The sequence below is a fragment of the Cloacibacillus sp. genome, from assembly GCF_020860125.1.
Lineage (GTDB): Bacteria > Synergistota > Synergistia > Synergistales > Synergistaceae > Cloacibacillus.
Map to the genome: position 1 here is coordinate 1 of NZ_JAJBUX010000087.1, position 49,215 is coordinate 49,215.

Here is a 49,215-nt window from a genome sequence, read left to right on the forward strand (position 1 = left end):
CGGCAGCTTCGTGCCGCGCAGCTCGATCATCATCTCCGTCGCTCCCACCTGGTGCATCCGCATACCCTCGATGACCGACTTCTGATCGTCCAGCTTACGCGCCTCGGTGGCGGCGGCCTCGCCTAGTCCCGGCACGGCCGCCGCGAAGAGGACGGCGCAAAGCAAGGCCGTCAGGGCTCTATAATTTATAAGTCCGTGCGGTGATTTTTGTTTGCCCATCTCCAGCTCACTCCTTTTGAATCTATGGAAAGAATCTTTCCCTTTCCGCCGCCGAAGGTCATCCCCGGCTTGAATATCTGTCCCGGCTCCTCGCCGTCTATGTCAAGCGTGCAGATCGTGCTGCCGCCGAGCACCACAAGCCCCTTTATCGTCACCGTCGGCACAAACTCCGGCACGCTCGTATCCGCGGCGAGAGAGGGCGAAGGCACGACCGCCGCCACCGGCGAACGCCCGATGGCGTCGGAGAGCGCGACAAGCTCGGGGCTCTGTTCGCGCATCTTGCGGAAGACCTCGTATTTCGCGTTAAGCGCCTTAGCCGACTCCAGAGCCTGATTGCCGCGCGGCATCTGCTGCATGGAAGAACCGCCGTCATCGACGGCGATACCGTTCATCGCGATAAAATTGCGCATCGTAAAGACCGCCGCCGCGAAAAACACGGCCAGAAGCAATACGAAGATATATTCCTTTTTCCGCTCCTCCGGGGAGCGCGCCGCCTCGTTCAGGCGCACCTGACGGAAGAGATCTTTCAGCGATATCGATCTCATTTCGCCGCCTCCTCCTCTTTCAGCGCGCCGCCGATCTTGGCGGCGACGGTAAAGCTGTATTTGACACCATTTTCCCGCAGCCCCTCAAGTGAAAGCTGAGAAATCCTCGTCAGATAGGGACTCTGCCGGAAAGAGGCGAGCAGACGCAGCAGTTCGTTATAGTTAGCCTCGCCGGAGACGCTGAAAGAGACGACGCCGTCCTTATCATCGGCCTTCGTCACGTCGGCCTCGCCAAATCCCTGCGTCGAAAGCAGATTCAGCAAAACGGAATAGAACTTGTTCTGTGATTCAATCGCCGAGGGCAGCTCTTTGCCGTCTATCTTAACGGTGGACTTATACTGGATGACGGCGTTGGAGCGCGCCGCGACCGTAGCCTTCAGCACCTGCGCCTCCTGCGAGGCGGAGGTAAGTTCAGCCATACCGCCGTTCACGCTCTTCATCATAAACAGCTGCGCGGCGACCAGCAGCAGTACGACGGCGACCGCGATCAAAACCTGCTCACGCTTCAGCTCCGTTATCTCGATATTTTTCATCTGGTTACCGCCTCCTCGCGCGCATCTTCGGAGCGGACTCCCTTTTCCTGTTCGGCGATGCCGCCCTCAAGCACTATCTTTTGCAGCGAATTGAGCTTCAGCTCGATGGAAAACGCCTTGAGATTCGCGCCGCTGCGCTGTGTGGGGGTGATCACCGGCAGGGAGACGCTGTTAACGCAGGAGGCCGCGAGCAGCCCGTCGCCGAACTCCAAAACCTCTTCGTCGGCAAAGGCCACGCCCTTAAGCGAGGCGCTCTCGCGATTCATCGTCAGCGACTCAATGACGACGCCGTCAACCGTCCTCTCCCCAAGTTCATAGAGAAATTCAACGGAGGGTACGTCGTCAAGGACAAAATCCAGCTTTTCCTCGATGGCGCCGCTCTCCTTAGTCAGCCTGGCCAGCTCCGTCTCCATCAGCTTTAGATTTTCATTATCGGAGGTAACGCCTTCCGCCATTTCCGCCCTGGCGGAGCCTATCGAATAGAGCCGATAGCCGCCCATAGCGAACAACGACAGCGAGGAGATCAAAAAGAGCGCCGCGAGTGAGAAGAGGATATAATGGCGCGGACTTCTCTCCTTCTCCGCCTGCTGTTCCTGTTTATTTGTACGAAGATCAAGTTTTACGACCATGGCCTCACCTCAGCGCTAGCCCGACGGCAACGTCCCAGCCGCCGTTATTTTCGAAGCTGATGCCGTGGACCTTCATCGGATCTATGAGCATGACCGATTCCATCGACGTCGATTCCTTAAGAAGGCCGCAGAGATAAGAAGAGGCCCCGGGGCCGAAAAGGTAGATCGAATCGGCGCTGAAGGAGCGGTTCTGCGACATCGCGAACTGCAGCGAAGAGCGTATCTCGCGGACAAAGGAGAAGGCGTGCTCTCTGTAGGTCTCGCTCTCAAAACCTCCGTCGAGGATATCCGCGCCGAAGCCGGAGGAGATATTACGGTAAAATATCCCGCAGCCCTTCCAGGAGAGGATCAGCACCGAACGCAGATTTCCCGCGTAGATATAGGCGCAGCCCGCGTCGATCGCCACCGGCGGATTAGCGGCGCGCTCAAGGGCGATCTGAGAGGGCTCCAGGGCGGCGAGCCTTATGCCGTGAGCCGCGGCGGCGCGGGAAATATTTTCGACCAGCGGCCGGCGGGCCGCGGCGACGAGAAAACGTTTCTCAGAAAGATCCTCGCGCACGGGATACTCGATCTCCGCGATATCATAGACGCCCTCCTTCTCGGGAAAGGGGAAATAATTTTCGAATTCATAACGAAAGGCCATGCGCGCCTCCGCGAGCGTCATCCCCGGAAGGTTGACGATACGCAGCAGCGACTCCGTCACCGGCAGGGCAAAATTCACCGCGACATTGAAGCCGCCGGCGGATTTCGCGATATAGTCGAAGACTGATCCCAGATATCCTCCTGAATCGGAGAAGGGGTCCTCCGAAGCGCCGTATTCCGCCGGGATACTTCCGGACAGGGAATCTACGACATTATAAAAGCCGTCCCCGCCCTCGAGAGATAGGTAGCGGAAGCTTCCAACATCCAGCACAAGACCGGCGGATATTGTCTTTTTCTTTGAAAAAAAGCCCATAGGACTCCTCCATAGAGCGCCATTGGCGCTAAAAATATATAAAAAGCATGCGGGACATTGCTGTCGACAACTATCCCGCCGCCTCATTATATAATAAAAACCCTTAAAAAAAGGGGTTTTTTTAATTTAAACAAAAATATTTTTCGAAAATGTTGCGCAAAGGCCACAGCAGAATAAATGAATTTGGCGACAGCAATTTTTACCTTTACAAAAACTATGTTTTATGTTATAGATCATTCTGCACTTTTAATAACGTCACTATACAATCGTGCCGCAGATATAAACAGAAACGCGCACGCCAGCGACGTGCGCGTGCGAAAACCGCCTTCACGTATTATAGATCAAAATTGACTGTTCGGGTTATAATCCTTTGTCTTTATCAGCATATAGACGCTCGTGCCGCCCGCGTAATCCGGCGCGGCCGCCGGATTCTTCGTCGGCTCCGCGTAGAGGCGGTCTTCGCTCCTCAGCGCGGCGAGCTCCGCCGCGACGCGGCTGCCCCTCTCGGGGATCAGCGCCGTCTCCGCGCCGTCATACTTGACGAAGAGCGCGCCGTTGTCGTTTACCACGGAGAGTCCCTCGGTATCGATACCGACATGAGAGCTCTCGTTATTCTGCACCTCGGCCACCGCCCGCGGCCAGGAGCCCGTCTCCGAATAATAGGCGAAGACCGCCGCTCTGAGATTGCTCATATCGGCGGCGATCCTATGGGCATCCGCCGAGGCCCTCATATTCGTGTTTGAATAATAGACGAAGCCTCCGAAGATCACCACCGCAAGTCCGACGACGATCATGCCGGCACGTCTCTTTTCTCTGTTCATCCTATCCATTCTCCTCTCTCAGGCGCTCCGGGGCCGGGGGCCCGTTAGGGAAAGCGGCGGAACAAAGGCCGCCGCCCGCGGGCTTTCCCGCCCTCATGCCGCGGTGAAGCGGCGCGGCCCTTCGCCCCTGTGCTTACGCTTCCTGAATCAGTTCCGCGCGGGATCGATCTTGATCAGCATATAGACCGGCGCCGCGCCGCTCTCATTGTAATAGCCGTCCTCGACCGAGGCCGTCTTATATAGCCCCTCGGCCTTGCTCATCTTCTCCAGCTCGCGCAGTACGCCGCTCTCCGAGGCGTCGCCCTGATAGGCGACAAAGAGCCCCTCAGGAGTGTGGATCACCTCGTACTTTGTGATATCCTTCGTGAAGGGGCGCTCTATCTCGCCGCCGAGGCCGATATCATCGCTGAAATCGTCGGCGAATTTGATCTTTGAGCCGACAGGGAAGAGCTCCCAGTTGGCGGGGTTCGAGAAGACCATCAGCGTCGAGGCCTTGATCTGGTTCATATTCTTCACAATGTCGTGCGCCGAGGCGCTGTTATTCTCCCGCTCCGCGGCCAGGTACCAGACGCCGACAAGCGCGAAGGCGGCGATAAAAAATATCACCATCGCCGTGCGGTTCCACAGCGGCTTCGCGACGGGCTCCTTGACCATATATTCGCCCTGTTCGCCGTGTTCCTTTGAGACGGTTTCCTCCGTCTCCTCTTTCTTGATCTCTTCCGACATCTTTATCCGCTCCTTTTGAGACGGCCCCTTGACGGGCCGTCCTGTCTTTATCTTTGATAAAGATTCTAGCGGCGCGGCGTTTTTTTACGTTTGTAGGAATGCTTTTATTGGGGTAGGTGGAAAGACGGAAAAGAGCTTCTGCTTGACCAGACTAACGGTACCTGTATTATATAAACATCAGGGACTAATCGCAATTAAGGATGATAGGACATAGTTTAATGCTATTAGCCATTTTTATGAGGCTCTTGTTATTTCGAAATAGATGAGAAACCACTGAAAAAGGAGAAGCCCCTCCAGCATAAGAGGCGCTTCTCCATAAATATTTTATTTTTTAAGAATATTAGTTTGGAACTCGTATCGGCATTGAATATACACTAGCATCTTTTGAGAGAGTCCCTTTTGTTACCATAGCGTCCAACTTATCCATTATCCCCGTAGCTGTACCGGCTGCCCCTGCATTAAATTGGACTCTGACATCATCGCTATTAGTCCCTGTAACATTGATAGTCATATTAGCATCACGTGTGCCGTCCAAATACCAGAAGTGTAATCAGTCGTATTATTATTTTGGGGATAGCGATCATAGTCAGCAAAGAACATCATTGCAGCTGCCTTAACATTTCTCATATCAGAAAGAATCTTAGTCGCTTCAGCTTTATCTGTTGCCGCACCTGTCGAAAGCATCATCATACCGGCTAGGATACCAATGATGATTATAACGATGAGCAGTTCCACAAGGGTGAACCCTTTTGCTTTACGGTACTTCTTTATTATTTTCTTCATTTACATTTTTCCTCCTAAGGTAGTTTTGCCAAATACCGTGCGCGCGCCCACCCAACATAGACCGGACTCGCCTTCCGGCCCCTCTTGATTCTGACAGATATGCTCTCCCCGCATATCCCTCCTTACAGTTATAGCTCTATTTTTATAATTCCATTAACATATAAATACAGGGCCATAATAAGGCCCACATTATTATAATATTAATTTCAATAAAAGGGAAGCTCTTTTTACTAAAAATTAAAAGCGTTTTTTACTGAATTTACATGAAGGCGTTTATCGCGGAGATGATCGGCAGGAAGATAGCGAGCACCATAAAGCCGACGATAATGCCGACGAAGACGACCATAATCGGTTCAAGTATCGAGCTGAGGCGTTTGATCTTCTCCGATAGCTCCGCGTCATACCAGTCGGCGATCTTCTCGAGCATCTCGTCTGTGCGGCCCGTCTCCTCGCCGACGGCGATCATGTGGCCGATCATCGGCGGAAATAGCTTCTTTTCGCGCACGACGGCGTTGAGGGCCCTGCCCATCGAGGCGCCGTCGCGCATCTCAAGAAATCCCCGCTTTATCTTTTCGTTGCCCGCAACGTCAGCCGTCATCTCTATTGATGACAGAACGGGGACGCCGGAGCGCAGCAGCGATCCCATCGTGCGGAAGGAGCGCGTCAGCGAGGCCTTGAAAATGATGTCGCCGAAAATCGGTATCTTTAATAAAAAGGTATCGATCGGCATCTTCATCGACTTCATCTTGCGCAACTGATAGATTATAACAGTGATGACAAATAGAACGAGCGGTATTACGTACCAGTGATACTGCATCCAGTGACCAAATTTAAATGTCATCAGCGTGAGCGCCGGAAGTTCTATACTAAGGTTGCCAAAGGCCTTCTCAAACTGCGGGACAACGACGGCGACCATCACGCCGAGGACGAGCAGCGCGATGCAGATGACCACCGTCGGATAGGTCATCGCCGAGATGATCTTTTTGCGGAGGTTCTCCTGGTCCTCCATGAAGGAGGCGATCTTCGCGAGGCTCATGTCGAGCGTACCGGACTCCTCGCCGGAGCGCACGAGCGGTATCGTGATCGCGTCGAAGCATTTGGGGTTCTCCGCAAGGGCACTGCCGAGCGTCGTACCGGCGCTGACGCGTTTGTAGACGCGCGTGAGCACGCGGCGGAGGAAGCGCCGGTTCTGCGTCTGCTCGGTGAGGATGGCGAGCGAGGCCGTCACGGGGATGCCAGCGGCGATCATCGTCGCAAGCTGGCGGAAGAAGACGAGCTTGTCACGCAGCCTGATACGCGGCGAGAGGTCCCAGAATTCGCTGTGTTCCTTCGCGGCGCTGTCCGCGAGTTTATCGCCGGGAACGGTCAGGGATATCTCCCGGTGCTGTGAGACGTTGAGAGGAACCCAGCCGTTGCCGCGAATCCACGAAAGCAGCTCCTGCTCCCCCGGCGAGTTATGCGTGCCGCTTATAGTCTTGCCGCTCCGGTCCTTCGCGTCATAGTAAAACTCCATAAAAACCAACTCCCGCTGTAAGCGCTTCTGCCTGAGAGAATATAATTATTATTGAAAAAAGTCAAATGAAAGAGTGCGGAAGCCAGAAACAAAGGCGCCTGACCATAGATGATAGGCTAAAAATGATAAATTGCGGTTTGGCTTCGAGAGAGGAAAAGAGATAAATTGCGATTTACCAAAGATTTTGGCGCCCTCTCCGAGGGAGCTCCCCGCTAAGCAGGGTAAGGGAGAGTTGACATTAGGTTCTCCCGCGGCTTTTGCCGCGGGCTCTGTTTGGCGCTGGAACCGTGCCAAACAGAGCAACACTCCTTCCGTCTCGCCGCAAAAGCGGCGGCGATCCACCTCCCTCAGAGAGGGAGGCTAAAAGGGCAAAGTCAAAAGCTAAATCGAAATTTATCCTATTCCTATGGTTCCCGACCCACATTCAGCGTGACAATCCACCCCAAATTTTCCTCTCCTACTGGTCCCGCAAAAATATCGGATTCGTCCAGGCGGTGCGGCCGTATCTGTCGATACATTCGGCGCGCAGATAGCTCTCGCTGCCGCTGAGTTTATATTCGGCGTATTCCATCGTCTCGTCAGGCGAGCCGCAGAGCACGGAGGCGCCGTCGTTGACGCAGCCGCCGGCGATGAAATTCACCCGGCTGACTGCGCCGCAGGAGACGAAGGCCCGGCCGTTTTTCACGCCCCAGTCGTATATTTCGGGGCCGGACGAGGAGTAGTAGTTGCCCGCGAGGATATTTGTGATTATTTCGTCGTGCGTAAGACGCTCGGACTTCACCGTTATCCAGCCGCCGCAGGCGTCGTCGAATTTGCCCCCGTTGTGGTTGTCGTCGGTCGCCGCGCCGAGGATACGCCTCCCCTCGCGGAGCATGAGGTCCCAGTGCAGGGTGTCAAAGCCCGTGCCGCTCTCGTTGACGGTGTTGTAGTTGAATATTTCCATCGCGAAGAGGCCGCGCGTGCCTGTAAATTCATATTCTGAGACACGCGACCATATTGGGTGGTTGTACATCGCGATAAAGCCGCACCTCTCCATGCGGCCGACCATCTCCTGCAGCACCGCCGCGCCGTTCCAGCTGCCGAAGAAGACCCGCTGGGGCAGGAATTCAAGGTGTTCGGGACGTACGCAGACCGCCCGGCGCTGCATTTCGGAGGTTCCGAGGATCGCGTTCACGTGGTGCACTTTGATACGGCGGCGCAGCGTGATGCCGCTGTAAAGGACCGCGGAGGCCTCGTAGCCGGGCAGGATGAGGAAGTTTTCATCGCCCAGCTCGCCGCTGTAATCGGAATAGCGGTCGTGGTCGGTTATGCAGAGAAAGGAGTAGCCGCGGCTTTTGAAGAGCGCCGCGGACTCCCCCGGCGTCAGCATACCGTCGGAGTTCGTCGTGTGGCTGTGGAGGTTGCCTTTGTACCAGACGCCCTTTTCCGAGAATCCTCTGATATCCATCATCTATAGCCTGATGCAGTTGCGGTTCATGATCGTGATATGGACGCGGTCGCCCTTCGCGAAGAGCGCGCGGCTGCGGAAGAGGGTGTCGGAAACTATCTCCATGCCGCCCGCCTCGATCTTGTAGCGCAGCACGTTGCCGCGCGGCGTCTGGTCGATTATCTTCCCCTGGAACTGGTAGGCCCCGTCTACGGGCGCAAATTCGGACGACAGCTCGACGGTCTCGGGACGGATGGCGACCTCGTGCGATTCAGCGTAGAGCCGCCCCGTCATCGAGGCGAACTCCGCGCTCGAGAGGATGTTGTAGTTGCCGATGAAGCTCGCGGCGAAGCTCGTCTCGGGCTGCGTGTACATCTCTATCGGGCTGCCGGACTGCTCCACCCTGCCGGCGTTGAAGAGGTGTATCACGTCGGACATCACCATCGCCTCGTCCTGGTCGTGGGTGACGAAGATGGTCGTGATTCCCATATCGCGCTGTATGCGGCGGATCTCCTTTTGCAGCGACTTGCGCAGCTTCGCGTCTATCGCCGAGAGCGGCTCGTCGAGCAGCAGCACCTTCGGCTCGGTGACGATGGAGCGCGCGAGCGCGACGCGCTGCTGCTGGCCGCCGGAGAGCTGCGCGGGCATGGCGTTCTCTTTTCCCTCAAGAGCGACCATCGCCACCGCCTTCGCGACCTTGCCGCGGATGTCTTCGATGTGCATTTTTTTCATCCGCAGACCGAAGGCGATATTCTCAAAGACGTTCATGTTCGGGAAGAGGCTGTACTGCTGGAAGACCATTCCTATTTGGCGGTCTTTGGGGTCGGCGTAGGTGACGTCCCTGCCGTCAACGTATATGCGGCCGCCGCTGACCTGCTCAAGCCCAGCAAGGCAGCGCAGCAGGGTACTTTTACCGCAGCCGGAGGGGCCGAGCAGGGTCACCAGTTCTCCCCGCTCCACCGTGAGGCTGACATCACGCAGGACGGTGTTATCGCCATATTTTTTCACTATCTTTTCAAATTTTATATAACTCATGCCTTTTCTCCTTCCTTTGCGCCGATTTCCACGGTCTTGGATTTGAGCCAGAATACCGCCGCCGAGATGGCGAGGGTGACGACGAAGAGTACGATGATTACCGCGCTCGTAACCTGCCCGGAGATGAACATTTTTTTGAGCAGGTACATCTGCGCGGTGGAATAGTAGCTGCCGCCGATGGTGTTGACGATGACGAAATCCCCGAAGATGAGGGCGACGGAGAGCATCGAGGAGATGACGACGCCGGAGAGCATGCAGGGGACGATGATCCTGAAGAAGGCGAAGAATTTATCAGCCCCCAGCATCTGCGCCGCCTCGAGCAGCCTCGGCGCGTCCACGCTTATCAGGCTGTTTTTGATCCCCTGGTACATGTAGGGTAGTATCACTACGCAGTAGGTGAAGGTGAGCATGGCGATACGGTTCGAGAGGGGCGCGGGCGCTCCGGCGTAGAGGGAGAGGACGCTGACCGGCAGGATGACGCCCTGTACCGCGTACGGTATGGTGCAGATTATCCGCAGGTATTTGTCGAGCCACGGCAGGTATACCACGACGACGTACATCGCAAGCAGGATCATCGCCGCGGCGGCGATGACGGGTACTATCGAGATGACGACCGTCCGCGCGAGCGCCTGCCAGAAGGCGGCGTCCCTGAAGATCACGGCGTAGTATTTAAGCGTAAAGCCCTTCGGCAGCACGTCCATCCATTCAGTAAAAAGGGAGTAGACGAGCGTCATGAAGAGCGGTATCAGCAGATAGAGCACAATGGCCCAGAGGATTATAGAGCTGCCCTTTCCGCCTCTCATCTCAGCCCCTCCCGCCTCTCTTTTTAAGTATCATGCCGTTCGCGGTGATCGTCGCCACCATCATCAGCATGAGCACGACGGCAAGCGCGGAGCCGAACTCCTTACGCTGCACGACGTCGCCGACAAACTGCTCCGATATCCTTATCGGCAGCAGCTGGAAGTTGTTCTGCATCAGCGCGTAGGCCGTCGCGAAGGCGGCGATCGCGTTCGCGAAGAGGATGCTGAAGGTCCCGAGCAGGCTCGGAAGCAGGTTCGGCAGGCCGACCCGCAGCCAGAATGCCGCCGCGCCGCCGCCAAGGAGCGCCGCCGCCTCGCGCCACTCCTTTTTGAGCGCGTCGAAGGCGGGGATCAGAAGCAGCGTCGCGAGCGGGATCTGGAAGTAGATGTAGCAGAGCAGCAGCCCCCTAATGCTGTAGATGTTGAAGTTGGCAAGCGCCTCTATGCCGTGGTTTTTGCCGAACATCACGAGCACGCCAACGTTGCCGAAGAGGATTATGTATGAAAAGGCAAGCGGGATGCCAGAGAAATTCGAGGTCATGTTCAGCACGCTGAGGAATATGTTTTTCGTCCCCGGCTTCGCCTCGTGGCAGCTTTTCGCGCCCCAGAAGGCGGCGAAGAGCCCGATAAGCGACGAGGCGGCCGCCACCCAGAGGCTGTTCATCACCGCGACGCGGTAGAGCCGCTTGGTGAAGATAGAGGCGTAGTGCGTGAGGGTGAAGCCGCCGCCGTTCTCTTCCATAAAGCTCCGCATGATGACGCCCGCCACCGGCATCAGCTCGAAGAGCAGCACCACGGCGGCGAAGGGAAGCAGCGCGGCAAGGTAGGTCTTTTTGCTGTTGTTCAAAAGTTTCTCTCCAATCGTCGTAAAAAAGAGGGAGCCCGCGGAATAACAGCGGCCTCCCTTTATTATCAGCGCTCTATTTCGCGTAGGCCATTACCTCTTCCTGCCATTTTGTCCCCAGGTTCTTGGCCGCCTCTTCCCAGGCCTTGAAGTCCGAGATGGGGCGCGCCTTCGCGTACTGCTCCGACGGGAGCATCTTCGCCTTTACGTCGTCGGGAAGCTCCACACTGCCTCTGATCGGCGTCGCGTAGCCGCGCGCGAGGTTTATCTGACCGGCGTCGCTGAGGATGTATTCACGCGTGAAGGCCGCGGCGTGCGGGCGTTTCGTGTAGGCGTTGATTATCGTCGCGTAGCCGCTCTGCACGGAGCCGTCGGCGGGGATGCAGACGTCATATTCCGCTTCGGGGTTGTTTGCCTTGAACTGGTCGCGGTAACCGAGCGCGTTGTAGTCCCAGACGAAGTAGCAGGCTATCTCGCCCTTTTCGAGGCGCGCGACGTTAGGCTCGCCCATATCGATGCGTCCCTGCTCGGCAAGTTTCCTGAAGAAGTCGAAGCCCGGCTGGAGGTTGGTCTCAGAGCCGCCGTTGGCGATCGCCGCCGCGAGCAGCGCGCACTGAGCCTGCGTCGCCTGCGCGACGTTGCCGGGGGTCACCATATATTCGCCCTCGAGGATGTCGGCGAATGATTTCGGCGGGTTGGGAACGAGCTTCCTGTTGGTGATGACGGTGATGGTCCCGTAGTAGCCGATCACCCAGTCGCCGTTGTCGTCCTTCGCCCATTCGGGGATCTCGTCCCAGTAGCTCGTCTTGTAGGGAAGCGTGAGCCCCTTGCTCTCCGCGAGCGGGCCGAAGGACTGGCCCACGTCGCCGATGTCCTTCGTGGCGTTTTCCTTCTCCGCCTCGAATATCGCGAGCTCCTCCGCCGAGGACATGTCCACGTCGGCGTGTTCGATGCCGAATTTATCCTTTAGGTCCGTCCAGGTGCCGACCCAGTTCGCCCACGAGTCGGGCATACCAACCGATTCCACCCTGCCCTCTTCCTGCGCCTTTTTCTGAAGTTCCTCGACGGTGAGGCTGTTGAGGTCAACCTTGCCGGCGCTCTCTTTGCCCGGCTGCATCTGCGTAAAGGCGAATACCGCGATAATTACGACGGCAACCGCCGCTCCGATCATAACTTTCCTGTTCAAAATAATTTCTCCTTTTCCCATATGTTTTCCAAAGCAGTTTCATTATAAAAAGCGGAAGTAAAGGAAAGGTTTTATAAACGCAACGAAAATGTAAGCGCAAAAAAGAGGCCGCGCGGCCTCTTTTCATCAAATTAAATGAGGATATGAAAAAGCCGGAGACTGGCGTCTCCGGCTTTTGTATCTGTCTATTGAGCTGTGGGTTATGCCGCCGGACTTAGTAGTCCATGCCGCCCATTCCACCCATACCGCCCATTCCACCGGCCATGTCGCCGAGGGTGTCTTTCTTCTCGGGCTTGTCGGCAACGACGGCGTCCGTGGTGAGGATCATCGCCGCGATCGAGGAGGCGTTCTGGAGAGCCGAGCGGGTGACCTTCACCGGGTCGATGATGCCCGCTTCGATCATGTCAACGTATTCGCCGGTCGTCGCGTCGAGGCCCTGTCCCTCTTTGAGGGTCTTGACCTTTTCGATGATGACGTCGCCCTGCATGCCGCTGTTGTGGGCGATGAGGTAGAGGGGTTCGGTGAGCGCCTTGCGTACGATCTGCGCTCCGGTACGAATGTCGCCCTCAAGTTTCGCGATCTCTTTGTCGAGGACTTTGGTGCAGCCGACGAGCGCCACTCCGCCGCCGGGGACGATTCCCTCTTCAACCGCGGCGCGCGTTGAGTTGAGCGCGTCCTCTATGCGGAGCTTGAGTTCCTTCTGCTCCGTCTCCGTCGCGGCTCCGACCTGGATGACCGCTACGCCGCCGACCAGTTTCGCGAGGCGCTCCTGGAGCTTCTCTTTGTCGTACTCTGAGGTTGAGTCGGCGAGTTCCTTCTTGATCTGCGCGGCGCGATCCTTGATGGCCGTGGAATCTCCGGCGCCCTCGACGATCGTCGTGTCTTCCTTGGTGACCTTTATCTTCTTCGCGTGGCCGAGGTCAGCGACGTCAGCGCTGTCAAGCTTGCGTCCAACCTCTTCGCTGATGACCGTCGCGCCGGTCACGGTGGCGATATCCTGGAGCATCGCCTTTCTGCGGTCGCCGAATCCCGGGGCCTTGACGGCTACGACCTGGAGTATTCCACGCAGCTTGTTGACGACGAGTGTCGCCAGCGCTTCGCCCTCGACGTCCTCGGCGATGATGAGGAGCGGCTTCGCGAGCTGGACGCTCTTCTCAAGGACGGGAAGCATATCTTTCACGTTGGAAATCTTTCCGTCGACGATGAGGATGTTCGCGTCGTCAAGTACGGCTTCCATACGGTCGGGGTTCGTGATCATGTAGGGGCTGAGGTAGCCCTTGTCGAACTGGAGTCCCTCGACGGTCTCCAGCGTCGTGCCGAGGCTCTTGCTGTCTTCAACGGTGATGACGCCCTCTTCGCCGACCTTCTCCATCGCTTCGGCGATGAGCTCTCCGACCTTCTTGTCGTTGGCGGAGATGGCGGCTACCTGCACGGTCTTCTTGTGTCCCTTGACGGGCGAAGCCTGCTTCTTGAGCTCTTCAACAACAACCGCGGTCGCGTCTTCGATACCCTTGCGGAGCTGCATGCCGTTCGCGCCCGCCGCTACGTTCTTGATTCCCTCGCGGATCATCGCGCGGGCGAGCACCGTGGCCGTCGTCGTACCGTCGCCGGCTACGTCGTTGGTCTTCGAGGCTACCTCTTTGATGAGCTGGGCGCCCATATTCTCGAACGGATCTTCGAGCTCGATCTCCTTCGCGATCGTCACGCCGTCGTTGGTGATGGTCGGCGAGCCGAACTTCTTCTCCAGGACGACGTTGCGTCCTTTCGGGCCAAGGGTGATTCCTACGGTATCCGCGACTTTATTGATTCCGCGCTCCATCGAGCGGCGTGCGTCTTCTCTGAAAAGCAGTGTTTTTGCCATAATTATTATTCCTCCCGTTTATCTATCTTTACAATTACTTCTCGACTACCGCGAGAACGTCTCTTTCACCGATAATGAGGTAGGTCTCGTCGTCGACCTTGACTTCGGTTCCTGAATATTTGCTGTAGATGACCTTGTCGTCAACTTTGACTTCCATCGGCTGACGTGAGCCGTTGTCAAGAACTTTGCCGGCTCCGACCGCCACGACGATCCCTTCGACGGGTTTCTCTTTCACTGTGTCCGGAAGCACGAGGCCTCCCTTTGTCTTCTCTTCGTTCGGCGCTGCCTTTACTACGATTCTGTCTCCAAGTGGCTTAAGTTTCATTAAGAGATCCCTCCTGTGATTTTTAAAGCGGTTCTTTTTCGTGTTAGCACTCACTTTCGTTGAGTGCTAATTTTCTTTACGCCTGAAATTTTAATGACTGACGTCGCTTTTCTCAAATATGATTATATCCAAATATTTTTTATTTCACTCTGTAATATTGCTTTATCTTCGATTTACTCAATTATTCATAAAAATTTTTGACTTAATTAAATCTTACGGGTAACTACTTATTTCACAGGCACTTTAACAGATAAGGCGCGGCAGTAACGCCGCGCCTTGTCTTCTTTTAGATCTCTCTTCTTTATCCCGTATTTAAAACATTACCCTTCTCACTGCCGGTTCTGCGGAGGCGATGAGGCGTCCCCTGTTGTATGAATAGAGTATCTCGCCCTTTTTGTTGAGCGCGTTGTAGAAGTTGTCGCCGTCAAGAACGATGAAGCTCGCTGGGTTTCCCTCGCGGATGCCGTAGCTCTCGCCGAGATGGAGCGTCTTCGCCGCGTTGTGGGTGCAGAGACGGTATGACTCCATTATCTCCTGATAGCCCATCATCTGGCAGACGTGCAGCCCCATGTGGATGATGTCGCGCATGTTGCCGCTGCCGAGCGGATACCAGGGGTCGAAGATGTCGTCATGGCCGAAGGAGACGTTGTTGCCGTTGGCGAGCAACTCCTTGACGCGCGTCACGCCGCGGCGTTTGGGATAGGTGTCGAAGCGCCCCTGCAAATGTGTATTGACGAGCGGATTGCAGACGAAGTTTATATCGCTCATGCGCAGGAGGCGGAAGAGTTTGCCGCAGTAGGCGTTGTTGTAGCTGTGCATCGCCGTCGTGTGGCTGGCCGTAACCATATCTTTCATACCGCTTTCAAGGGCGCGGCAGGCGAGCACTTCGAGCCCCTTCGACTGTTCGTCGTCTATCTCGTCGCAGTGAACGTCGACGAGACGGCCATATTTTTCCGCGAGCTTCACGCAGAAGTCGACCGACTCGACGGCGTATTCGCGGGTAAATTCAAAGTGCGGGATCGCGCCGACGCAGTCAGCCCCCATCTTCACCGCGTTTTCCATCAGCGCCTCGCCGTTGGGATAGCTTTTTATCCCCTCCTGCGGGAAGGCTACTATCTGGATGTCGACGTAGTCTTTCAGCTCTTCTTTGAGTTCGAGCATCCCTTCCATCGCCACCAGCGAGGGGTCGGTCACGTCGACGTGGGTGCGGACGAACTGCACGCCGTTCGCGGCCTGCATCTGCACGGCGCGGCGCGCGCGCTCCTTGACGTCGTTCTTTGAAAGTTTTTCTTTGCGTTTGCTCCAGCATTCGATGCCCTCAAAGAGCGTCCCCGATATGTTCCAGACGGGATCACCGGCGGTGAGGCAGGTATCGAGGTGGACGTGGCTCTCGATGAAAGGCGGCAAAGCCATCTTTCCCGTGCAGTCGACGACCTCTTCCCCGCCGCGCGGGGCGAGGCCGGCCTTTATCTCTTCAAATTTGCCGTCCGTAACGCGGATGTCTTTAGCCTCTGTGGAATTCTCAATAAATATGTTTTTTATCAGCATCAGAAATCATTCCCTCCGTGATATTTTTAGCTCTTTTTCGCGGTCAGGCGGTCGAGGACGAGGAATACCAGCGCCGCCGCGGCCAGCGAGTTGACGGGTTTTATGCCGCAGGTTACGAAGATGCCGACCAGTGATCCCGCCGCCACCGCGAGGACGCCCGCCAGATTGACCGCGGGACCGCTCGCGGCGGGTCTGTAGTATTCATCTTTATGCAGGAAGTAGTGTAGGATGAGCACCGCGCCGATGGGCGGGATCATGCCGGAGAGCAGGTTCAGCATACCGACAAAGTTATAGTAGAGCCAGACGGCGGTCAGGGTTCCCGCCGCGCCGCTGAGCAGAACGAGGGGCTTGTTTGGTATCTTGGTGATGTTCGAGACGCCGAGCCCCGCCGTATAGAGCGCGTTGTTGTTGGTGGTCCAGATGTTCAGCCCGAGGGTGAGGATCGCGGGAATGGCCAGTCCCTGGAGGATCAGGATGTCAAAGATATCGGCGACGCCCGTCACCGCACCGCCGACCGCGCCGAAGATCATCATTATGGAGTTCCCGACAAAGAAGGCGACGACGGTGGCAAGTACCGCCACGCGCGGCGTCTTAGAGAAGCGGGTAAAGTTCGGCGTCGCGGTGCCGCCGGAGATAAAGGAGCCAACGACGATGGCGATGCCCGTCGCGAGGCTGATCGGTTTCTGCGGTATCTGGGCAAATACGTTCATGAAGCCGCCGACCTTATCCACCCCCCAGCCGACTGAATAGACACCGAGAACGGCGATCAGCGGCACGGCGATCGAGCCAAGCACCGCGAGCGCCCTGATCCCCAGGTAGGCGGTGACTGTCATGACCGTTCCCGTGATGATTATGAGCGCCCAGACGGGAATACGGCCGCCGGTCAGCCCGGATACGGGGATCGCGAACATCGCGACGCCGACGCCGAACCAGCCGATCTGCGTGAAGCTGATGAGCGCGGAGGGCAGGTAAGAGCCCTTTTCGCCAAAGGAGCGGTGGGCCATCAGGTCGAGCGTGAGCCCCGTCTTCTGGCCGATGTATCCCAGCAGGCCGCAGTAGACGCCGAGGAAGGCGTTGTCCAGGATCATCGCGAGGATGAAGCCGTTGAGCGTGAGTCCGATACCGAGGTTGCCGCCCGCGGTCATGCTCGGCGAGAAGAAGGTGAAGCCCACAAGTACGACCATCGCCGCCCAGAGTCCCTGCACTTTTTTCGCGACAGGCACCGCGGACAGGGAACACTCGCTGTCCGCAATTAATTTTTTCGCTGTCGTCTGTTCACTCATAAAAAAACTCTCCGTTTCAAATATAAACTATGCAACCGGTTACACAAACCGCGGACTATTATATTACGCAAAGACGTTTTTTTGTAGCCTCAAATCGGCGCGGATAAAAACCTTACGCGTCATAAATTGCCCCCTGAGCATCCAGCGCCGTATGGATATACGGCTTTCGGTTCTCAGGGGGCGGGTTATTTAGCCTGCGGCGCTTATTCGCACCGATTTATCTGTTTGAAAGATTTTGTTTTATCTGCCATGACGGATTTACGCAGGCGTTCCGTCATCAATGCTTCACAGGCGCGGCATTATCGTCTCCTCAAAGAATTTATACGCGGTCTCCGGTGAAACATTGTAGACGGTCCCGTCCACGTCTACGGAGACGTCGTTCTGACACTGACCCATGCAGAAGGAGCCGCTGATCTCTATTTTATCGTGCAGTCCCCGCTCTTCGATCTCATGCTGGAAAAGCTGGAGCACATTGTAGGCTCCCTTGAGGTAGCAGGAGGTCCCAATACATATTCTCACTATGGCCATGACTATGCCTCCTTCGCGTGGTAGTGTACGTGGAGCAGGTCGTGGACGCGCCCCTTCAGCAGCCCGCTGTAGAGCGAAAGCATGAGCGGGTTCTCCTCCGAACGTTTGATGCTCGACATCTTGTCCGCCGAGTAGAGTCCCTTGCCGCGGCTCACTTTGCCTTCGCGGAGGATGAAGGGCTGTCCCGCGCCGCAGACGCAGCCGCCGGGGCAGGCCATGACCTCCACAAAGTCGTAGTGCTCGCCCTCCTTGATGCGTTTTATCAGCTCATGGGCGTTTCCAAGGCCGCTGACCACCGCAATCTTAAGCTCCCTGTCCCCGTACTTCACCGTCGCCGATTTGATTCCGTCGCCGCCGCGCACGCCCTTGAAGGTGATCGTACGGAGCGCCGCCGCCGATTTGTCGGAGATTACCCGGCGCAGTACCGCCTCGGTGACGCCGCCTGTGACTCCGAAGATGACGCCAGCGCCGCTCATCGTGCCGAAGGGCATGTCGACCGCCTCCGGCTCAAGCTCTGAGAATACGATGCCGGACTCTTTTATCATCTGAATGAGCTCCTGCGTGGTGATTACGTAGTCCACGTCGGGGCCCAGCTCGCCGCGGAATTCCTCGCGCGCCGCCTCCGCCTTTTTCGCCGTGCAGGGCATGACCGCCACATGTACATGCTTTCTCGGCGAATGTTTGTGGTGTTCCTTGATTACCGCGGCGAACATCTGCATCGGCGAGCGGCAGGTGGAGAGGTTTTTAACCACCTCCGGCTCATTCTTTTCCGCGTAGCTGACCCAGGCGGGACAGCAGGAGGTGAAGAGCGGCATCTTATGTTCGCCCTTGCCGAGGCGCGCGAGGAACTCCGCCGATTCCTCAAGCACCGTGAGATCCGCACCCGTCGAGGTGTCGAATACCTCGTTAAAGCCCATCCGGCGCAGCGCCGCGACGATTAGCCCCATCGCGTTTTCGCCGTCACCTATGCCAAGATCTTTGCCGAGCGCGACGCGCACCGCGGGGGCTATCTGCACGGAGACGCGCGTCTCTTTTTCGTCGAGAGCCTTCCAGACCCGCGCGCTGTCGTTCTTTATCACGATCGCGCCCGTCGGGCAGACGGCGGCGCACTGGCCGCAGCCGACGCAGACGCTTTCGCTGATGGGGATGTCAAAGACGGTGCTGATCGTCATTTTTGAGCCGCGCCCCGCGAAGTCGATCGCGCCGACCTGCTGTATCTCGTTGCACATTCTCACGCAGTCTCCGCAGAGGATACATTTGTTGTGGTCGCGCGTGATGCAGAGCGACGACTCGTCGCGGCGGGGCGTCTCCGCCCCGTTCGGGAAGCGCACGCCCTCGATGTTGAAGCGCATTGCGAGGTCCTGTAGTTTGCATTTGCCGTTATTGTTGCAGGTGGTGCAGTCGCGGCAGTGGTCGGCGAGCAGCAGCTCGAGGATCATCTTGCGGTATTTGCGGAGACGCCCGGTGTTGGTCCAGATCTCCATGCCCTCTTTGGGCGGGGTAGAGCAGGCCGCGTCAAGACCGCCCCATTTATTTTCCACCATGCACATGCGGCAGGCGCCGTAGATGGAGAGCTCCGAGTAGTAGCAGAAGGTTGGAAGCTTGATGCCCGCTTTGCGGATAACCTCCAGGATATTCTTTTCATCCTCTATTTCGACGGGGAGCCCGTCTATCGTCATATATTTTTTCGTATCCATCTAGTTAGGCCTCCTTGACTGCGTGGAAGGGGCACGCGGTGACGCACGCGCCGCACTTGATACACTTATCTTTGTCGATCGTAAATGGTTCTTTTATCTTGCCGCTGATGGCCTCGGTGGGACAGCCGCGCGCGCACTTTGAGCAGCCTTTGCAGAGCGCGGGGTCTATCTCGAAGCTCTTAAGTTTCGGACAGGCGCCGACGGGGCAGTATTTTTTATTGATATGCGCCACGTATTCTTCGCGGAAATTTTTGATGGTGCTCACCACGGGAAGCGCGGCGGTCTTTCCAAGTCCGCAGAGCGCGGTGTGCGAGATCATGTCGGCAAGCTCGAGCAGCAGTTCGATGTCGCCCTCGCGTCCCTCGCCGGCGACGATACGCTCAAGAATGGCAAGCATCTGTTTCGTGCCGCCGCGGCAGGGAACGCACTTGCCGCAGGACTCGTTCTGCGTGAAGTTCATAAAGAAACGCGCCACCTCGACCATGCAGGTTTTGCTGTCCATAACGACGAGGCCGCCGGAGCCGATCATCGCCCCCGCCGCCGTCAGCGAATCAAAGTCGAGGGGCAGGTCAAGGTCCTTTGCCGTGAGGCAGCCGCCTGAGGGTCCGCTGATCTGGACCGCCTTGAAATCCGCGCCGCCGCGCATGCCGCCGCCGACCTCAAAGACGATCTCGCGCAGCGTCGTGCCCATCGGCACCTCTATCAGTCCGGTGTTTTCAATATTCCCCGTCAGCGCGAAGGCCTTCGTTCCCGGGCTCTTTTCAGGGCCGAGCGCCTTGTACCACGCCACGCCCTTATTGATGATAAGCGGCACATTGGCAAAGGTCTCAACGTTGTTGAGCACCGTCGGGCTGTCAAAGAGACCGTGTTCCACGGTACGCGGCGGCTTGACGCGCGGCATGCCGCGCTTGCCCTCGATGGAGGCGGTCAGCGCGCTGCCCTCGCCGCAGACGAACGCGCCCGCGCCGCGGTTTATGTGCATATGAAAGGAGAAGCCGCTGCCGAGGATGTCGTCGCCGAGAAGCCCCAGCTCCTCCGCCTGCGCGATCGCGGTGCGCAGGCGCGAGACCGCCATCGGATATTCGGCGCGCACGTAGATGTAGCCGTTCTGCGCTCCGCAGGCGAGTCCGGCGATCATCATGCCCTCAAGCATACGGTGCGGGTCGCCCTCCATGATGCTTCTGTCCATAAAGGCTCCGGGGTCGCCCTCGTCGCCGTTGCAGACGATGTACTTATGTTCGGCGTTCTGGCGTTTCACCTGGCTCCATTTACGGCCTGTGGGAAAGCCCCCGCCGCCGCGCCCGCGCAGATTAGCCTCCTCGATCATACCGACGATCCCATCGCCGTCCATGTCGAAGAGGGCGCGCTCAAAGGCCGAGTAGCCGCCGATCGCGAGGTATTCCTTGATGGAGGTGGCGTCGATGTGGCCGCAGTGCTCAAGGACGTGGCGCGTCTGTTTTTTATAGAAGGGGATCTCGTCCTGTTTCTTGAAGACCTCGCCGCCCTTCTGATAGGCGAGGCGTTCGATGTGGGAGCCGCCGATTATCGTCTTTTCCACGATCTCCGCGCAGTCCTCCGGCTTCACCTTGACGTAGAGCCAGCCCTGCGGCTCGATCCGCACCAGCGGCCCCATCTCGCAGAAACCGTGGCAGCCGGACTTTTTCAGCCCGACGGAGTGTTCGTGCGGCTCCTCTTTGAGCTCGACGGCGACGTTGATGCCGCGCTCCGTCATGATCTTTTTCAGCTCGTCATATATCTCCAGAGAGCCGCTCGATATACAGCCGGTACCGGCGCAGATGAGAATCTTTTTATCCTCCTCGCCGAGGCTGGCGGCGTAGATTTCGCGCAGCTCCCGAAGTTCTTCACGTCCCTTTATCATCTTAGAGCTCCTCCTTGAGCGCGGCGACGAGCCCGGAGGCCTTATCGGGCGTCATCGCGGGATAGACTTTGTCGTTGACGGTGAGTACCGGCGCAAGGCCGCAGGCGCCGAGGCAGGATACCGTCTCCACCGTGAAGCCGAGGTCGTCTGTCGTCACTTTTTTATCGGAGAGACCCAGCTCGGAGCGCAGACGGTCGAGGATAGGGATCGATTTACGCACGTGACAGGCGGTGCCGTCGCAGACTTTGATCACAAATTTTCCCTTCGGGTTGAGGGAAAAATTCTCATAAAAGGTGGCCACGCTGTATATGCGCGCCTGAGGAACCCTCAGCTTCTTTGAGAGGTAGGGGAAAATCTCACGGGGCAGATAGCGGTAATGCTCCTGAATATCCTGCAATATCGCGATGACGGCCGTACCCGAGGATTCATGTGCCTCAAGTATCTTATCGATGAGCGTGTAATCAAAATTTTCTGTCACGATAACATCCCTCTTTTTTGTTTATTTGTATAGCCCTTTTCAGGGCAAACACCATCATTGCCCCGCGCCACCGCGGAGCTGACGGACGATCGCTTTTAGTTTTGCTGCCGGTTACCGATTAAAGACTGAGACTCTCCTGGCGCTGGCGCAGCCTGCTGGAGAGCACCGCGAACGAGGCGGCGAGATTTTCATTCGAGATTATCACATCGTCGGGGACATTGAGGTGCGCCGGCGCGAAGTTCCAGATCGCCTTGATGCCGCCGCGGACCATCACGTCACAGATCTCCTGCGCGTACTGCGCGGGGGCTGTGATGATGCCGATATGAACCGTGAAACGTCCGCAGAGCTCCGTCAGCCGCGAGACGTCGAATATCTCCTTGCCGTGCACGGTGGTCCCGATCACCGCGGGGTCGTTATCAAATCCGGCGATAATGGAAAGACCGTAGCGGTCAAAATTTTTATATGAAAGAAGGGCACGGCCAAGATTGCCTACGCCGGCGACGACCGCCTCATGGGCGTTTTTACAGCCCAGGAACTCTTCCATATCCTCGATAAGTCCCTCCAGGGCAAAGCCGATACGCGGGTTTCCGTCGACCTTGGAGACGGCGGCAAGATCTTTCCTCACCTGCACGGGGTGCAGCCCCAGCTCTCCCGCGAGAAAGGCCGCCGATACATGGCTGCTGCCGTCGGCACGCAGTTTTTTCAAGTGTTCAAGATAGAGCGGCATTCGCTGCAGAGATTGTCTTGATATGCTTAAAGGTTTTGTATTAGGCACCTGCTCACCCTCCATAACTCTCACATCATTCGTTATCGATAATTATATATCGATAATAAAAATATGCAACCCCTATTCTGAGAAAACGCCGGATAAATCTTTCAGTCTGTTTATCGATATGGAATACATCCTCATTAAATACATTGATTTTATACCTTATATGGTGTATATTTTGTCATGAAAGCATATTTTATACCCATTCGGGGTGATTTTTTGAATAAGAATAATCTGGCCATAACTGTGAAAAAAAACCGGAAAAAATTACACCTCACCCAAGTAGAGGCGGCGGAACGGGCCGGAGTCGGGCTGCGCTTTATCCGCGAGCTGGAGTGCGGCAAGAAGACGCTGCGCATGGATAAGGTAAACGACCTGCTCTTTCTCTTTGGACTGGAGCTGGGCCCCGTACCTATGGAGCGAGACGATGAGTGAGCCTCTGCGCCGCTGTGTCGTTAATTTTTTCGGGCGTCCCGCGGGCGAGATCACGGAGAGCGACAGCGGCTACTGCTTCTCCTATTACCATAGTTATCTCGCGTCGGAAGATGCCGCTCCGATAAGCGTCACGCTGCCGCTGCGTGAAGAACCGTTTGAGACAAAGACCCTCCATCCATTTTTTGACGGACTGATACCGGAGGGATGGAGCCTGGATATAGTCGTGAAAAACTGGAAGCTGGACCCGCGCGACCGGATGGGGCTGCTTATGGCCTGCTGCAAAAACTGTATCGGCGCGGCGTCGATAGAGGTAAAACCGTGAGGCGCTGTTTATGCTGTTACGGAGAGCTGGAGAGCGGCCTGTATCATAAGGCCTGCTCTATGAAGCTTTTCGGGAGCCAGGAGCCTCCGACGATCGATTACACCCTCGACGAGCTTTACAGCAAAGCGCGTGACAAGATCATCGAAAGCGCCGCCGTGCCTGGAGTTCAGCCAAAGATGTCCATGGAACGGCTGTCGAAGGCCGGAGACAATAAACTTACCTTTGTCGGACTTTGGGGCGATTATATTTTAAAACCGCAGTCAAAAACTTATCCTTTCCTGCCGGAAAACGAGGCGCTCACGATGAAACTGGCGGAGGCCGCCGGCATTCCTACCGCGCCCTCCGGACTGCTGCCGCTAGCCTCAGGCGAGCTGGCCTACCTGACGCTGCGGATGGACAGAGCCGGCATAAAAAGGTATGAGGCAAAAAAGAAATTGAGGCACATGGAGGATTTCTGCCAGATAACAGAACACATGACGGAATATAAATATAAAGGATCGATGGAGCTGATAGCGAAAAACCTGCGCCGTTATTCCACAGCCCCAGGCTACGACCTTTCCGTTCTGTTTGACATGGCGGTCTTTATCTTCCTCACGGGCAACGGCGATATGCACCTGAAAAATTTCTCGCTTCTTTACGACGGAGGCGAAAGGAGGCTCGCACCCGCATATGATCTTCTTTCGACTAGGCTCGTCATTGCCGAAAAGGACGACCCGGAAGAGTTTGCCATGCCGATGAACGGTAAAAAGAGCAACTTCAAAGAGGTCGATTTTATCAAGTTTTCCGAGTCGGAGGGGCTCAACAAAAATCATTATAACAGAACGATGGTCCGATTCGCAAAACGGCTGCCCGCAATGTTCAGTCTCATAAAGCAAAGCTTCCTGCCGGAGTCGGCACGCCGCCAATATTTGGAGCTGCTTGAATCTCGAGCGGCAAGATTAAATATTTTACCTGATAGGGTATAAAACAACCAAATAAACTATTTTTATAACCTATAGGGTATGATTATCTTTACCAGATGCTCCACGACGGATTCGGAGACAGGCGCAGATCTGAGCGGTTTCCGCGCATGTAGGAGTTGTACCCGGCGGCGGCGATCATCACCGCGTTGTCGGTGCACATCCCACGCGGCGGCAGAAAGAGCTCCACTCCCCTGTCGCGCGAGTATTCCGTGAGCGCGGCGCGCAGTCCGGAGTTTGCGGCTACGCCGCCCGACACGGTGAGGCGTTTCACGCCCGTACGCTTCACGGCGAGCTTTATCTTACCCATCAGGCTGTCTACGACGGCCTTTTGGAAGGAGGCGCAGAGGTCCGCGAGCGGAAATTCCTCGCCAAGCGCCGTCTCTTTCCCGATGAGCGTCATCGCGGCGGTCTTGAGGCCGCTGAAGCTGAATTCTATCTCCTTCGTCGAGGCCAGCGGCAGCGGCAGCTGGAAGGCGTCCGGATCTCCGCCGGCGGCAAGCCTGTCTATTATCGGGCCGCCGGGATAACCGAGCCCCAGCACTTTCGACACCTTATCGTAGGCCTCGCCCGCCGCGTCGTCGCGCGTCGAGCCAAGCAGCTCATAGCCGCCGAAGGCGCGCACGAGCACCACTTCGGTATGTCCGCCGGAGACTATCAGCGAGATAAACGGCGGCTTAAGCTCCTCCGAGACGGCGGCATTGGCAAAGATATGGCCCTCCAGGTGGTTGACGCCGATTAGCGGCACCCCCCATCCCTGCGACAGGGCCTTCGCCGTCATCACGCCGACAAGCAGCGAGCCCATAAGCCCGGGGCCGGATGTTACGGCGATCAGGCTCAGCTCCTTCGCCGGCTCCCCGATTCCCGCCTTGGCGAGCACGCTCTCAAGCAGCGGCAGGATCGCCTCCTGGTGCATACGCGAGGCAAGCTCCGGCACCACACCGCCGTAGACGCTGTGTGAGTCTATCTGGCTCGATATGACCTCAGCTAGCAGCCCATGGCCTCCCTCAAGCACCGCGAGCGCGGTGTCGTCGCAGCTGGATTCGATACCAAGAGTAAGAAATTTTTTTTCGCTCTCAGCCATCAGTGCGAGCAGCCTCTGCAGCCGGCGCAGTTTCCGCCGCAGTTACAGCCTTTAGCGCGCCGCATCTCGCCCTTTTGGTGGATGAGCACGCGGCAGCGGCACTGCGGGCACTTTTCGGCAAAGGTCTCCGTCTCGAAGACGAGCCCACATTCGGCGCATTTATAGATGTGCAGAGCCTCTACTTGGGAACTTTCCATGTCTCAGAATCATCTCCGTAACCGATCTTTATCTCCTTGCCGGCCTTGACCTCCGCTTTGGGGACCGCAAAGGCGAAATAACCGTCGCTCTTCGACGCCATGGGGCCAAAGGGATTCGTCATACTCGAGGAGAGGATATCTCCCTTTTGCAGATGATAGCCGCCGACGAAGACCTGAGTGTAATCGAAATCCCATGGCTTGTAGACGTCGATGTGGGCGATGAAGAGTCTCTTTTTACTGGTGGCGTCCGTACCGTAATACTGAGCCATATCATATACCCAAGGCTGCAGACGGCTGTCGGCGGCGATTGACTTGGAGAGTTTGTCGTCGACATAGATTATCTGCATCGCGCCGCGCGCGCCGAGCACCATATCGCCGAAACGCTCGCCTTCCACCCATATATCGGTCTGCCGCTCGTCTAAGAGCTCAGACACATCCTGCGTTTTATTGGAGGGACCGGCAAAGGCTATCTGGACCGAACATATCACAAACGCAACAATAGCGATGACCGCTGCAAATGATTTTTTCATTTTGTTCTCCTTCAAAAAAGTTTTCAGCCGCAGAAGGGCTTTTGTCTTTAGCCCCCCTACAGCTGAATATCATAGCATAATATGGGCCGCGTTATATACTTTTTGCCCGCGGGAACCATGGCAAACGCATGAAAGTTGACAACAGCGCCCGTGCCGCCGGACAGCGTCATTTTTATCGCTATGTTCATCAAAAGACTCAATGAGTTTGCCCTGCTATGGGAACAGGGCGGACCATTCGGTTTTTTAATATCACCGTCCGCGATACGCCCAAGCGGAAGCCGCCGCGTTCCTCCGGCCTATAGGAAACGGTACGAACCGAGCCAGGAGCGCAGAAAGCGCCTGTACACCGACGCGCGGCGAAAATGCATCTCTTTTCCGATGAAGTAGCATATGGGGATAAGGAATATATAAAATTCCCAGCGGAGAGCCTCCACGCCGACACCGAGCAGCTTCAGAGGCACGGAGCATGAGAGGCACCAAGGCACCATCGGCGCGATGATCACCAGCGAGTTCTCCAGGTCGAGGGCAAGCTCTTCCTTCGGCTGGCCGCGCTTAGCGTACTGTTTTTTCAGGAGGGTGGCCGCCATGATGCAGGAGGTTATCTGGCTGCAAAATATTCCCGAGGCAAAGAGGCTCGACAGTATCACGGTACATGATTTGCCGATACGCCGCATCATCGCCTCCACGATCTCGTTCAGCTGACGCAGGAGGCCGGAGACGGAGAGTATCTTCGCATAGGTGCTGGATATCGAGAGTATCATGATGATGCCGGCCATCGACACCAGGCCGCCGCCGTTCCAGATATCCCCCATGACCGCATCCTGCGGATAGTAGCCGAAGATTGCCGTATGAAGCAGCTCCGCGGCGCTCTCTCCCTGAATGGCGCAGGCGATGATGCAGGCCGCAGCCGAGCTTACGATCAGCGCGTATTTTACCCTGATCCTCATAAGCGGGAAGCAAAACATCACGGCGACCGGCAGCAGCGCCCACCAACTGATCACAAAGTCCTTCTTTATCTCCGCGAGATATCCTGCGTTTGAGATATAGAGCGGGTTATTGAAAGAGAGGAAACAATAGGCGGCGATGCAGACCGCCGTCGGGATCAGCGCGGTGCGGAGCATCCGGCTCACGTTGCCGTAAAGGTCCGTTTTGGTAAGCGCGGCGATGAGGTTCGCGCTCGAGGCGGTAGGCGAACAGCGGTCGCCAAAGTAGACGCCGGAAAGTATCGCGCCGGCGGCAAGCAGCTCGTTCACGCCGCCCGAGCGCGCGATGGCCATCAGGATGACGCCCGCGGTGCCGGCGACGCCGATGCTCGTGCCGAGGGCATAGGAGATAAAGCAGGTGAGAAGGAAGGCGATGAGGATAAAGAGCTTCGGCGTTATCAGACCTACCCCGTGGTAGACAAAGAAGGCGATCACGCCGCCGGCGCGCCATTCGGCGGTCAGCAGCCCGATGAGAAGCAGTATCTCGATGACGAGCAGAGCCTCCTTCACGCCCAGCACGGAGGCCCGCAGTACTGTGGAGAGACGGCTGCCGCGGCGCATCGCGGCGGCGGCGAGCAGGATATAGCCCAAAATCATCGCATAGACCATCTGGTAACTGTAGACCAGGCATACGGCGATAGAGGTAACAAAGAGGAGAAACGACAACAGAAAATACATAGAGCTCACTCAGCTTTCAAATATTTTTGAGATTTGCATCATTGTCGGCGTTCACAGGTTGTTTCACATGAGGCACGGCAGGCAAACGGGGCGAATGTTACCACCCTTTCGCCGCCCTGTACAGCCGTGTTGTTTTTCTTATGTCATCTGAACGAATAAGTATTCTGAATATAGAGACTTGTAAGCAGCGGGCGGAGAAGTTCCGCCGCCCATCTGTTTTCATTAAGCTGCGGCTCTATTGCCGTTTGGCCTTTCCGCCGGCCGCGTCCTTTATCCAGCGCCACTCGGGACAGCGCAGCGCCATCGTGGCGGCGGCGTAGATCAGGGCGCTGCCCGCCATCGCGGCCGCAAGCCAAAGCACCCGCAGGAGGAGCTTCGCCTCCACGGGATAGGGCAAAAGATACTTGAAGGCCAGCAGCGCGCCCACCATCAGCGAAAGAGGCATCAACACCCTCCAGAGCCACTTTATCTCAAATATACCAAGCCGTTCGCCGATATTGCGCGAAAGCATCCAGGCGGCGAACAGGCTCGCGGAGGTAAAGGCCGCCGCCGAGGCCGCGGCGAGTCCCGCGTAGGCGAAGAGGCGCATCAGCACGACGCTCGCGCAGAGGTTCACGGCAACGGTGACGCCGGTGATCATCACGGCGGCGCGCGGCATGCGGCGCGCGTATATAGCGCGCATTATCACCGTGCTGCTAGCCATGCCCGGCAGCCCGAAGGCGTATAGAGAAAGCGCCGTCGCGGTGGCGTGCCACGCCCATTCGGAGAAAGCTCCCCGGTAAAAGAGTATGTGGACGACCTCGCTTGAGACGACGCAGAGTCCAGCCGCCATCGGCAGCACGACAAAGAGGTTGAAACGCATCGCGTCGCGGATAAAGTCGCGGAATTCCCCCATCTTGTTCGGGTCCTGCCGAGAAAGCATCGGCAGTACCGCCTGAGATATAGCGATGACAAAGAGGCCGAGCGGCAGCTGAAGCACGCGGTCGGCATAGGTGAGCACCGATATCGAACCGGCGGACAGATAGGAGCCGAGCATCCGGCTGATCACGGGATTGAGCTGATTCAAAGAGAGTCCCGCCGCGTAGGGCAGGAAGAGCACCATCATGCTGCGCAGCTGCGGGTCGCGGCGGTTGGGCATCGCGGGACAGAGCCCCATCTTCAGCCTGCCGCACCAGTAGACCTGCAGAAACATATGAAAGGCCCCGCCTAGCAGCACCGCGACCGCGAGGTTCCAGATCGAGAGCCTGCTCCGCATCGCCAGCAGGAAGAGGATATAGACAAGGTTGCTGAGGGCGGGCGCGATAGCGGGGACAAAGAAGCTGCCCATGCTGTTCAGCACCCCCATCGCCAGCGCGCCGACTGATACCAGCATGAGGAAGGGGAACATTATACGCGTGAGCGAGATCGCGAGCAGACGCTCATGTGAGACAAAGCCGGGAGCCATAATGTCTACGAAGAGCGGCGCGAAGATGAGGCCGACGGCAACGACAAGGCTGCAGCCAAATATCAGCACCGTCAAAGCCTCGTTCGCGAGCTTTCGCGCCCTGTCCTGACCGTCGGCGGAGAGGGTGCGGGAAAAGACCGGCACAAAGGAGGCGGAGAGCGCGCCCTCCGCAAGCAGCTGCCGCGCAAGGTTCGCGAGCGTATAAGCCACGAAGAAGGCGTCCAGCTGTCGCGTCGCGCCGAAGAGCGCTGCCGTGAGCATTTCGCGCACGAGTCCCAGCACGCGGCTCACGAGAGTTCCGGCCATCATGCGCATCGCATGAAAGACCATGCCGGTTAACGCATCCGGACGCTCGCCCCCTGTGGATTTTTTCTGAGCTTCTGTTTCGTTACAGGGAACGCCCTCCGCTTCGACGGACATCTCCTCCGTCTCCGGCGTGGAGGCGTTCTCTCTCGGGGCTTCCAACATCACCAGCTGAAGTCTTCGCCAAGGTAGAACTTGCGGGCGTCTTTGTTCTCGGTTATGTAATCGGGCTTACCCTCAAGGAATACCTTTCCCTCATAGATGAGATAGGCCCTGTCCGTTATCGAAAGTGTCTCACGAACGTTATGGTCGGTGAGGAGTATGCCGTAGCCGCGGTCTTTAAGGTCGCGTATTATCGACTGGAGGTCGGCGACCGCGATCGGGTCGATGCCGCTGAAGGGCTCGTCCAGCAGTATGAAGAGCGGCTCCAGCGCGAGACAGCGCGCAATCTCAACGCGGCGGCGTTCGCCTCCGGAGAGGGCGACGGCCTTGGTATCGGCAAGATGGCTCAGCCCATATTCCCCAAGCAGATAGCTTATCTTGTCACCGCGCACGTCGCGCGGCACCCCCGATTCCTCAAGAACTAGGTCAAGGTTCTGGCGCACGGTAAGGCTTCTGAATACCGAGGCCTCCTGCGGCAGATAGCCGATACCGGCGCGCGCGCGCTGGTACATCGGCTGGTTGGAGAGCTGCGTATCGCCAAGCCAGACGCTGCCGGAATCGGGCAGGATACGGCCTACGATCATGTAGAAGGTCGTACTTTTACCCGCGCCGTTCGGGCCGAGCAGTCCGATGATCTCGCCCTTCTTTATCTCGATGCTGACCTCATCGACGACGCGGCGTCCGCTAAAAGCCTTGACCAGTCTATCGGCGCGGAGTATCGGCGCGTTTTTTTCTATCGTCTGGCGGGCCATTATTCTTCCACCCAACTTTTTTCCTGATCGGATAGCGGGGGCGTTTTCTTCTCCACAGCGGGCTTCTTGTCGGCGGAGGCCGGTTTTTCCAGAATTTCCGCCGGCGGCTCCTTTTTAGCGGGAGCGCCGCCCTTCGCCGTGCCAGAGTTTTCAGCGCCGTCATCTTTTTTCTTGGCCTTCTCCTCAACGACGAATACTATCTTTGAATTTCCCCTCGCCTCTATGTTGCGCGTGTCTTCGTGCACTACCATAGTATCGGCGGTCACGGTCTTGCCGTCGCTGCGCACGGCCTTCGTATTGCCGGAGATGACGACCGTCCCCCTTGCCTTTGAATAGACGGCCTTGTCGCCGGTGACCCGTGTCTTGAGTCCCTCGCGGTCCACATAGTCGAAGACCACGTTTTTATCAGCCACCATCTCCTGAAGGACCTCTTCTCCGCTCTTCGCGTCCTTGGCAAGGCGGCCCTCCATAGTTTTAGCGGAGACGGCGAATTTCTGCACAAGGTCCTCATAACGGCGCACGTCCCGCGCCCAGAATTTATCCCCCGTCCTCGTCGCCTCGGCGGCCTTGAGGATCTTGTTCTGCAGAATGCCGTCGACATTGCCTCTGGCTTTGTAGTTTTCGGTGCCTATCTCCCAGAGCACATAGTCGGCGTTGAGCCTGTCCTTGGGGGCGCGCGTCAGCAACACATCACCGAAGGCCTCCACTGTGCCGTCGGTCTTTTTCGTCTTGTCTCCGGTCCAGGTGGCGCTCTCGGATTTCAGCGTCGCCTGCTGTTCGGGAAAGCTGCCGCTCACGTTGCCGCGGATCGTCATGATCTCTTTATCGGTGTTGCCCTCGGCCTCGTCGCCCTTGAGCACCGAGCCTTCCCGCGTTATTACGACTCTGCCCTTAGCGCGGGCGTCGCCGGTATTCACGTTATACTGGATGTCGTCGGCCGAGAGAGTATTCTGGCGCTTAACGGTCTCCGCGGGTGCCTCTGGAGCCGCCGCCGCCGGAAGGGCGGCGCACATCAGGCAGAGAGCCGCCGCGGCGCAAAGTCTTCGCAGTTTTTTTTCTATTATCATAGAGGATTCCTCTTTTCCGCTAAAGTAACAGCACACGGCAACCAGTGCCGGATGTTTTCAAGCGCATTTATTTTACATTATTTATCATGATATGTATTGATTATTTTCAGTAAATAGAATTACGGTTATGCTATATCTTAGCCCTTCGCGCGCCGGCCTTCACACGATTGGCGATGATTGTGAATATTTCATGCAGAAAGACGAAAAATTCCGTATCTTTCGGCGGTAAGGGCAGCGTGAGTCGGTAAGGGTAAGCGGTGGCGGCGGAGCGTATCGCCTCCGGCGTCCAGGGGTCGAGCAGCAGCAGCCAGCCGCGCCGCGAGGCCTCGTCGAGCGCCGCGCGCAGGGCGACGCTGTCTCCCGCGAGCCATCCGGCCCAGACTGATTCGGGAGGACGCACGACTCCGGTTATCGACGAACGTACCCACGTCCCCTCCGCGCCGGTAAGGTCAAGCATATTTACGCCCGCGAGCAGATGCCTGCCGATACCCATTGTACTGTCGATACGCGACTGGAATTCCGCCAGCCTCCGCTGGTAATATGAATAATTTTTCTGATCGGCGGCGGCCATGATCTTCATGATCTCCTGCGCGATGAAAGGCAGCATCGCGGGGTCGAAAAAGGCCGCGCGCATCTTGTCTTCGCTCATCGGCCTCTTTTGGTAGAGCAGTCTGAGGTTCTTATTCTGAGTGCCGATCTTTAAGTGCGCGGCGTCATCCGGGTCAAAGGCGACCACCAGTTCACCGGCACGCGGACGCCCCGTGACTACGGTATTGCCCGCCTCGTTCCACGACGACAGCGCGCGTACCTGCGCCTGCCTGCCGCCGACAAAGGATGCGACCTCATAGAGCCACGGCGAAGTGACCGCGATCTTCATAACGCCCGCGGCTGCCGCCTCCGTACCGCGGCAGCCGAAGATCAATATCAAAACGAAAGCCATAAAGCGCAGCATAAAAATCAGGCCGCGCCGCGGCGCTTTTTTCTTCATTTATTTCGCGTCTGGACGGCTCCCCGGCTTTACAAGGGGAAGCCCCTCTTTGCAGAGCGGGCACTCCTCCGCCGTGTAGGTGGCGAAACAGACCTTGACGAGCGACTTAAGATCCCAGTCCGGCAGACAGTCGGGCGAACGGCGGTCGACGATGCTGCCTGAGGCGGCCCATTCCGCGCCCTCCGCGGCCAATATCTGCGCCGCTTCGCGCGATGATTTGCCGGTCGTGCAGACATCCTCCACCAGAGCGAAGCGGAGTTTGCCGGGATGCGGGAATCTTTTAAGACGCATCTCGCCGTCGACCCTCTCGGTGAATATAAATGGCACGCCGAGCGCGCGGGCGACCTCGTGGCCGATTATCAGGCCGCCGAGGGCGGGGGAAAGGATAAAGTCCGGTTTCGCGGGCGCGAGCAGCTTCGCGAGCTCCTCGCCGGCATAGGCGGCGAACTTGGGATAGCGCAGCATCAGCGCGCACTGCATGTAATTGTTGCTGTGCAGTCCGGAGGTGAGCTTGAAGTGGCCCTGCAGATGCGCGCCGCTCTCCTTCATCATTTCCAGTATTTTTTTTGAAACTTCATTTTTTTTGCAGGAACAGCTCATCAGCGCGAGACCTCCCCCAGAGTTTTCAGTATATCTTTCGCGGCCGCGATGGGATCGGCGGCCTCAAGTATCGGACGTCCGACGACGATGTATGAGGCGCCGGCCTCCGCCGCGTCCTTCGCGGTGGCGACGCGCGTCTGATCCTCGGTACTCACCTTTTTCGCGCGAATCCCCGGCACAACGCGCAGCAACTTTTCCGCGCGCCCCTTGAGAAGTTCGAGGTCGAGCGGCGAACAGACGATGCCGTCGAGTCCCGCGCGCTGAGCGGTCTCCGCGCGTCCGATCAGCGCCTGCTGCATGTCGCAGCCGGGATGGACGTCGCTCCAGAGTTCGCCGCCGAGGCTCGTAAGCACGGTGATACCGAGCAGCTTCATGCGGCTGCCAGTCTTATCGCGCATCGCGACGCTGCGGGCCATCATCTCGTAGCCGCCGGAGGTGTGAATGGTAAGCGCCCAGAGGCCGAGCTCGGAGAGCGGCTCCACCGCCGAGGCCACCGTGTTGGGAATGTCGTGCAGTTTGAGGTCGAGAAAGAGCTCGTAGCCGCGGTCGATTATCTCCTTCGCGAAGGCGACGCCGCCGAGCGCGTAAAGGCGCGGCCCTACCTTAACATATTTTGTAGCTTTGTCGAGCCTGTCGAGAAAATCCCTCGCACCGTCAAGCGACGGCAGGTCAAGCGCCACAATGAGTCCGCATTTATTGTTATCCATATATGTTCGTCCCTCCGTACGACGATAGCACAACCGCGTCACAGTTGTGCTATCGTCAGTCTTTCAATATTATAACTTCATTACCGTCACTTGTGGCATACGGCGAATTTTTATGCTGCGGGCGATATTTCCCTTAGAGCTCCTCTTCGTCCTGCCAGATTTTGCGCCCCTCGACGAAGGTCATCACCGGCCAGGCCGTCAGCGCGACGCCCTCCCAGGGGCAGCAGCGGGCCTTGCTCTTCCAGGTGCGGCAGTCGACGATGCGGGTCCTGTCCTCGTCGATGACCGTGAGGTCGGCGGTCGCGCCCTCTTCGATGCGGCCCAGGCCCTGCCATTTTTCGGGAAGCAGCGAAGCCGGCGAGGCGGTCATCTTCGTGAAGAGAAGTTCGAGCGGGACATCGGGATAGTTGCGGCTGCGATAGTCGAGAAGCACGGCGACGGCGCACTCGAGGGAGGCTATTCCGAAGAGGGCCTCCTGGAAGGGCTCGTCCTTCTCATCCATGTGCCACGGCGCGTGATCCGTGACGATCGCGTCTATCGTGCCGTCCTTTATACCCTCCCAGAGCGCCTTCTGATCCTCGGCGGAGCGGAGCGGCGGGTTCACCTTGAAGCGCGAGTTGTATCCGCTGTTGATGACCGCGTTCTCGTTGAGCGTGAGGTGATGGAAGGTGGTGTCGCAGGTGATGTCGAGCCCCGCGCGTTTCGCGTTGCGGATGAGTTCGACGGCGCCCGCGCTTGAGAGGTGCGTGAAGTGGATGCGTCCGCCGGTGTCGCGCACAAGGGCGATGCCGCGCGCCACGTCGATCTCTTCGGAGGCTCCGGGGATGCCCTTAAGACCGGACATCACGCTGACGCGGCCCTCGTGGACCTGTCCGCCCTTGAAGAGGCTGATCTCCTCGGGGTGCTCCATGACGCGGGGAAGCTTCTTTCCCGTGTAGAGCAGCGCGAGGCGCAGAAGCTGGCTGGTGGCTACCGGCGCGCCGTCGTCGGTGAAGAATACCGCGCCAGCCTCAGTCATCTTCTCCATCTCGCAGATCTCTTTGCCTTCGCGGTTCTTGCTCACGCAGCCAGCCGGCAGGATGCGCGCGGCCTTGGCCGCCGCCCCGTGGCTTATGACATATTCGATGAGCGCCGGTTCTGAGACCGCGGGCTTCGTGTTAGGCATCGCGACGAGCGTCGTAAATCCGCCCGCGGCGCCCGCGTGCGCTCCGCTGTTAAGATCCTCGTTCCACTCGCCGCCGGGATCACGGAAGTGCGCGTGAAGGTCGATAAAACCGGGGGTCAGCAGACGGCCACAGCCCTCGACGACCTCCGCCCCTTCGCAGGTGAGCGCCGTCCCAATCTTCGCGACCCTGCCCTCTTCGACGAGGATACAGTCGTCCTTTATGAATTCCTTGCCGTTGAATATCTTAAAACCCTTAAAAAGAATCTTTTCCATTACCTTGCACCTCCGCCGCAGAGATAGAGAAGCGCCATTCTTGTAGCGACTCCTGAACGCACCTGTTCGAGTATCACGCTCTGATGCCCGTCGGCAACCTCGGAGGCGATCTCGACGCCCCTGTTTATCGGCCCCGGGTGCATCGCGAGAGCGCCGGGATTGGCATATTTCATGAGCTCCTCGTCGGCGCCCCACCAGCGGTGGTACTCGTCGACCGAGGGGAAGAGGCCGTCCTGCTGTCTCTCGCGCTGTATTCTCAGCATGTAGACCATGTCGGCGTTCTCGACGGCTTTGCGCGGGTCGCGGTCATACTTCACGCCAAGCTGTTCGACCTCTCTCGGCATCAGCGTCGGCGGTCCGGAGAGCACCACCTCGCAGCCCATCGTTTTGAAGGCTATGACGTCGCTGCGCGCCACGCGGCTGTGGAGGACGTCGCCGACGAGGGCGATCTTGCGGCCCTCAAGATCTCCGAAGTGCTTCCAGGCCGTGTAAACGTCAAGCAGCGCCTGCGTCGGATGCGCGTGGGTGCCGTCGCCCGCGTTAAGGACGATGCCACGCTTGAGCTTCGAGGCAAGGTACTGCGCCGCGCCTACCGCTCCGTGGCGCATGACGACGATATCCGCGCCCATTGCCTCGAGCGTCCAGGCCGTATCGTGCATCGTCTCGCCCTTCGCGGCGCTCGAACCGGAGACCGACCAGTTGACGACGTCGGCGGAGAGCATCTTCTCCGCAAGCTCGAAGGAGACCCTGGTGCGCGTAGAGTTCTCAAAGAAGAGGTTGACGCACATCTTGCCGCGAAGCGCGGGAACCTTCTTCACGGGACGGTCCATTACATTTTCCATATGCCGCGACTGGTCGAGGAAGAAATAGAGCTCCTCTCTTGTCCAGCAGTCAAGGTCTATTACGCTGCGATGACGCCAGGTCATCTGTCCGATCTCGTTAAGCATCGCGCTCACAGATTACCACCTCGTCCTTTCCGTCAAGTTCTTCTACTTTTACTTCGATTACTTCGTTTTTCGATGTCGGTACGTTCTTTCCGCAGATGTCGGCGTGTATCGGAAGCTCGCGGTGGCCGCGGTCGATGATGACGGCCAGCTGCACTATCTGGGGACGGCCAAGGTCCACAAGGGCCTCGAGGGCCGCGCGGACGGTGCGTCCGGTGAAGAGCACGTCGTCCACGAGGAAGAGGTGCTTGCCGGAGATGTCGACCGGCATCCTCGTGCTGTGCACGATCGGCTGCTCGGAAAGCGTCGTAAGGTCGTCGCGGTAGAGCGTGATATCCAGCTCTCCGCAGGGCACCTTCGCGCCCTCGGCCTCTTCGATGAGCTTCTGCAGACGGCGCGCGATATATACGCCACGCCGGTGGATGCCCACCAGTATCATGTTGTCGGTACCCTTGTTGTGCTCCACCATCTCGTGGGCGATGCGGCGAATGACGCGATTAAGATCCTGCGCGTTCATCAGCTTCGCCTTTTCTCTAAGTTCCGCCATCAAAACCCCTCCTACGCTTTTATTTTGTAAATCCGTATCTCCGCAAAAAACAAGACCGCCCCCAACGGAACAGTCTCTCTTAAAAAACGCCCGGCATAACGGTGAATCTGCCTATATGGTGTCGTATCTCCCGTGAAATCCGCGCCTTCATCCGTCATGCCTCCCTTTAATTTGAACTGACGGTATTATACAGTATATTTTTAAATCATGCAAGCGGTTGCAAAAATTAACAAAAGATAACAAAATTGCCCGGCAGGAGACGGCTAAGTTAAGCCGGGACGCTCAATTCCGCGAAAAAAGCTGAACGTTATGCCTCTAAAAGATAAGAATTTTTCACAGGCCCGAGGCGTGCGGTATATAAAAATCTAACTTATAATATGGACATGGAGAGATACAAAATGAACGACGATTGGAAAACTACCGCCTGTCCCTATGACTGCCCCTGCGCCTGCTCGATGCTAGCGCGGGTAAACGGCGGCATAATAGAGCTGCGCGTAAATCCCGCCAACAGACAGTGTTCCTTCATCTGTGCCAAGGGGCGGCGTTTTATAAAACGGATCAACGACCCGCGGCGGCTGCTTCATCCGCTTTTGCGCCGCGGCGCGGAGTGGGTAAAAATTTCCTGGGATGAGGCGCTCGGCCTGTGGGCCGAAAAGATATCGGCGGCGGTGAAGGACTGCGGCCCGCTCTCCGTGATGTCATTCGCCAGCGCGGGCTCCATGACCTTTTCCAAACGGCTGATCCCCGCCTTCTACGCCGCCCTCGGCGGCTTCACGAAAACCAAAGGCACCCTCTGCTCCTCCATCGGCTCGGCGGGGCTTAAAGAATCTACCTGCGGCTTCGGCGTCCCCTATGTTCCTCTGGAGGATATCTCCACGGCGCGCGGCCTGCTCTTCTGGGGACGCAACAGCCGCCATACGCAGCCGCAGATGGCCCCCTGCCTCGCGGCGCTGCGGCGCGGCGGCGGAGAGACGGCCTGCGTCGAGGTGCGCCTCTCGGCGACGGCGGCGCAGAGCAACTGCTTCTGGCGGATATCGCCGGGCGGCGACTGGGCGCTTGCCGCCTGGCTATGCCGCCGGCTGGCGGATGATAAAAGGGACTGCCGCGGCTGGCGCGCGCGTGTCATAAATCACGAAGAATTTCTCAACGCCCTGCATAACGCGGATAAGGACTGGCTGCTGTCGCAGGCAGGCCTTTCGAATGAGACCGCCGAGGAGATATACCGCTGGCTCCTCTCGCATTACCCCGTCGTCCACATTCCCGCCTACGGCGCGCAGCGCTATCTGCACGGAGACATGCAGTTCCGCTGGATATTCGCCCTCGCGGTGCTCTGCGGCGGCTTTGAGGACGCGCGGGCGGGGCTCTCATTCAGCAAAGACGAGGGGGCGCTCTTTCCCGAGGGACTTTTTGAGGAAAGTTCCAACATACGCCGCTTCGGCGTCACCACCTGGCCCGCCGAGCTGCTGAAGGCGGAGCCTCCCGTGAGGGTGCTGAACATCCTCTGCGCCAACCCCGCGCAGCAGTCGCCCGATTCGCGGCTGATCGAGGAGGCGCTGGCCGCGGTGGATTTCAAAGTATGCGGCGAGGTCTTTATGACGCGCACCGCCGAGCTCTGCGACCTTGTGCTGCCAGCCTCGATCTTCCTCGAAGAGGAGGACTGGATCGGCGGCTACGGACACAGTTATATCAGCCGCAACGAACGCGTCGCCGCCCCGCGAGGCGAGTGCCGCAGCGACTGGGAGACATACGGCGCCCTCGCGGAACGTCTCGGCCTCGATCTTGATATGAAGGGGCTCTTCTCGCAAATGGGATGGATGATCTCCGGTGACGCCCGCCTCCGCGAGGTCTCGCGAAACCTCTACCTCTGGGACGAGCCATGCTACTGGAAGCTCTCCGGCTCACGCGCGCGGCTGCCGGAGACGACGCCGCTGCCGCTGAAAATAAAGGCGGGACACCTGCGCCTCGTCACCGTGCACTCGGAGCTGTACATCAACGGGCAAAATATCGACGCCCCGGCGATGTCTATGGAGCCGATCGTCAACCTGCCGGAAAAATTTTGTCTGGAAAGAAAGATAGCGGCAGGAGACAGCGTGCGCATTCTCTCCGCCAACGGCGCGGAACTTACCATGCGCGCCGCGATAGACCGCTCCCTCGGGGAAGATACCGCCTGGGCGATGCAGGGTCTGCCGGGACTGAACAGGCTGACCAGCACGTACGAGGCTCCGGGAAGGGGCGCGCCCTACGCGGAGTGTTTTATAACAATAGAAAAGACATAACGAAAGGACACGCTCTTTTATCCGGTCTCCTTCAGCGCTTCGCGCAGCGCCCGTATCTCATTTGAACGGATATATTCGCCTATCTGGGGTCCCTCGAGCGTCTCGGGCACACGGCATTTCGCGGCGGCCTTAATAGTTGCCAGCAATCTTTCATAATCGCGGAGAAATTCCGGGATCTCGCCGCCGTCGGCGGCGATGACGGTCCGAAAACCGTCCGCTCCCAGCGGCTCGCCCTCAAGCGCCCGGAGCAGATCCCTGATCTTCGCGGGGTTTTTCATGCGCGAGGGGCGCATGTGCTCCACCGCCGCGAACCTCGCGCAGCGGCTCCAGAGGCGCGGCAGCCCTAAGGTCTCCGAGATCTCCTTCATAAGCGCGCCGCCGCGCTCCTCGTGTCCGTAATGGTGCGGCAGCGTCTCCTCCGGCGTCTCGCCCTTGCCGATATCGTGCATCAGTGCCGCGAAGCGTACCTCGGTACGCTCCGTCATCGCCGCGGCGCGGTCGAGAGCCAGCATCGTATGCTCAAAGGCGTCGCCTTCGGGGTGGTATTCCGGCGGCTGGCTTTGGCCTATTAGCCTGTACAGCCAGGGGAATTCCTGCTCAAGGAGCCCCGCGGCCAGCAGATCACGGAAATAGAGCGAGGGCCGCGGCGCGCCGAGCGCCTTCTCGAGCTCGGCAAACTTACGCTCCCGCGGCTCGGCCCTCAGCTCAGCCGCGCAGCGCCCCATCATCGCAAGCGTCGCCGCCTCTATGGAAAAGTCAAACTGCGCAGCCTGGCGCGCCGCGCGCAGGGCTCGCAGAGGGTCTTCGCAAAAGTGTTCCGAGGTGGCCCGTATCAGCCGCAGCTTAATGTCACGCGCTCCGCCGTAGGGATCGACCAGGCAGCCGTCCGCGCCGAGCGCCATGCTGTTTACCGTCGTATCCCGCCGGTAAAGGTCTTCCTCTATCGTTATATCGGGAGCGCAGCAGACCTCAAATCCCTTATAACCAGAGCCGTTTTTCCGCTCACGGCGCGCGAAGGCGGTCTCGCAAAGCAGGCCGTCCACCGCCAGAAGAAAGACCGGAAAGGAACGCCCCACCAGCCGCGCCCCGGGGAAGAGCGCGTGAAATACCTCCGGCGACAGGCCGCAGACAACATAGTCGCGGTCGTGGACCGCGCGCCCCATCAGCCGGTCACGGACGGCGCCGCCTACAAGATAAGCGTTTCCGCCCGCCTCTTTTACCTTTGCGAACAATTCTCTCTCTGTCATGGCGGCAACAAAAAAGCCGCCGTATCCGGCGGCTTGAGGTTCGCTTTACTTATCCATTATCTCTTTCTCTTTATCCGTAAGCACCGCGTCTATCTTCTTGATGAAGGCGTCAGTCTTGTCCTGCGCCTCCTTCTGGAACTTCTTTAGGTCGTCCTCGGTTATCTTGCTCTCTTTTTCCATCTTTTTAAGGATTTCGATCGCGTCGCGGCGGATGTTGCGTACCGCTACGCGCCCGTCCTCCGCCATCTTGTTGACCATCTTTTTGAGTTCGACGCGGCGCTGCTGCGTGAGCTCAGGCAGATTGAGGCGGATGGACTCGCCGTCGTTCTGCGGCGTGATACCGAGGCTCGAAGACTGTATAGCCTTTTCGATGGCCTTCATAGCGGTCTTGTCCCACGGGGTGATGACGATCTGACGTGCCTCCGGCACATTGACGCTGCCCATATTCTTGACGGGAGTCGGCGTCCCGAAATAATCAACCTTTATCTCTTCAACAAGTGCGGGATGCGCTCTTCCTGTGCGGACGCCGAGCATAGAACCCTTCAGGTGTTCGATGCTCTTTTCGCAGCGTGAGGTCAGTTCTTTAAGTACGTTCTGAGGCATGCAGGTCACTCCTTATGTTTTTTATGATTATAACACTCTTTAGTCTCTTTCCAAAGGCGGAGGAAAAGGCAATTCCCCGCGGCCCTAAGAGACCATTGAGCCGATATTTTCTACGTCGATCAGCAGTCTGCGCAGATTGCCCTTCTTGAGCACATCGAACACGACGATAGGAATTTTATTTTCCTGGCAGAGCGAAAAGGCCGCGGCGTCCATTGCCTTGAGCTGCATCTGCAGCGCGTCCATATACGAGACATGCGGCATCTTCACGGCATCGCTGTACTTCGCGGGGTCCTTATCATATATACCGTCAACCTTCGTCGCCTTCAGCAGACAGTCAGCACCAATCTCCGAGGCGCGCAGAGCGGCGGTCGTGTCGGTGGAAAAATAGGGGGAGCCGGTGCCGGCGGCAAAGATGACGATCCGTCCCTTTTCAAGGTGGCGTATCGCGCGGCGGCGGATGACCGTCTCCGCGATCTGGCGCATCTCGATAGCCGACTGCACGCGCGTCGGCTGTCCGAGGCGTTCAAGCGTATCCTGCAGGGCCAGCGCGTTTATCACCGTGCCGAGCATTCCCATATAGTCAGCCTGCGCGCGTTCGATACTTGTGGTCTGCGCGCCTCGGATAATATTCCCGCCGCCGACCACCATCGATATGGCGATACCCTCGTTGGCAACCTCAACTATCTGTTCGCATATCCCGCGTATAGCCTCATAGTCAAGGCCGAAATGTCCCTCTCCAGCCAGTATCTCGCCGGAGAGCTTGAGAAGCACTCTGCTGTATTTGCGTTCCATAGCATTAACCACCTTCCGAACAGATTTATTTTTCTATTAGTAAGCCGCTTTTTATAAGAACCCTCCGGCAGACAAATAAGTTCGAATACAAACTTCTAATCTCTCTCCCACACGCGCAGCAGGCGGGCGGCCTGTTTCGCACAGGAGCTAAAATTTCGGCCGGCCGCCGAAAACGGCGGCACAAAGGCCGTTAAATACATTGAAAAAACCGCCGGATCAGCATCCGCCTAGAAAAAAGGCGAGGGATTAAAAATCCCTCGCCTTAACGGTTCGTTTGGAAGCTAGCCCTCGATCATGAAGCGGGCGTAGCGGCGAACGACGATATTTTCACCGATCTTCGCGATGTTCTCGACGATAAGATCCTTTATCTTGACGTCAGGGTTGCGTATGTACTTCTGCTCCAGGAGGCAGTTTTCCTCATAGAACTTGTTGATACGGCCCTCGGCGATCTTTTCAAGCATCTTCTCAGGCTTACCCTCTTCGCGCGCCTGAGCCATGATGACCATCTTCTCATGCTCCAGCACTTCGGCGGGGACATCTTCCGGCTTGATGTATGTGGGGTTGGCGGCGGCAATGTGCATCGCGATCTCATGTCCGAGCGTGTTGAACTCTTCCGTGCGGGCGACAAAGTCCGTCTCGCAGTCAAGCTCAAGAAGAACGGCAAGCTTCGCGTTGCTGTGAACGTAGGTGAACATCTTGCCCTGAGCCGCGGTGCGCTCAGCCTTCTTGGCCGCCTTGGCGAGCCCCTTCTCACGAAGGTAGTCGCAGGCCTTGTCCATATCGCCGGAGCACTCCACGAGCGCCTTTTTGCAGTCCATCATTCCGACCGATGTACGAGCGCGAAGCTCTGACACCATTGCTGCTGTAATTTCTGCCATCTTAGTTCGTCTCCTTCCAGCCCTTCTGCTCGGCAAGCTCTTTCGCACGAAGCTTCATTTCGTCCTCCGAGATATCCTCGGCGGGAAGTTCGGCGACCTCTTCTTCCACTACAGGGGCGGCTTCTTCCTTTTCCTCTACGCGGGCATCCTGACCCTGGCGTCCCTCAATGAAGGCGTTGGCCATCAGACCGACGACAAGCTCTATCGCGCGGATAGCGTCGTCATTGCCGGGGATGGGATAGTCTACGACATCGGGATCGCAGTTCGTATCGACGATCGCGATTACTGGGATGTCGAGCTTATGAGCTTCGAGAACGGCTATCGTCTCACGGCGGGGGTCAATGATGAAGAGGGCATCGGGGATGTCCTTCATGTCTTTGATGCCGGAGAGATACTTTTCAAGTTTCTCGCGTTCCTTGCGAAGCTGGATGATCTCTTTCTTCGGATACTTGTTGATGCTGCCGTCCTCTTCCATCTGCTGCAGCTCGGTCATGCGCATCACGCGGCGGTGGATCGTCGCAAAGTTTGTGAGAAGGCCGCCAAGCCAGCGCTGGTTGATGTAGAACTGTCCGGCCTTAAGAGCCTCGTCACGAATGGGGTCCTGCGCCTGGCGCTTCGTCCCTACAAAGAGGACGCTTCCGCCCGACTTCGAGACTTCGCGAACAAAATCGTAAGCCTTCTCAAGGCCCTTGACCGTCTTCTGAAGGTCGATGATGTAGATCCCATTGCGCTCCGTGAAGATGAACGGCTTCATCTTCGGGTTCCAGCGTCTCGTCTGGTGTCCAAAGTGGACGCCGCATTCAAGAAGCTGTTTCATACTTACTACTCCCATGTGAATCCCTCCTGTTTTTTCCTCCAGACGTCTCATCCGCGCCGGAACCCGCCCTGCGGGAACCTCCTTTGCGTCAACGCCTGTGTGTGCTATACACCACTTTTTAGTATAGCACAGCTTCTCCTCAAAAAGCAAACATAAATCACTATTTATCATTGACCCATCGAAGATAAATCGGCGTTTAGAAGTGCGAGTTGCTAAATGAAATGGAGGCTCCGATACCGGAACCGTATCTTCTACGGTGAGGATTCGGAGCCCCCATTTTATGACGCAAATCGTGCTTATAAACGCCGATTTATGATGCTAGATTTCAAAAACCTTAAGCTTTTCCTCGCTTTCGGGGCGGCCCAGAAGGCTTCCCGCGACAAAAGCGGCGATAGCGATAATCAGCGTCGGCACAATGGCAGTTGTACCGGCGATACTCGTCTTCGTGATGTTGAACCAGAAGAAGGCCGCCGCGCCGCAGATCATCGACAGGATAGCGCCAGTAGAATTGGCCCGCTTCCAGTAAAGACCGAAGAGTGTCGGGCAGAAGAAGACCGCCTCCAGGCCGCCAAAGGCGAAGAGGTTTATCCATACCAGCAGAGAGGGCGGCTTCATCGCCGCGAAAAATACCAGTACGCCGACAACCGCCGTCACCACGAGGCTCATGCCGCGCACCTTCCTCGGTGACAGGCGGCTCTCGTCGCTCTTCACAATATAGTGGAAATAAAGATCCTTCACGATAGCCGCCGAACACATGATCAGCATAGAGTCCACCGTCGACATGATCGCCGCGAGCGGCCCCGCGATGAATATCCCCGCCCAGAAAGGAGACATCAGGCGTACCGTTAGCGTAGGCACGGCGAGGTCGCCGACCGCGATATCAGGAATGACGGCGCGGCCCATCGCGCCGACAAGATGCATCGCCAGCATCGTGAAGCCGACGATGAAGGTCCCGATGATCATCGCGTTGTGCATCGAACGCGAGTCCTTATAGCCTAAACATTTCTGCGTCGTCTGCGGCAGCCCAAGGATACCGATGCCGACGAGCACCCAGAACGAGAGAATGAAGGGCTTCGGAATCGCGTTGCCGCCGCCTGTGGGGGTCAGCAGCTGAGGGTCTATCGAATATAGCGTCTGCATGATATTCTCCACACCGCCGCCGGCGGTGATGACCGCGCAGAGGATCGCGAGCGAGGCGAAGAGCATCATCACTCCCTGGATCGTATCGGTCAGCACAACGGCGCGGAAGCCGCCGACCGTCGTATAAATGACCACTGTAAGTCCAAAAATCAGCAGCCCAGTCTGGTAAGAATACCCCGTGACGGACTCAAAGAGCCTCGCTCCGCCGATAAACTGGGCCAGCATCGAGGCCATAAAAAATACCAGCAGCGAAAGAGAGGCAAGGATCACCACGAGGTCGCTGCCATAGCGGGCGCGGATAAAATCAGTGATAGTCACCGCGTTCGTGCGCCGCGCGATAAGCGCGAAGCGCTTGCCCAATACGCCGAGCGTGAGGAAGGCGGTCGGCACCTGGATCATTGAGAGAAGTATCCATCCAAGACCGACGTTATAGGCGACGCCGGGGCCGCCGACAAAGCTGCTGGCACTCGTATATGTCGTGATTATCGCCATCGCAAGCACAAAACCGCCCATCGAACGGCTGCCGATAAAATATTCCTCCATAAACCCCTTGGTGTCGCTCCGCTTACCAGCGGCGCGGCTGCCCCATAGCGCGATCCCCATAATCAGGATAAAGTACAGGATCAGCGGCACAATCATCCCCGTATGGTCAATCATCTTTTTTTACCACATCTTTCTCTTCATCAAGCGGCAGCTCCTTAAAAAAGAGCCGGATCACAATCCACAGAATAAAAGATATCCCCACATAGCCCGCGATACAGCTGTAGAAAAACCATTCCGGAAAGCCGAATATGTAGCGGTACTGCGACGGATCGTCGCCAAAACCGTAGGCGGTCATATACCACCAAAAGAAAAAAAGCAGATAAAGACCAATGATAATAAAGGTCTCCCGCTTAGTTGTCTGTAAAAATTTTTTTGAAGCCACGTTTCTGCCCTCCATTTTAGTAACTTTAAAAGTTTATGGCGTATAAGTATAGTACAATTACAAGATATCAACAATATATGTCAGGGATTATACGGCAAAAAACATATTTTATCGAGATTGAGCTTGAAAAGTTATAAAAATCGGGTATAATGCTCTATGTCCTTCAGATGCGGGGAGGGGTGGCCGAGTGGTCGAAGGCGGGCGACTCGAAATCGTCTTAGCGGTGCTGAGCCGCTACGTGGGTTCAAATCCCACCTTCTCCGCCAGTAAATATCAAGTCTTGCAAACTTTAAGTTTGTGAGACTTTTTTATTTTCAACCGCCGGCCAGTGCACAGGCAGGGCGCTTTTCCAGCGGATAAGGCTCGAAGAAGCGCGGCTCCTTATTTTCTGGCGTCAAGGAAGATTATCGCCGCGGACATTATGGCGGCGAGCCCCGAGACAGAGAGCACCAGCCAGCCAACGACCCCGGGCCGCCAGTCCAGCAGCCAGGCGTAAAACACCGAGGACACGAATATAACGAGCACAAGATAATGCAAAATTTTTGAATTCACAGATTCACTTCCCTCTGCCGCGCCAACGGCAGGAAATAGAATGTGTACACTACAACTGCCTATGGCAGAAATTTTTTCTCAAAGTCATCCAGCGGCATCGGTTTGGCGTAGTAAAATCCCTGAGCGGCGACACATCCCATCCCGATCAGCATCTCCGCCTGTTCCTTCGTCTCGACGCCTTCGCAAATTACATTGATGCCCAGTTCTTTCGCCATAGAGATTATACCCTGGACAATAATTCTTCCGCGTCTTTCGTGGCAGCTGTCGGAGATGAGGCTCCGGTCAAGTTTGATCGTGTCGGCGGAGAGCTGCTGCAGGACGCTGAGCGACGAATAACCTGAGCCAAAATCATCTATGGAAAGAAGGAAACCCAGTTTTTTCAGCAGATCGCGATGGCTCAGCATCTGCCCGACATTCTCCATAAGAATATTTTCCGTGATCTCCACCTCAAGATATTCATGCGGGACACCGTATCTGTCCGCAATCTCAGCCAGGGTATAGGGGAAATTCCGGTCTTCAAAATGCAGCCTTGAAAAGTTGGACGACACGGGAAAGGGGCGTACTCCCTTGTCCATCCACCGCCTTATCGTTTTACAGACCTGCTCATAGATATAGAGGTCGATCTCAATAATAAAGCCGTTGCTCTCAAAAAACGGAATAAAATCACCGGGATAAATCATCCCCTCTTCACGGCGGAACCAACGCACAAGCGCCTCCGCCCCCACGGTCTCTCCCGTACGCATATCGGACTTTTGCTGAAAATAGGGTATGAACTCGCCGTTTTGCAGGGCCGGCGCCATTATATCGGCCAGATGCCTGCGCCGGAGTTCCTCTTGGCGCATCTTTTCATCATACCTCAGAGTCACGCTTTTACCCGTATTCTTCCCGTTTATTCTCGCGTAGTTGGCAAAGTCCATAAGCAGTGAGACGTCGGTACTGTCTCCGTGCTGTGTGACATAGACGCCAAAGGTGAGACAGATGGAATATGATTTATTCATCGCCGCCACCGCGGCGCCCATCTGTTCCGCGATGTGGTTCGTCCGCGACAGCAGCCCGTCCCAATCGCTATAGCGCACTAGAAGAACGAATTGGTCGGCGGAGACCCGCGCGCAGCACTCGTCGAAAGAGGTATTTTTCTTGAGCGTCCGCGCCAACAATTTTAGTATCTCGTCGCCCTCCTTGAAACCAAATGTATCGTTGATCGTCTTAAACTGATTGATATCCATGTATACGAGAGCCAAGGGATCATCCCCGGCCTCTTTAAGCATCTTCTCCGCGTCCAGACGGAATTTATTGAGATTGAATATCCCCGTCACGCCGTCTACGTATAGCAGCGCGTGAAAGCGTCTGTTATTCGCGGCATTCGTGACAGCTATGTAACCCAGGACCCCGATGATGACAATAAAGATAAGGCCGGTCACGCCGGCTGCCGCCAGCGGATATTCGCTGACGAGCCGCCGCAGAGTAACCGGTCTTGAGATTACGGAGTTATCGAGGATTATCGAGTCCATCTGCTCGCGGGAAATATACTGGATACATTTATCCATAATGGAAAAAACACGGGGATCGGCGTTCTTAGAAACCCCGATACTGAGATCGTCATAATAGTTGCTCAGCACAGCCATGCTGAAGTTTTCATACTTCCGTTCCGACAGCAGGTAATTCGCGACATAGGTGTTCGTGTAGGTGACATCGGCCCTCTTTTTCGCGACAGCGTCGAAGCAGTCGCTGATCGAGGGATAGTAGATCACCTCAGCCTGCGGATTCTCTTCCGCTATCTTTTGAGAAAAGTAACAGCCCTCCGGCAGAGCGATACGCTTACGGGCGGAGACGTCGCTTATACTGACGGAGACAAATGGCGCACGCAGATAATAGACGGTGGTGTTCACATGCTTTCGCTCCGCCCATAGGTAATCGTTCGCCACGCCGCAAATAATATCCGCCCTGCCGCCGCCGATCATCATCCAGGATTCATTGCGGTTACTGACGGGCAAAAATTTAAACGTCAAACCGGAATAGGCCGCGATAACGCCGAACATATCGGCCACGATCCCCCTGAATTCCCCGGTTTTCGGGTCCTCATATTCCAAAGGGGCCTCCGTGGAATTATAAACGGCCCTCAATGGCGGCGCTTTGGAGATGTAATCCATCTCTTCCCTGGTAAACGCCGGCCGCTGCAGAGCGTTGACAGCGAAATATTTTTCGTAAAGCCTCTGCTCGTAGTAGGGATCGCGCAGCTTTATCGTGGTCATCGCCTCGTCGAGGGTGTGGGCCAGCTTTTCTTTGTCCTTCGCTATGGCGAAATACAGCGGCTGCGGAGCAAACTGCGCCACGCTGCGGAAGATACTGTTTTTACCGAGATGGGTGACAGCTACGCCGTCGAGTTCGCCGCGGTCAAGGGCGGACAGAAGATCCGCTGTCTCCCTGTAGGGGACGGTCGTGACGGAAAAACCGTTTTTACGGCAGTATTCCTTGAAGTATTCGGCATCCAGACCATCCTTAATCACACCGACGCGCATGCCGTTAAACGACGAGAAATCCTCATAGTCGTACCGCGTATCGTCTACGCGCACATTCAACGTGGAATAGATGCTGCACATCGGCCTTTGTGAAAAGAGGAATTTTTTAGCCCTCGCGTCATTGAAATAGACCGCGGGGAGAATATCTATTTCCCCCCTCTCAAGCATATCAAAGGTATTCTCCCAGCTTTTACCGTCGACTATCTCATAGTTCCAGCCGGCATATTTGGCGATTTTTTGAAAATACTCGAAGTTGAACCCGACATATTCACCGCTGTGGTTACGGCTCATGTAGTCGCCGTCTTCGTAAAAACCTATCCTTACCACCTCTCCCTGTCCGTTGGCGGCGGCGATGTGCGCATTCAGCACTAGAAAAAAGACGACGTAAATAAGTAAACAGGCACCTCTTTTGCAGATATCTATGATAGTCCACTCCCAGAGAATAAAGCTAAAAACACCTGCAAAAACCCCGCCTTGCGGCCACAGCCGCGCTGGCAGAGACTCTAGTTTATCCGATAGACAGTTTACCATAATATAGTCGTGAAAGATATCTGAAAAAGCAAATAGAGCCGCAGTTTTATTTTTATATGAAACCACCGCGGCAAAAATGAAGATGACCGTTCCGGCACAACGGCACGCTGCACAAAAACACGTGAGCGCGAATATACCTTCGCCTCCGGATAAGCAGCGAACCGAAACGCCGGGTTTCGCGTTTCGTGTGAGTCGCTTAGTCTTTTCGTTTATAATAGCCACCGTGGGAATTTTATAAGTGGCGTGCCTGTGGAGATTCGAACTCCAGACCTTCGCCTCCGGATAAGCAGCGAACCGAAACGCCGGTCTTCGCGTTTCGTGTGAGTCGCTTAGTCTTTTCGTTTATAATAGCCACCATGGGAATTTTATAAGTGGCGTGCCTGTGGAGATTCGAACTCCAGACCTTCGCCTC

Annotated in this window: 50 protein-coding genes and 1 tRNA gene; 5 read left to right on the forward strand and 46 right to left on the reverse strand. The window is 56.9% G+C overall.

From position 1 onward, the window contains the following. From LIO98_RS10890 to LIO98_RS11000, 23 genes are all read right to left on the reverse strand, one after another. The coding region (locus LIO98_RS10890) for a hypothetical protein (RefSeq protein WP_291956838.1) at positions 1-219 on the reverse strand (219 nt) is incomplete at its 3' end. Then, positions 186-764, reverse strand: a complete 579-nt coding sequence (locus LIO98_RS10895; protein WP_291956841.1) for a hypothetical protein — start codon at positions 762-764, stop codon at positions 186-188. The genes LIO98_RS10890 and LIO98_RS10895, both read right to left, overlap by 34 nt. Continuing rightward, positions 761-1,297 carry a hypothetical protein gene (locus LIO98_RS10900; RefSeq protein WP_291956843.1) on the reverse strand — a complete coding sequence of 179 codons (537 nt, stop codon included), beginning with the start codon at positions 1,295-1,297 and terminating at the stop codon, positions 761-763. The genes LIO98_RS10895 and LIO98_RS10900 overlap by 4 nt, the downstream gene beginning before the upstream one ends. Next, positions 1,294-1,926 carry a PilN domain-containing protein gene (locus tag LIO98_RS10905; protein ID WP_291956846.1) on the reverse strand — a complete coding sequence of 211 codons (633 nt, stop codon included), beginning with the start codon at positions 1,924-1,926 and terminating at the stop codon, positions 1,294-1,296. The genes LIO98_RS10900 and LIO98_RS10905 overlap by 4 nt, the downstream gene beginning before the upstream one ends. A gap of 4 nt (positions 1,927-1,930) precedes the next feature. Beyond that, entirely contained in the window at positions 1,931-2,881 is a 951-nt protein-coding gene (locus LIO98_RS10910) for a hypothetical protein (protein ID WP_291956848.1), read from the reverse strand. Positions 2,882-3,222: 341 nt separating this feature from the next. Continuing rightward, positions 3,223-3,702, reverse strand: coding sequence for a hypothetical protein (locus LIO98_RS10915; RefSeq protein WP_291956849.1), 480 nt, complete (start codon positions 3,700-3,702; stop codon positions 3,223-3,225). A gap of 147 nt (positions 3,703-3,849) precedes the next feature. Beyond that, positions 3,850-4,428, reverse strand: a complete 579-nt coding sequence (locus LIO98_RS10920) for a hypothetical protein (RefSeq protein ID WP_291956852.1) — start codon at positions 4,426-4,428, stop codon at positions 3,850-3,852. Positions 4,429-4,935: 507 nt separating this feature from the next. Continuing rightward, positions 4,936-5,211 carry a prepilin-type N-terminal cleavage/methylation domain-containing protein gene (locus tag LIO98_RS10925; protein WP_291956856.1) on the reverse strand — a complete coding sequence of 92 codons (276 nt, stop codon included), beginning with the start codon at positions 5,209-5,211 and terminating at the stop codon, positions 4,936-4,938. Between the two features lie 259 nt (positions 5,212-5,470). Further along, complete coding sequence (locus LIO98_RS10930; RefSeq protein WP_291956859.1) at positions 5,471-6,724, reverse strand: type II secretion system F family protein; 1,254 nt, start codon at positions 6,722-6,724, stop codon at positions 5,471-5,473. A 457-nt stretch (positions 6,725-7,181) separates the two neighbouring features. After that, the gene (locus LIO98_RS10935) at positions 7,182-8,174 is read right to left on the reverse strand and encodes a hypothetical protein (protein ID WP_291956862.1); all 993 of its coding nucleotides are present in this window, start codon (positions 8,172-8,174) and stop codon (positions 7,182-7,184) included. Continuing rightward, on the reverse strand, positions 8,175-9,185 hold the full coding sequence (locus LIO98_RS10940; protein WP_277000548.1) for an ABC transporter ATP-binding protein: 1,011 nt from the start codon (positions 9,183-9,185) through the stop codon (positions 8,175-8,177). After that, positions 9,182-9,988 carry an ABC transporter permease subunit gene (locus LIO98_RS10945; protein WP_291956871.1) on the reverse strand — a complete coding sequence of 269 codons (807 nt, stop codon included), beginning with the start codon at positions 9,986-9,988 and terminating at the stop codon, positions 9,182-9,184. The genes LIO98_RS10940 and LIO98_RS10945 overlap by 4 nt, the downstream gene beginning before the upstream one ends. 1 nt (position 9,989) lies before the next feature. Continuing rightward, positions 9,990-10,832: an ABC transporter permease subunit gene (locus LIO98_RS10950; protein WP_291956874.1), complete on the reverse strand. Its 843-nt coding sequence runs from the start codon at positions 10,830-10,832 to the stop codon at positions 9,990-9,992. Positions 10,833-10,905: 73 nt separating this feature from the next. Next, complete coding sequence (locus tag LIO98_RS10955) at positions 10,906-12,015, reverse strand: extracellular solute-binding protein (protein ID WP_291956876.1); 1,110 nt, start codon at positions 12,013-12,015, stop codon at positions 10,906-10,908. 214 nt (positions 12,016-12,229) lie between these two features. Beyond that, positions 12,230-13,876 carry a chaperonin GroEL gene (gene groL, locus LIO98_RS10960; protein WP_291956878.1) on the reverse strand — a complete coding sequence of 549 codons (1,647 nt, stop codon included), beginning with the start codon at positions 13,874-13,876 and terminating at the stop codon, positions 12,230-12,232. A 34-nt stretch (positions 13,877-13,910) separates the two neighbouring features. Next, positions 13,911-14,201, reverse strand: coding sequence for a co-chaperone GroES (gene groES, locus LIO98_RS10965; RefSeq protein WP_066745423.1), 291 nt, complete (start codon positions 14,199-14,201; stop codon positions 13,911-13,913). Between the two features lie 312 nt (positions 14,202-14,513). Then, the gene (gene codA / locus LIO98_RS10970; RefSeq protein WP_291956882.1) at positions 14,514-15,749 is read right to left on the reverse strand and encodes a cytosine deaminase; all 1,236 of its coding nucleotides are present in this window, start codon (positions 15,747-15,749) and stop codon (positions 14,514-14,516) included. Between the two features lie 26 nt (positions 15,750-15,775). Further along, positions 15,776-17,032, reverse strand: a complete 1,257-nt coding sequence (gene codB, locus LIO98_RS10975) for a cytosine permease (RefSeq protein WP_291956886.1) — start codon at positions 17,030-17,032, stop codon at positions 15,776-15,778. Positions 17,033-17,317: 285 nt separating this feature from the next. Beyond that, entirely contained in the window at positions 17,318-17,560 is a 243-nt protein-coding gene (locus LIO98_RS10980) for a (2Fe-2S) ferredoxin domain-containing protein (RefSeq protein WP_291956889.1), read from the reverse strand. A 2-nt stretch (positions 17,561-17,562) separates the two neighbouring features. Then, entirely contained in the window at positions 17,563-19,257 is a 1,695-nt protein-coding gene (locus LIO98_RS10985; protein ID WP_291956892.1) for a [FeFe] hydrogenase, group A, read from the reverse strand. A gap of 4 nt (positions 19,258-19,261) precedes the next feature. Beyond that, positions 19,262-21,136, reverse strand: coding sequence for an NADH-quinone oxidoreductase subunit NuoF (locus tag LIO98_RS10990; protein ID WP_291956894.1), 1,875 nt, complete (start codon positions 21,134-21,136; stop codon positions 19,262-19,264). A gap of 1 nt (position 21,137) precedes the next feature. Continuing rightward, the gene (locus LIO98_RS10995) at positions 21,138-21,614 is read right to left on the reverse strand and encodes an NAD(P)H-dependent oxidoreductase subunit E (protein WP_291956895.1); all 477 of its coding nucleotides are present in this window, start codon (positions 21,612-21,614) and stop codon (positions 21,138-21,140) included. A 118-nt stretch (positions 21,615-21,732) separates the two neighbouring features. Beyond that, the gene (locus tag LIO98_RS11000) at positions 21,733-22,389 is read right to left on the reverse strand and encodes a redox-sensing transcriptional repressor Rex (protein WP_291956897.1); all 657 of its coding nucleotides are present in this window, start codon (positions 22,387-22,389) and stop codon (positions 21,733-21,735) included. A 240-nt stretch (positions 22,390-22,629) separates the two neighbouring features. Here LIO98_RS11000 and LIO98_RS11005 point away from each other — a divergent pair, with 240 nt between their 5' ends. The 3 genes from LIO98_RS11005 to LIO98_RS11015 are packed head-to-tail and all read left to right on the forward strand — an operon-like array spanning position 22,630 to position 24,105. Continuing rightward, complete coding sequence (locus tag LIO98_RS11005) at positions 22,630-22,818, forward strand: helix-turn-helix domain-containing protein (protein ID WP_291956900.1); 189 nt, start codon at positions 22,630-22,632, stop codon at positions 22,816-22,818. Next, on the forward strand, positions 22,811-23,140 hold the full coding sequence (locus LIO98_RS11010; protein ID WP_291956902.1) for a HipA N-terminal domain-containing protein: 330 nt from the start codon (positions 22,811-22,813) through the stop codon (positions 23,138-23,140). Before LIO98_RS11005 ends, LIO98_RS11010 begins: the two co-directional genes overlap by 8 nt. Positions 23,141-23,199: 59 nt before the next feature. Then, entirely contained in the window at positions 23,200-24,105 is a 906-nt protein-coding gene (locus tag LIO98_RS11015; protein ID WP_291956904.1) for a HipA domain-containing protein, read from the forward strand. A 46-nt stretch (positions 24,106-24,151) separates the two neighbouring features. Here the strand turns inward: LIO98_RS11015 and tsaD are convergent, their stop codons facing one another. The 13 genes from tsaD to pyrR all read right to left on the reverse strand — a co-directional run bounded on the left by tsaD (position 24,152) and on the right by pyrR (position 36,523). After that, positions 24,152-25,183 (reverse strand): tRNA (adenosine(37)-N6)-threonylcarbamoyltransferase complex transferase subunit TsaD, encoded by a 1,032-nt coding sequence (gene tsaD, locus LIO98_RS11020; protein WP_291956907.1) that lies wholly within the window; start codon positions 25,181-25,183, stop codon positions 24,152-24,154. After that, on the reverse strand, positions 25,183-25,380 hold the full coding sequence (locus tag LIO98_RS11025) for a hypothetical protein (protein ID WP_291956910.1): 198 nt from the start codon (positions 25,378-25,380) through the stop codon (positions 25,183-25,185). Before LIO98_RS11025 ends, tsaD begins: the two co-directional genes overlap by 1 nt. Then, positions 25,362-25,910: a hypothetical protein gene (locus LIO98_RS11030; RefSeq protein ID WP_291956912.1), complete on the reverse strand. Its 549-nt coding sequence runs from the start codon at positions 25,908-25,910 to the stop codon at positions 25,362-25,364. The genes LIO98_RS11025 and LIO98_RS11030 overlap by 19 nt, the downstream gene beginning before the upstream one ends. Positions 25,911-26,206: 296 nt before the next feature. Further along, a complete protein-coding gene (locus LIO98_RS11035; protein ID WP_291956915.1) occupies positions 26,207-27,571 on the reverse strand; it encodes a Na+/H+ antiporter NhaC family protein in 1,365 nt (454 codons plus the stop codon). 235 nt (positions 27,572-27,806) lie between these two features. Further along, the gene (gene murJ, locus LIO98_RS11040; RefSeq protein WP_291957022.1) at positions 27,807-29,483 is read right to left on the reverse strand and encodes a murein biosynthesis integral membrane protein MurJ; all 1,677 of its coding nucleotides are present in this window, start codon (positions 29,481-29,483) and stop codon (positions 27,807-27,809) included. Then, positions 29,483-30,232 carry an LPS export ABC transporter ATP-binding protein gene (gene lptB, locus LIO98_RS11045; protein ID WP_291957024.1) on the reverse strand — a complete coding sequence of 250 codons (750 nt, stop codon included), beginning with the start codon at positions 30,230-30,232 and terminating at the stop codon, positions 29,483-29,485. Before lptB ends, murJ begins: the two co-directional genes overlap by 1 nt. Continuing rightward, positions 30,232-31,299 carry a hypothetical protein gene (locus LIO98_RS11050; protein ID WP_291956918.1) on the reverse strand — a complete coding sequence of 356 codons (1,068 nt, stop codon included), beginning with the start codon at positions 31,297-31,299 and terminating at the stop codon, positions 30,232-30,234. The genes lptB and LIO98_RS11050 overlap by 1 nt, the downstream gene beginning before the upstream one ends. 130 nt (positions 31,300-31,429) lie before the next feature. Next, on the reverse strand, positions 31,430-32,287 hold the full coding sequence (locus tag LIO98_RS11055; protein WP_291956920.1) for a hypothetical protein: 858 nt from the start codon (positions 32,285-32,287) through the stop codon (positions 31,430-31,432). Continuing rightward, a complete protein-coding gene (gene pyrE, locus LIO98_RS11060) occupies positions 32,288-32,887 on the reverse strand; it encodes an orotate phosphoribosyltransferase (protein ID WP_291956923.1) in 600 nt (199 codons plus the stop codon). Then, positions 32,887-33,594 carry an orotidine-5'-phosphate decarboxylase gene (gene pyrF, locus LIO98_RS11065; RefSeq protein ID WP_291956926.1) on the reverse strand — a complete coding sequence of 236 codons (708 nt, stop codon included), beginning with the start codon at positions 33,592-33,594 and terminating at the stop codon, positions 32,887-32,889. The genes pyrE and pyrF overlap by 1 nt, the downstream gene beginning before the upstream one ends. A 133-nt stretch (positions 33,595-33,727) precedes the next feature. Beyond that, a complete protein-coding gene (locus LIO98_RS11070; RefSeq protein ID WP_291956930.1) occupies positions 33,728-35,032 on the reverse strand; it encodes a dihydroorotase in 1,305 nt (434 codons plus the stop codon). After that, the gene (locus LIO98_RS11075) at positions 35,032-35,958 is read right to left on the reverse strand and encodes an aspartate carbamoyltransferase catalytic subunit (RefSeq protein ID WP_291957026.1); all 927 of its coding nucleotides are present in this window, start codon (positions 35,956-35,958) and stop codon (positions 35,032-35,034) included. Before LIO98_RS11075 ends, LIO98_RS11070 begins: the two co-directional genes overlap by 1 nt. Before the next feature lie 13 nt (positions 35,959-35,971). Then, entirely contained in the window at positions 35,972-36,523 is a 552-nt protein-coding gene (pyrR, locus tag LIO98_RS11080; protein ID WP_291956932.1) for a bifunctional pyr operon transcriptional regulator/uracil phosphoribosyltransferase PyrR, read from the reverse strand. A 398-nt stretch (positions 36,524-36,921) separates the two neighbouring features. On the opposite strand from pyrR, the gene LIO98_RS11085 reads away from it, so the two are divergent. Beyond that, positions 36,922-38,799, forward strand: coding sequence for a molybdopterin-dependent oxidoreductase (locus LIO98_RS11085; RefSeq protein WP_291956935.1), 1,878 nt, complete (start codon positions 36,922-36,924; stop codon positions 38,797-38,799). Between the two features lie 17 nt (positions 38,800-38,816). Here the strand turns inward: LIO98_RS11085 and LIO98_RS11090 are convergent, their stop codons facing one another. The 7 genes from LIO98_RS11090 to LIO98_RS11120 form a co-directional block, all read right to left on the reverse strand. Then, positions 38,817-40,046: an HD domain-containing protein gene (locus LIO98_RS11090; RefSeq protein ID WP_291956938.1), complete on the reverse strand. Its 1,230-nt coding sequence runs from the start codon at positions 40,044-40,046 to the stop codon at positions 38,817-38,819. Positions 40,047-40,091: 45 nt separating this feature from the next. Further along, a complete protein-coding gene (gene frr, locus LIO98_RS11095; RefSeq protein ID WP_291956940.1) occupies positions 40,092-40,649 on the reverse strand; it encodes a ribosome recycling factor in 558 nt (185 codons plus the stop codon). 84 nt (positions 40,650-40,733) lie between these two features. Continuing rightward, positions 40,734-41,441 carry a UMP kinase gene (pyrH, locus tag LIO98_RS11100; RefSeq protein ID WP_291956943.1) on the reverse strand — a complete coding sequence of 236 codons (708 nt, stop codon included), beginning with the start codon at positions 41,439-41,441 and terminating at the stop codon, positions 40,734-40,736. A 281-nt stretch (positions 41,442-41,722) separates the two neighbouring features. Further along, a complete protein-coding gene (tsf, locus tag LIO98_RS11105; protein WP_291956945.1) occupies positions 41,723-42,319 on the reverse strand; it encodes a translation elongation factor Ts in 597 nt (198 codons plus the stop codon). Between the two features lies 1 nt (position 42,320). Next, positions 42,321-43,151 carry a 30S ribosomal protein S2 gene (rpsB, locus tag LIO98_RS11110; RefSeq protein WP_291956948.1) on the reverse strand — a complete coding sequence of 277 codons (831 nt, stop codon included), beginning with the start codon at positions 43,149-43,151 and terminating at the stop codon, positions 42,321-42,323. Positions 43,152-43,454: 303 nt separating this feature from the next. Next, on the reverse strand, positions 43,455-44,933 hold the full coding sequence (gene panF, locus LIO98_RS11115; RefSeq protein WP_291956951.1) for a sodium/pantothenate symporter: 1,479 nt from the start codon (positions 44,931-44,933) through the stop codon (positions 43,455-43,457). Further along, positions 44,926-45,201, reverse strand: a complete 276-nt coding sequence (locus tag LIO98_RS11120) for a YhdT family protein (RefSeq protein WP_291956954.1) — start codon at positions 45,199-45,201, stop codon at positions 44,926-44,928. Before LIO98_RS11120 ends, panF begins: the two co-directional genes overlap by 8 nt. Before the next feature lie 173 nt (positions 45,202-45,374). On the opposite strand from LIO98_RS11120, the gene LIO98_RS11125 reads away from it, so the two are divergent. Then, a tRNA-Ser gene (locus LIO98_RS11125) sits at positions 45,375-45,467 on the forward strand. 115 nt (positions 45,468-45,582) lie between these two features. Here LIO98_RS11125 and LIO98_RS11130 read toward each other — a convergent pair. The 3 genes from LIO98_RS11130 to LIO98_RS11140 all read right to left on the reverse strand — a co-directional run. After that, the gene (locus LIO98_RS11130) at positions 45,583-45,753 is read right to left on the reverse strand and encodes a hypothetical protein (RefSeq protein WP_291956956.1); all 171 of its coding nucleotides are present in this window, start codon (positions 45,751-45,753) and stop codon (positions 45,583-45,585) included. Between the two features lie 59 nt (positions 45,754-45,812). After that, entirely contained in the window at positions 45,813-48,641 is a 2,829-nt protein-coding gene (locus LIO98_RS11135) for an EAL domain-containing protein (RefSeq protein ID WP_291956958.1), read from the reverse strand. A 394-nt stretch (positions 48,642-49,035) separates the two neighbouring features. After that, a partial coding sequence (locus LIO98_RS11140; RefSeq protein ID WP_291956961.1) for a hypothetical protein occupies positions 49,036-49,215 on the reverse strand: 180 nt, incomplete at its 5' end.

Bases quoted from the DNA above. Each gene is read 5' to 3' on its own strand.
- pyrE (WP_291956923.1), bottom strand. From the start codon at position 32,887: ATGAGCTGTTCCTGCAAAAAAAATGAAGTTTCAAAAAAAATACTGGAA.
- rpsB (WP_291956948.1), bottom strand. From the start codon at position 43,151: ATGGGAGTAGTAAGTATGAAACAGCTTCTTGAATGCGGCGTCCACTTT.
- LIO98_RS10985 (WP_291956892.1), bottom strand. From the start codon at position 19,257: ATGGATACGAAAAAATATATGACGATAGACGGGCTCCCCGTCGAAATA.
- tsaD (WP_291956907.1), bottom strand. From the start codon at position 25,183: ATGGCTGAGAGCGAAAAAAAATTTCTTACTCTTGGTATCGAATCCAGC.
- groES (WP_066745423.1), bottom strand. From the start codon at position 14,201: ATGAAACTTAAGCCACTTGGAGACAGAATCGTAGTAAAGGCAGCGCCG.
- LIO98_RS10910 (WP_291956848.1), bottom strand. From the start codon at position 2,881: ATGGGCTTTTTTTCAAAGAAAAAGACAATATCCGCCGGTCTTGTGCTG.
- pyrR (WP_291956932.1), bottom strand. From the start codon at position 36,523: ATGGCGGAACTTAGAGAAAAGGCGAAGCTGATGAACGCGCAGGATCTT.
- LIO98_RS10895 (WP_291956841.1), bottom strand. From the start codon at position 764: ATGAGATCGATATCGCTGAAAGATCTCTTCCGTCAGGTGCGCCTGAAC.
- LIO98_RS10920 (WP_291956852.1), bottom strand. From the start codon at position 4,428: ATGTCGGAAGAGATCAAGAAAGAGGAGACGGAGGAAACCGTCTCAAAG.
- LIO98_RS10900 (WP_291956843.1), bottom strand. From the start codon at position 1,297: ATGAAAAATATCGAGATAACGGAGCTGAAGCGTGAGCAGGTTTTGATC.
- LIO98_RS11075 (WP_291957026.1), bottom strand. From the start codon at position 35,958: ATGACCTGGCGTCATCGCAGCGTAATAGACCTTGACTGCTGGACAAGA.
- LIO98_RS11035 (WP_291956915.1), bottom strand. From the start codon at position 27,571: ATGTATTTTCTGTTGTCGTTTCTCCTCTTTGTTACCTCTATCGCCGTA.
- pyrF (WP_291956926.1), bottom strand. From the start codon at position 33,594: ATGGATAACAATAAATGCGGACTCATTGTGGCGCTTGACCTGCCGTCG.
- LIO98_RS11085 (WP_291956935.1), top strand. From the start codon at position 36,922: ATGAACGACGATTGGAAAACTACCGCCTGTCCCTATGACTGCCCCTGC.
- LIO98_RS10990 (WP_291956894.1), bottom strand. From the start codon at position 21,136: ATGATAAAGGGACGTGAAGAACTTCGGGAGCTGCGCGAAATCTACGCC.
- LIO98_RS11010 (WP_291956902.1), top strand. From the start codon at position 22,811: ATGAGTGAGCCTCTGCGCCGCTGTGTCGTTAATTTTTTCGGGCGTCCC.
- panF (WP_291956951.1), bottom strand. From the start codon at position 44,933: ATGATTGACCATACGGGGATGATTGTGCCGCTGATCCTGTACTTTATC.
- frr (WP_291956940.1), bottom strand. From the start codon at position 40,649: ATGCCTCAGAACGTACTTAAAGAACTGACCTCACGCTGCGAAAAGAGC.
- pyrH (WP_291956943.1), bottom strand. From the start codon at position 41,441: ATGGAACGCAAATACAGCAGAGTGCTTCTCAAGCTCTCCGGCGAGATA.
- tsf (WP_291956945.1), bottom strand. From the start codon at position 42,319: ATGGCAGAAATTACAGCAGCAATGGTGTCAGAGCTTCGCGCTCGTACA.
- LIO98_RS10945 (WP_291956871.1), bottom strand. From the start codon at position 9,988: ATGAGAGGCGGAAAGGGCAGCTCTATAATCCTCTGGGCCATTGTGCTC.
- LIO98_RS10915 (WP_291956849.1), bottom strand. From the start codon at position 3,702: ATGAACAGAGAAAAGAGACGTGCCGGCATGATCGTCGTCGGACTTGCG.
- LIO98_RS11015 (WP_291956904.1), top strand. From the start codon at position 23,200: ATGAAGCTTTTCGGGAGCCAGGAGCCTCCGACGATCGATTACACCCTC.
- lptB (WP_291957024.1), bottom strand. From the start codon at position 30,232: ATGGCCCGCCAGACGATAGAAAAAAACGCGCCGATACTCCGCGCCGAT.
- LIO98_RS10935 (WP_291956862.1), bottom strand. From the start codon at position 8,174: ATGATGGATATCAGAGGATTCTCGGAAAAGGGCGTCTGGTACAAAGGC.
- LIO98_RS11025 (WP_291956910.1), bottom strand. From the start codon at position 25,380: ATGGAAAGTTCCCAAGTAGAGGCTCTGCACATCTATAAATGCGCCGAA.
- groL (WP_291956878.1), bottom strand. From the start codon at position 13,876: ATGGCAAAAACACTGCTTTTCAGAGAAGACGCACGCCGCTCGATGGAG.
- LIO98_RS11090 (WP_291956938.1), bottom strand. From the start codon at position 40,046: ATGACAGAGAGAGAATTGTTCGCAAAGGTAAAAGAGGCGGGCGGAAAC.
- murJ (WP_291957022.1), bottom strand. From the start codon at position 29,483: ATGTTGGAAGCCCCGAGAGAGAACGCCTCCACGCCGGAGACGGAGGAG.
- codA (WP_291956882.1), bottom strand. From the start codon at position 15,749: ATGCTGATAAAAAACATATTTATTGAGAATTCCACAGAGGCTAAAGAC.
- LIO98_RS11055 (WP_291956920.1), bottom strand. From the start codon at position 32,287: ATGAAGAAAAAAGCGCCGCGGCGCGGCCTGATTTTTATGCTGCGCTTT.
- LIO98_RS10980 (WP_291956889.1), bottom strand. From the start codon at position 17,560: ATGGCCATAGTGAGAATATGTATTGGGACCTCCTGCTACCTCAAGGGA.
- LIO98_RS11050 (WP_291956918.1), bottom strand. From the start codon at position 31,299: ATGATAATAGAAAAAAAACTGCGAAGACTTTGCGCCGCGGCGGCTCTC.
- LIO98_RS11070 (WP_291956930.1), bottom strand. From the start codon at position 35,032: ATGGAAAAGATTCTTTTTAAGGGTTTTAAGATATTCAACGGCAAGGAA.
- LIO98_RS10905 (WP_291956846.1), bottom strand. From the start codon at position 1,926: ATGGTCGTAAAACTTGATCTTCGTACAAATAAACAGGAACAGCAGGCG.
- LIO98_RS10930 (WP_291956859.1), bottom strand. From the start codon at position 6,724: ATGGAGTTTTACTATGACGCGAAGGACCGGAGCGGCAAGACTATAAGC.
- LIO98_RS11030 (WP_291956912.1), bottom strand. From the start codon at position 25,910: ATGAAAAAATCATTTGCAGCGGTCATCGCTATTGTTGCGTTTGTGATA.
- LIO98_RS10940 (WP_277000548.1), bottom strand. From the start codon at position 9,185: ATGAGTTATATAAAATTTGAAAAGATAGTGAAAAAATATGGCGATAAC.
- codB (WP_291956886.1), bottom strand. From the start codon at position 17,032: ATGAGTGAACAGACGACAGCGAAAAAATTAATTGCGGACAGCGAGTGT.
- LIO98_RS10925 (WP_291956856.1), bottom strand. From the start codon at position 5,211: ATGAAGAAAATAATAAAGAAGTACCGTAAAGCAAAAGGGTTCACCCTT.